Below are 57671 nucleotides of genomic sequence, written 5' to 3' on the forward strand. Positions count from 1 at the left end.
TTTTTGAACCAACACTGAATTGAACTGCTGCTCGCTCGAATTCTCTATCGATTTATGAATGATTTGCGATCGCTATAGCTGTTGCTCTCTGTCGGCTCACTGCTATCGGCTAGGAGTTCTAATGCCGCTGCGATTACCTCCTCCGCCGAAGGATATCTGCCACTTGTAACTTGTGCTTCTATGAATTTTTGCTGCTCAGGCTTGAGAGTAATTTTCATGGGGTTTACCTCTGAGAACCTTTAATTATTATATCATTTCCACTCGCCCTGAAGGGTAAAAGCAGCCCAATAATAGGGAGATTTCCATTTTTCCTGCTGCATCATTTCAATCTGCGCCGCCCTCAAAGCTGCCGCAGGCGCTAACTTTTGTTGCACCATTTTTTGATAAAACTTTTGCATTAACACAGCAGTTCCTTCATCATCCACACTCCACAAACTCACCGCCACCCGCTGCGCCCCCGCATACATAAAACCCCTCGTCAATCCCACCATTCCTTCGCCTTTAACATTCTGTCCCATGCCCGATTGGCAAGCACTTAAAACCACTAAACTTGCCGCCAGTTTCAAGTTGAAAATATCCGTGAGGCGCAAAAAACCATTGACAAGATTGCCCTTGTCATCTACCATCGACATCACAATTCCTGATAGTTCGGGATTTTTGCTGTTGGCAAGGCCGTGGGTGGCTAAGTGAATGATTTGATAATTGACTAAATTTCCATCGGTAGCAGTAGTGCGACTGGCATCAAAATCAAATATTTGACGGCTAGAATCTGAGGGAAATAAGCTGGATATTGTTTGGGCTTCTTGGCGGGTAAAGGGTAGGCGTTTGGGCGGCCATGCTATATCGGAAGCACGAAGCGAGCGATTTAAACCGAGGTTGTTTGCTTCTAATTTTTCTGTTGTTACTGGGGTAAGTTGCCCTTTGACTCTTTCATCGTCTGGGCTAAAAACAGGATCTGCTAAAATTGCTAAAGTTTGGCTGGGCGGTTTTCTATCTCCATAATTTTTCCTGAGAATGGCGAGACTTGAGGCGGAAGGCAGGGTAATAATTTCATGTTTAGCAATTAAGGGAACATTGGTATTTTGTCCCTGGCTTTTGGAAATAGTTAATGCGGGAAAGGGGGTATAGTGCAGCACGCCGTCGGGAACAATTAATAAGCGTTTATTTCTTAATTGGGCTGCTGCAGGCTGTAAAATTAATTTGCCTAGATTAGCACTCGCTTCGGCAACTTGTTGAGGAATATTTCTCTGGATTGGGCTAGTTATTGCGTCTCGAAAATTGCGGGCTGCTGTTTCAATATCAGCCTGTTTTGGTAATTCATAGCTAGTTAGCCCCGTTGATGTCACCACCCACAAGTAACTGCGGTATGAGCCGAGGGAATACTGCAATAAAATCGTGTTTTCATCGAGAATCTGTTTTTGAATTTCTGGCAGCGTTAAAGGTTGGGGTTGGGTGAGGGCTGCGTAGCGGGGGCTGGCGGTACGAATCTGGGTTTGAATTTGCTCATATTGTTCCAAAAGTGCGAGGCGCTGTTTGTCGATTTCAGCGATTTTAGTTTGATTGGGATTGGGGCTGCTGACTGCTTCGATGCGCTGCTTTTCAATGGCATCGAGTTGCTGTTGCAACCTCTTTTCTTGTTGCAGTAAATTGGGGGAAATGCCTTCGCGAATGTTGACGTTACTTTCAAAGAGAAGTTCGAGGAGACTGCGGGCCCTCGAACGTTCGCTGGCTTCTAAGGCTCTGGTATCATAACCAGATTTAGGATTAGTTTTATGCAGTTGCATTAACAAATCGATGTAGAATTCGTAGTAGTCCTGGACGGTGGCAAAGTATGAGCTGCGGAGTTCTGGGCTGGCTATTTTGGTGCGGAGGTTTTCGATGATTTTGAGAGAATTTTCAATATCTTTGAGGGCCTCGCGAAGATTATTTTGGTCGCGTTTGACATAAGCCATGTGGTAAAAGGTGAGAGCTTCCCAAGAGCGATCGCCTGTTGCCCGACTCAAGAGCAGCGACTGATTCAAATACTTTAGCGCTTTCTGTTTTTCTCCCAACTCTGAGTAGACACGACCGATGCCGAGGAGGATGCGAGCTTCCCCGCTGTGATCGCCTGTTGCCCGAAACAGGGGAAGCGACTGATTCAAATACTTTAGCGCTTTCTGTTTTTCTCCCAATTTAAAGTAGAAATCGCCGAGTCTAATGAGAATGCGAGCTTCCCCGCTGCGATCGCCTGTTGCCCGAAACAGGGGAAGCGACTGATTCAAATACTCTAGCGCTTTCTGTTTTTCTCCCAAATCTAAGTAGACTTGGCCGATATTGCTGAGGGAGTCAGCTTCCCCACCACGATCACCTACTGCTCGATACAGGGGAAGGGTTTGGTTACAATACTCTAGCGCTTTCTGTTTTTCTCCCAAATCTGAGTAGACAGTGCCGATGTTGTTGAGGGTGAGAACTTCTCCGCTGCGATCACCTACTGCCCGACTCAGGAGCAGTGACTGGTTGTAATACTCTAGCGCTTTCTGTTTTTCTCCCAAATCTGAGTAGACATTGCCGATGCCGATGAGGGTGCGAGCTTCCCCACTGCGATCGCCTACTGCCCGAAACAGGGGAAGGGACTGGCTGTAATACTCTAGCGCCTTCTGTTTTTCTCCCAAGGCTGAGTAGGCTAGGCCGATGCTGAAGAGGGTGAAGGCTTCCCCGCCGCGATCGCCTACTGCCCGACTCGGGAGCAGTGACTGGTTGTAATACTCTAGCGCTTTCTGTTTTTCTCCCAAATCTGAGTAGACAATGCCGATGCTGATGAGGGTGCGAGCTTCCCCACTGCGCTCGCCTACTGCTCGATACAGTTTTAATGCTTCTTCATATTTGATGATCGCACCTCTTAAAGCTTCCGGCGTTCCTTGTTGGTAGAGTTTCTCTGCTTCTTCATATACTTTTTGGGCAGCGTCGCTACTGTTAGTTTGTGCTGTTTGTACGGCTTTACCAACGGGCACGGCTGCTGCCACTGGCTGACTTAATTGAACCGAAAGTGCGATCGACATACCAGCCAAAAACCATTGAGTGCGATCGAACATAGCCACCCCTTTTGTATTTTTTTCAATTTTAGTCGCTAGCCTGCTTAGTGTTAAAGCAGGAAGAAGTCAGGGCGATCGGCATTTTTGCTAGAGTGAACGAGTAGTGCGATTCCCTGCGGGATCGCTACGCCGCGCGTACTTTTTCCCAGCATGAACAACATCCTAACTACCCCCGATCCCGTAACCAGCCACTGGGATTGCCCCGAATGCGGCGGCACAGGTACAGTCAGCCCAGAAATTTGCCCCGTATGCCTCGGAGCAAAATACATCGATCTCGCGACAATAACGAACTGGATGCTCGATTTTATGGAATCTCGCGGCTGCGATCGAGCTGAGATCGATCGATTGCGAAGCGAAAACCCAGACCCGCTAACATTAACTTTTTGCCTCGAAGTTTGTATAGCCCTTAAATAAACAACTTACCAATTACCAATTACCAATTCCCTATTCCCAATATTCAGTGTCCCTTAACCGGATGTTGACCGTAAAAAGGCAAAGCATCCGACCAATCAGGACGACTTCCCATTTGCCACTCCAAATAAGCCAATTCCAACACACTAGAAACCGACCATCCCAACTCGCTACCAACTTCAATTAACTGATAAGAATTCCCCCAATTATCCAACTTTTCCTGCCAAGATTCAGGAGTCATCACCGTATCAGGAAACAACTCAGTTAAACCAGAATCTTTGTTAACTGAATAAACCGCCCCAAACAATTGTCCCCGCTGTGCAGGCATTTGCAGCGCAATATCCTCTCTCAAAAGCCCCCCCTTAGCAAGGGGGGGTTGGGGGGGTTCCGTATTCAAAAGCCCCCCCTTAGCAACGGAAGGTTGGGGGGGTTCCGTATTCAAAAGCCCCCCCTTAGCAAGGGGAGGTTCCGTATTCAAAAGCCCCCCCTTAGCAAGGGGGGGTTGGGGGGGTGCCGCCCAAGCCACAGCCGCCAAAGTTGAAACCGCAAAAACCGGAATATCCAACTGTTGAGCCAAAGTCCGCGCCGTCACCATACCCATCCGAGTCCCCGTGAAACCTCCGGGCCCCTTCGCCACCGCAATAAAAGCCAAATCCGCCCAAGTTTGCGGCCCAATAAACTCGACTAAATACTGATGCAAATGAGTGGCTAAATCGCGATCCAAATTCCAAGTTTGGCAGCGAGAATCCCCGGCAAAATTGCTGATGGCTAAACCGAGCTCGCGACTAGCTGTGTGCAGGGCTAAGCCGTATTTTTTAACAGATGTTCCGTCTTGGGGATTGCTATTCACGATTACTGATAATTTTCCTTAACAAAAAACAGCGGCAAAGCCACAACTAAGCAACCCAAAAGAATGCCAAATATTCCCGTATTTAAAATCCTGGAATTCCCCATCCCCCCAGTCATCAAAAACAGCACTACTAAACTTGCAAATAAATTTTTATTAGCAAATTCTTTGTGTTGGGAAACTTGATGCTTCACCGTCATAAAACCCGACGTAACTATTAGCGCAAACCAAGAATTAAAAATGACTATTTGAGAGCCAAAGATAAACCAAACTAAAGCAAACATTAGCGCATCTATCCAAAAATCCTGAGTTTTCAACTTCGGCAGCCAAAATTCTTGGGTAGCAACAGGGGCGATTTTCTTGAGTAATTGATTGTGTTGCAGCCGCACGAGTTTGTTTCTCAATTTAATCTTGGGATCGATTTGTAATATTTGCTTCCACTCGGGGCGGCGAGAATTGTTGACTCTTCCCAACAGCTTCACGGCTGCGACTTTATTTAACTGCAAATCTGTGAGTCTGGTGGCAATTATTTGAGATAAGTGCGGATAGTAAACGGGGTTGTCTTCGGTTCTGTTGATGACGATATTGAGCTGTTGCTTGGCTTGACTGACTTGGATTGTAACATTGTACGGGGCGAGATCCTCTTGTAAAGCTTGCTGAATTTCGGCTTGCTGTTGGCGAGTGAAAAGCGAGACACCGGGCGCAGGTGTAACCACCCGTTCTGCGGGCGTTTCCGGCGCGTCTAGCACCGGCTGTGCATCTAAATACACTGGTTTGGGGTTCAAGTGCCGGATGACTGCTGATGCTGAACTGTAGCGCCGGTTGGTGGCACTTTGAAGCATGGTGTCGAGGATGCGGCCGAAATCATCGCTAACAGCGGTTTTCAAATAATTTCGCCAAGCCCAAGAATCCTCTGTACTGTCGAACAAATCGAAGGGAGGAATTTCAGTCAGCAAGTGAATGCAAGTAACGCCCAAACTGTAGATATCGCTGGCAAAAACTGCTTTCCCCATCAATTGTTCTGGGGCTGTATAAGCAGCACTGCCGATGATTGTACCAGTTTGCGGCAACCCGGTTGCTGTTACTTTCTTAGCTGCACCAAAGTCTACTAAAACGATATCTTTTTGGAAAGGAGAGGGTTGATAGGAAGTTTCTAAGGCGGGTAAAGGAGTTGGAGATAGCCGGCGGCGAATGATATTTTCTGGTTTGATATCGCGGTGAATAACTTTGGATTTGTGGACGAAGTGGAGCACGGGCAATAAATCGTTGAGGATTTGCCGAATTTGAGTTTCGGTGAATGCTCCTTTTTGTTCTAATTCTCTGGCTAGGTTTTTTCCGTCGATAAATTCTTGTACTAAATACTGTCTCCCGTCTTGTTCAAAATGCGCGATTAATTCTGGAATCTGGGGATGTTTTCCCAAGGTTTCTAGCTGGGCTGCTTCTTGGTGAAATAATTGAGCTGCTTTTTCGGCGGCGGTATTTTGCTGCAAAAATTGCTTGATTACGCACTGCGAAAAAATCAGGGGTTTTGTTTCATCAACTGCTAGAAATGTTCTGCCAAAGCCTCCTTGCCCGATCGGCTTTATGGTTCGGTAGCGAGATGCTGATGGTGTTTCTGCGTCAATAGTTAACAACAATTTTGACCCGCAACTTTGGCACAATTCTGCATCCCCTGGGTTTTGCGGATTCTGACAAGTTGGGTTTAAGCAATAGCACATTGGATTTTAGATTTTAGATTTTAGATTTTTAATTGTTGACTGTTGTTGGTTATTGGTTATTGGTTAGTTCTTATTGGTTATTGGTTATTGGTTATTGGTTAGTTCTTATTGGTTATTGGTTATTGGTGAATTATTAACAACTAACAACTAACAACTAACAACTAAGAGGGCGGGCACGGGGGCACCGCCCCTACCAACTAACAACTAACAACTAACAACTAACAACTAACAACTGCCAACTGCCAACTGCCAACTAACTAATGACTTAAGTCGGGACGAGTTCGCCTGGCCGCAATTTTGCCCATTTGCCGGTCTCTTGCTTGAAACTCTGACAGCCAACAACATCCCATTCCATTTCTACTTCATCTTGGCGGGGGCGGATGTTGACGTTGATTGTCGGTTCTACGGGGTCGAAATCGGGTGTTTCGGTGAGGTGAAGCTGTTCGTGCTGTTCTTCTACGGCGTGGTAGGTGAAGCAGCGGTCTACATAGTGGCAGTTAATACAAATACACATTCTTGATATCCTCTGTGCATTTCAAAAAGATTGGTGAAAATTGAGCTTTCTGTTAATCTAGCGTAGCAAGAGTTTAATTGTTTGTAAGGAAAGTAGATTTTTGTTGCGATGCCGATTAATTTGCCCTCTTCATTATCTCCTGATACTTGGCCGTTTGATTTGGAACTGCTGACACCGCCTGCTTATCTGGTGGGCGGTGCGGTGCGGGATGCGTTGCTGGGGAGGCGATCGCACTATTTTGATTTGGATTTCGTTATGCTAACACGGGCCGTGAAGACTGCTCGAAAAATTGCCGATCGCACGAAAGGTGGATTTGTCTTGTTGGATGCGGAACGCCAAATTGCGCGGGTGGTGTTTGCGGGCGGTACGGTGGATTTGGCGCAGGCGGAAGGGGGGAGTCTGGAGGGGGATTTGTTGCGCCGGGATTTTCGGATAAATGCGATCGCCTGCAATCCTTTTACCGGAGAAATCATCGATCCTTTGGACGGTCAAACTGATTTGCGGTTGGGTTTGCTGCGGATGATTTCGCGGTCAAATTTGGAGGACGATCCGCTAAGGTTATTAAGAGCTTACCGCCAAGCGGCGCAGTTGGGTTTTGCGATCGAAGCTGAAACTCAATCTGCGATTCGGGAATTAGCGCCGCTGTTGAGTCGGGTAGCGGTGGAACGGGTGCGGACGGAATTAGGTTATTTGTTGAGCAATCCTGATGGTGTTCCTTGGATTTGTCGCGGTTGCGAAGATGGTTTGTTTTCGATTTGGTTTGAAAGTGCGATCGACCGTTTCGATATTTTGACAAAAATTGACGCATCTGCTGACAAATTAGCGGCTATTTACCCGGAATTAGGGAAGGAATTCGGGCGTCAGATTCGAGATACAATTAAAACGCCTTTGTTGGCTGTCGCGAAGCTGGCTGTGTTGGCAGATTCCGACCAGACAATTGCTGAAACCCAGTTGCAGCGGTTGAAGTACAGCAATGCGGAGATTAAAAGTGCGATCGAGCTTTTGAAATACTTGCCACAATTGCAAGCAAAACCTATTGCGGAAATGTCTTTGCGAGAACAGTATTTTTTGTTTCGGGATGTGGGAATAGTATTTCCAGTTTTAGCGGTTTTAGCCGTGGCTGCGGGAGTGGCGGTTGAGAATATTTCACTGTTAATTAATCGCTATCTGGATGCTGATGATATTGTTGCTCATCCCACGCAGTTAGTTACCGGCAATGATTTAATGGAATATTTGAAATTGCCCAGAAGTCCGCGCATCGGTCAATTGTTGATGGAGATTCAATTAGCGCGGGTGGAAGGGAGAATTGCTACTCCCCAAGATGCGCTGAAATTGGCGAAAGAGTTAGTTAATTAGTAAGTTTAAATTGATATATTGCAGAAATTAGAACGGGCAAGATGCCCGTTCTACAAAATTTAACTTTCCCGTAGGGTGGGCTTTGAGCCACGCCCTAAAAAGTTAGTTGACAATGGCAGAAAATCAGAAGATTAAACAATATCTCTTAATTCTTCCGGCAATTCAAACTTGCCATCGGCACCCGGTTCAAATTCAACAACTTTCAACACAGCATCAACATTCAGCGGCCCGTAAATGTGCGGGTAATTTTCACCCGCAGCCAATTCATATTTAATTTCAGATTCTACTTTTTCCGAGTCAATCAACAGCAGCAGCAATCCTTTTTTACCAACAAAGAACTTATTGGCAGATTTAACAACTTGCGGCAGAGTCGAACAGTGGATAAATCCTTCAGAGTCTAGGGTATCACCGCGATAGGATTTAAGCTGTTTTGCTTCTTCCCATTGTTGGCTTTGAGTAATGTGAAAAATAACGCTCATAAATTATTTTACCTGGAAAAGAGAAGCTAGGTAGAGCATCTAAATATATGTTCCAACGCTCTACCTAGGAACGAGATTAAAGGACTAAAGTCCCTAATACAAAACTAGCACGATACGAGTACATCAGATCGCCCGAGAACTCTCATATCTTCGTCATCGAGTTCGACTGGTGTGCCGCTGCGAATTAGTTCTACAAAATCCTCATTCGGCACCATGATGCACAAAGCGTACAAACGTTCGCTGCCCGTATTCTCAATTACGTGAGTGCCCGTTGGAGGCACTAACAAACTATCTCCCGGTTGAATACTAACTGTTTTGCCATCGCAGGTTGCTTGACCTCTTCCTTTGAGTACAAAAAACATTTCTACTGCGAATTGATGGCGGTTGGGAGGAGTTTTTCCGCCCGCATCGAAAATCTCCACACAAACAGTTAATGAAACATTAGCTGTTACCGGATCGAAGACGATAGCTAATCTATTAGTATCGCCCGGACTGATGCGAAATGCTTGGTAGTCTTGCGGAGACTTTACCACTGGAATCATACACTGGTTTGTCATTTTTTTATTGTGAGTTGTCGGTTGTTATGTTTCTGATATGATTAGCGAGCGAGCTAGAGTCATTAGTTTAGGACTTACGCATGGGCGGCGAGAAACCGGGTTTTTACTGAGAAGATGTGTTACAGGCGACAAAAACCGCAAAAACCCGGTTTCTTTGTTGCTGAGCTGTAAGTCCAGTAGTTGCGAGCTTAGCCTCAAAAATTTATTCTTAGTGACTAATGACTGCTGACTAAGAACTAAGGACTGCTATTTAATTGTTTCTAACATAGCCTGAGAATCAGACACAAAACCAAAACATTGCTTAACGTTATAAAGAGTCGCTTGCCAGCAATAATCTGGCGATGTCGTAGCTGTACAATCTTTGACTAAAATACAGTCGTAACCGAGGAAATTAGCATCTTGCAGGGTAGCCATGACGCACTGATCGGCGTTTACTCCTCCGAAGAAAAGTGTAGTTCTGCCGAGGTTCCGCAAGATACTATCTAAAGGAGTATCCCAAAAGCCGCTCATCCGATATTTATCAACGCAAATATCCTCCGGTTTGGGTTTTAATTCATCGACAACCTGCGCTGCCCAACTCCCTGCCATCAGTACAGGGGCGTTGTTTTTTGGCAGCGGATCTCCCAAACCTACGCCGTCGCCTGTGGGATTGTAAACGTGACGGGAAGCTGCACTAATATTGAGCAAATCGGGGCGGTTTCCCCAGTTGATCCAAATAATTGGCACTGCGTGCGATCGCAATTTGGGCAGCAAATTTTTTAAAGGGTTAATTGGAGTTCGGGCGGGCGTTACATCTACGCCAATATGCGCCAGCCAACCGTCGGGATGACAGAAATCGTTTTGCATATCTATCACCAACATTGCAGCTTTGGCTAAGTCCAAACGCAGGGTTTTAGTTTCTGTTTCTAAAGTAACAATTTGTGGGTCAAGTTGCGAGCGGGTGATATCGGCAATTTTGGCATCAACTTTCCAAGAATTCGGCGGTACACCCAAGGTGCGGAGAGAATCAGGATTCATAGAGATTGTGACTCAAAAACAATTTCAATCTTATAACTATTTGATTGTTACTTTGTCATATCTTAAATCTTTGTTAGAATTAAGTGTCCGGGGTAACTTTTTGATTAAATTTAGAATTTATTAACTTTATTTTCCTTGGGCGATCGCCAATGTTATTGCCCTGCAATCATACAATAAAAATTCATATAAACTTACAACTATATTTTCATAAAATACGATCCAGTCCTTTGCTACAATCTCAAGTACCATTATACACCGTATTTAGGGAAGCATCACCAGCGTTAAAAGTCAGTTAAATTATCCCATACAGCCTCAAACAAAAAATCTAGGTCACAATAAAAGCAGTCAAAGTAAATTAATTAACACAGGTAAGTCATAATAGTAAAGTAAGATAACTCCACAACTAGAGATAACAGTTATGTCTTAGAAAACCAGGCTGGCTACTGCCGCCATCATTACATTAGCAATTTTCGCAGTATTAGTGCCGCCACTAAAAATTAACGCAATCAACCTCGCAAATCCCAATCACTCATAAATTGTAGCCATGACACCCCCTAACAACCAGATAAATGTAGACGCCAGACTTGTTGCAGCTAATACCAAATTTGGTTTTAACTTGTTCAACACCCTAAGCAAACAACAGCCGAATCAAAATATCTTTATTTCCCCTACTTCTGTCGCCCTCGCACTGTCAATGACATACAACGGAGTCAGCGGAGAAACCAAACAAGAAATGACAAAAGTTCTCGAATTTACGGGAATGACTCCGCAAGAAATCAACGCAGCCAATCAAAATTTGCAAAACAGTTTACAAAAAAATGACCCCAATGTCCAAGTATTAATAGCAAACTCGCTTTGGGCGCAACAAGGCTTCTCCTTAAAACCAGAATTTCTGCAAATAAATCAAGAATACTACAACGCTAATCTTACCGAAATAGATTTTACGAGTCCGCAAGCTCCTAGCATCATTAACAAGTGGGTAAGCCAAAAAACTCAAGGAAAAATTGCTCAAATAGTCGAGGAAATTAGCCTCGATCCAGTCTTGTTTTTGATTAACGCCATCTATTTCAAAGGCAACTGGCAAACGCCTTTTGATAAATCTCAAACTGCCAACAAAACTTTTTATTTAACAGACAGCAGTTCCAAACAGCATCCGATGATGTCCCAGAGCGGCTTTTATCGGTGCTACGCAACAGACACTTTTCAAGCAGTCAGTTTACCTTACGGCAAAAAAGGCGCTCTGAGTATGTATATTTTCTTGCCAAACTCCAATACCAATTTGGCAACTTTCTCGCAGCAATTAACAGCCGAAAACTGGAATAAATGGATGCAAGAATTTAGAGAAAGAAATTGTATAATTGAAATACCCCGCTTCACAATAGAGTATAAAGTTGAACTCAAAAGCACACTCATAGCTTTGGGAATGGCAGGATTTTTTGAGCCCTCAAAAGCCGAGTTTTCTCTGATGACTGATGTCAACGTAGCAGTAGATTCAGTAAAACACAAAACCTTTGTCGAAGTGAACGAAGAAGGTACAGAAGCAGCCGCAGTGACTTCCGTCGAGTTAATCAGAAGTTTGCCTTTTGAAATGAATGTAAACCGTCCATTCTTTTGTGCCATTCAAGACGATACTACACGAACAATATTATTTATGGGTACCATCCTTGACCCCCAATAATATCAAAAATAGTAGGTGCGTCAGGAAATGTTCGAGTGACTTTTAATAAAATAACCCTCGCTGACGCACCCTAACAAGCTAATTATACGGTAAAATATCAGTCTAAAAATAATCATATTTGCGACAAATTGATGATTAAATTGCACAAATGGCAGCGGATACTGGCTTTAATAGTTGTTTTTGCGATCGCCCTTACCTCCTCCGCGATTTTATCCCCCCGTCTCTTGGCTCAAACCCCGCCCCAAACCCCAACAACCGAATTGCGCGGCGTCTGGCTGACTAACATTGACAGCGACGTTATGTTCTCCCGCAACAACATCATTGACGCTGTAAATCGACTGGATCAACTCAATTTCAATACCATCTATCCCACGGTTTGGCAAGGAGGCTATACGCTTTATCCAAGCGCGGCAGCCCAGCGAGTATTCGGACAGTCGATCGACCCCTCGCCCGGATTGAAAGACCGAGACATCCTCAAAGAAATTATAGCACAATCCCATCAAAAAGGTATAGCAGTAATCCCCTGGTTTGAGTTTGGTTTCATGGCTCCCGCCGAATCGGAATTAGCCACACTTCACCCCGACTGGCTGGCGCAGCGACGCGACGGTTCAACTATTTGGAAAGAAGGCAAACACGATCGAGTTTGGCTGAATCCATTTCATCCCGAAGTTCAGCAATTTATCTTAGATTTAATCATAGAAATTGTCGATAATTATGATATAGATGGCATTCAATTTGACGACCATTTCGGCTTGCCAGTAGAATTTGGCTACGAGCCACGGACAGTGTTAATGTATCAAGAACAAATCAAAAGTCCTCCCTCGGACGACTCCCGCGAAACCTTCTGGGTGCGCTGGCGCGCTGACAAAATCAATGACTTCGTGGGGCGAGTTTCCCGCGCCATCAAATCCCGCAAAGAAAAATGTATTGTCAGCTTATCTCCGAACCCTTTTCACTTTTCTTTACCCGCCCACTTGCAGGACTGGTTTACCTGGGAAAGACGCGGTTACATCCAAGAAATTGTGTTGCAGGTTTATCGCAGCGATATCAAGCGTTTTAGTGCCGAACTGGAACGGGAAGAAGTTAAATTGGCTAAACTTAACATTCCAACTGCGATCGGCATTTTGACTGGTCTTAAAAATAATTCTGTTCCCCTAAAACAAATTCAAGAACAAGTGCAAGAAGTGCGAAAAAGAGATTTCGCTGGCGTGTCGTTCTTTTTCTACGAAAGTTTGTCTAATTGGGCTATGGAAACCCCAGAACAGCGCAATTCTGCTTTGCAAGAATTCTTCCCCACAAAGATGCAGCGCCCGCCATCCGAAGCCAGAATTTGAAACCTACGGTTAAAATGAGAAAAAACATACAGCGCTTAGGAATTGTCATCTTATCTTTGACTGCTTTCCTAACAATTGGCTATCTCACTCCTAGAAAGTGGGGCAATTACTCGCAAGCAGATTGCACAATCTCTCTATACATTTCCAATCAAGGCATTCACACCGAAATCATTGTTCCAGTTAAAAATGAATATTTTGACTGGAATCAATTTTTACCGCTAAAAGAAATAGGGCGGGATGCCACTTCTGATTATAAATATCTATCTTTTGGCTGGGGAGATAGAGATTTTATGCTGGAAACTCCCACATCAGGAAGTATCAACCCAGTTACAGCTTTCAAAGCCCTATTTCTCCCTACTCCGTCTACTGTACACGTTCAAGGTTATCGGGTTACTCCCCAAAATATTGAAACCAAATGTGTAAAAATTAGTGGAGCGAATTATATTAAAATAATAAATTTTCTTAAAGATACATTCCAATTAGACGCAGCAGGTAAGAAAATGAAAATTAGCTACGGCTACGACAACAGCGACAGTTTTTATGAAGGAAAAGGCAGTTACTCACTTTTGAGAACTTGCAACGACTGGACGGCCGAAGGTTTGCAAAAAGCCGAGGTCAATACTCCTTTATGGTCAACGCTGTCTTCGGCGATTATATTTCATTTGAATAGCGGTTGCGAATGTCAAAAATAAAGGTAATGGGTAATACCATTTGAGATTTTAGATTTGAGAAGTCGGAATGAATGATTGTGTATGAGTTGGTAGATTGCATAAAGTTGCATTCTTTTTTTTAACTGGTATAATTACCAATTTGAGGAAAAATTATGAATGTAATTCCCGCGATCGACTTATTGGATGGAAAATGCGTCAGATTGTATCAGGGAGACTACGCGAAGTCTCAAACTTTTAACGACAACCCCGTCGAAGTCGCCAGACAGTGGGTAAATGAAGGCGCAACCATGCTGCATTTAGTAGACCTCGACGGCGCCAAAGCAGGTCATCCAGTCAACCAAGCAGCCATAGAAGCGATCGTCCGATCCGTAGACGTTCCCTGTCAAGTAGGCGGGGGAATGCGCGATCGCACTTCTGTTGCTGCTATCCTCAAATTAGGCGTCCGGCGCGTCATTCTCGGCACTGTCGCCGTCGAACAACCGCAATTAGTAGGCGAATTGTGCGCCGAATTTCCCGGCAGAATTCTGGTGGGAATAGATGCCAGAAATGGTAAAGTTGCGACTAGAGGCTGGCTAGAAACTTCGGAAGTTTTAGCAACAGAATTGGCACAAAAAATGGCAGAGTTAGGGGCTGCTGAAATTATTTACACCGACATTCACCGCGACGGTACTATGGAAGGGCCGAATTTGGAATCTTTGCGCGAAATTGCTAACGCTATTGCGATTCCCGTGATTGCTTCCGGCGGCGTCAGTTCGATCGCCGATTTGTTAAGTTTGCTGGCTTTGGAACCCATTGGTGTCAAAAGTGCGATCGTTGGTAGGGCAATTTATACCGGCGATATTTTGCTAAAAGAAGCAATTCAAGCAGTCGGACAAGGGCGGTGGCAGGATGTACCGCCAGATTTGGGTTCTTCAAGCTTTGCTTGATAGTCATGTCGAGTTAACTGGCTACCCAATATGTAACAGTTATCAATTTTCCGACTCACAGTCAACAGTCAACAGTCAACAGTCAGCGTAGAATCATCTTTCTTACCATCATCCTACCCATGTTTTTGAACCATACAATTACAGCTTTAAGTTCTGGGATGGCATCCCTAGTTGCTCCCATACCTTTGTTAGCAACAGTCGAGGCAGAAAATGCGCCGATCGTCCTCAGCGGAGTTTTGCTCACTTTAGTAGTGATTTACCTCGCCAGTAAATTAGGCGCGGAAGCGGCTATAAAATTTGATTTTCCGCCGGTTCTGGGTGAACTTGTAGCAGGGGTAATTGTTGGCGTATCTGCTTTACACCTAGTCGTTTTTCCCGGAAGCGGGCTGTCAGCATCCAACTCAGGGATTATGACAGTTCTGCAATCGATTAATCATCTGTCTCCTGCCACCATCACCAGTGTGTTTGAATCGCAGAGTGAAGTCATTTCAGTGCTGGCTGAATTAGGCGTGATTGTTCTGCTGTTTGAAATTGGTTTGGAGTCGGATCTCAGACAACTAAAAGAAGTGGGGGTTCAAGCCGTCGTTGTCGCTTGTGCCGGCGTGGCAGTTCCCTTTGCCGCCGGTACTGCGGGCTTGATGATGATTTTCCACACTCCGGCGATTCCGGCGATTTTTGCGGGGGCTGCTTTGACGGCAACTAGCATCGGAATTACGTCGAAAGTTTTGTCGGAATTAGGACGGCTGAAATCTAAAGAAGGTCAAATCATTGTCGGTGCAGCGGTGATTGATGATGTGCTGGGAATTATTGTCTTGGCTGTTGTCGCGAGTTTAGCGAAAACCGGTGAGATTGATGTTGTTAATGTCATTTATTTGATTGTCAGTGCAAGTGTCTTTCTACTGGGTTCGATTCTGTTGGGCGGCATCTTTAACGAAAGCTTCACTGCGGTGGTGGAGAAGCTCAAAACTCGCGGCAATATTGTGATTCCCGCCTTTATTTATGCCTTGTTCATGGCGTTTCTGGCCAATGCAATTCATCTCGAAGCGATTTTGGGTGCCTTTGCTGCGGGCTTGGTTTTGGATGAAAGCGATGCGCGCAATGAGTTGGATGAATTGGTGAAACCCATCGCCGATATGATTGTACCCATCTTCTTTGTGACGGTGGGAGCTCGGGCGGATTTGGGGGTTTTGAACCCAACAGTGCCGGATAATCGGGCTGGTCTTTTGATTGCTGCTTTTTTGATAGTGGTTGCTATTTTGGGCAAGCTGGTGACTGGTTGGGTGGTGTTTGGTCTGCCGGGAATCAATCGATTGGCGATCGGAGTGGGGATGGTTCCTCGGGGCGAAGTCGGGTTAGTGTTTGCCGGCATCGGTTCCGCGAGTGGGGTTTTGGATAAACCGTTAGAAGTCTCGATTATTATCATGGTGATTCTGACGACTTTTTTGGCTCCGCCTTTTCTGCGGATTGCCTTTGGCGATACGGTAGAGCCTCCAGCTACTGGGGAACCTTCTAGCGAGAAAATCGTTTGATTAGCGGAATTTGAGTCTGGGCGATCGACTGATTTAGAAACAAATGTCGATCGTCCAAATTAATTTAGCCGTAATCATAAGTCCTAAGTTGTGAGAAGCGGCTACAACTTGACTTTCAACTGATAACAATTGTCAGCGAGTTTAATCAGTTCGCCGAGGCCCCAGGTACCCCGATCGTTCAAAAATTCAGCTAGTTGATTCGGGATGGCTTCTAGGCCCAGAAATGCCCCGCTGATGGCACAAGCCATTGCTGCGGTCGTATCCACATCGCCACCGACGGCGATGCTAGTGCAGAGAGTTTCCCAGTAATCTTGAGGCGTTCTCAAAAACGCATATAAACTCCACAAGACGCTACCAACTACAAAAGGCGAAATTCCTTGCCAAGAGTGCTCGTAGTTTAACGGGAGTCCAGCTTTAGAAATCAACTCTACGGCTGACTCGGGAGGCAATTTGACCCAATCACTCAAATCTTTGACCAAAGCGGCAAAGGAAGAATCGACTTCTCCTACCCATTCACTCAGTTGACCGAGAAATGGCTCAGTTTCAATCATGTCAGATTGAAGGGCGATCGCCACAGCCCCGGCGATCGCCACAGCCCCGGCACAACACCGCGAATCTTGATGGGTGATGCGCCCTTGATCGCAAGCAGCTTGTACAAGCTGGGACGGGTCATCGTAGAATATTAAGCCGATCGGTCCCGCCCTCATAGCACTGCCATTACCAGCATTGGGAGCACGAGTACCAGCTTCTTGCCAAGCAACGCCCCGAATCAGGCGGTTTGCAGCTTCTTCTGTCGATCGACCGCGCCCGACAATGCGCTCTTGAGCGAAAATGTCAGCAATACGGGTGGCGTAGTCGCTGGGGTCGAATTCGCCACAAGCGACGTAGCTTTGGAGGAGTTCGCGGGCGAGTTGGGAGTCGTCGGTGTATTGACCAAAAGGCAAGCCGAAACGATCGCGATCTTTGATTTTTTTGAGTCTAACTTCGTAGCTGACAAAGTTTTGGCAAACTTCCGGAGGATAGCCTTCTACTCTACAGCCTATAGCGTCGCCGAGACACTGACCGATCAGACAACCTCTAAATTGTTCCAGACGCGGTACTGTCATTTATCTAGCTTTAAGTAGGTCGATATAATCTTATGTTAAATCCCCGACTCCTTAAAGCTTGCTGTCGAGAGTCAGAGAACCCACTGCTGACACTAACTACTTGTCTACCCCCTTTTTTTATTGAATTTGAGCTGACCACTTTTCTTTTATTTAAGCAAATAATTCAGAGGCGATATAACAGTTTTCAACCTACTTAATAAACGCTATATAGAGGAATGCGCTCGCAGTTATTTACCAACGAGTGCTACAGCACCCCTTTGCAAAACAGGAATTTCAATTCGGAACTCTGTTCCTTGATGGGGTTGAGAAAAGCACTCAATGGAGCCACCGTGCTTGTCAACTACAATTTGATAGCTGATGGATAGCCCTAATCCAGTTCCTTTACCAGTTGGTTTTGTTGTGAAGAAGGGATTGAACACCTGTTGTCTAACAGTTTCCGTCATCCCCGATCCATTGTCTTGAAATTGAATCACCACGTTTTTAGAACAACCGGGCCCAGTTTCGTTTGTGACTAGCTTAGTCCGAATAGTGATGCAACTGGTATTCTTTTGGATATCTTTTGGAGAACGCTGAATGTCGTAGTTTTCTAAAGCATCGATCGCATTTGCCAGAATATTCATAAAGACTTGGTTCAACTGTCCCGCATAGCACTCTACCAGCGGTAAGTCGCCGTACTCTTTAACAATTTCAATAGCAGGATGATCCGGTTTTGCCTTCAGTCGATTTTGCAAAATCATCAATGTGCTGTCAATTCCCTCGTGGATATCAACTGGCTTCATTTCAGCCTCATCCAGCCGCGAGAAGTTTCGTAGCGACAGGACAATTTGACGAATGCGATCGGCTCCTAGCTTCATTGAAGTAAGCATTTTGGGCAAATCTTCACTAATGTAGTCCAGATCGAACTCTTCAATTTTTTCCTCAATTTGGGCATTAATTGGATAGGTTTGCTGGTAAAGCTGAATCAACTTTAGTAAATTTTGCGTGTAGTCGGCAGTATGGCTCAGGTTGCCATAGATAAAGTTGACTGGATTATTAATTTCGTGAGCAACACCAGCAACCAGTTGCCCCAAACCAGACATTTTCTCTGCCTGAATGAGTTGTGCTTGAGTTTGCTGTAAGGTTTTGAGTGCAACCTCAGCTTCCTCTTTTGCTTGCCTTAAGGCAGCTTCGGCTTGCGTGCGCTCAGTAATATCCAGTGCCAAGGATGCAACTCCAAAAATCTTTCCAGCATCCCCTACTAAAGGCGTATTGAACCATTCGCAAATAATGGTTTTGCCGTCTTTCGTAATATTTTCGTTGACGCTGTAGATTCCTCCAACCTGACTCAACAACTCGTTCATAACTCGATCGACTACCTTTCGGGCAGACGCAGGCACAATTAATTCTGCGGCATGGTGCCCGATCGCCTCTGCAGCCGTGTAACCAAAAATCTGCTCTGCCGCTGGATTCCAGGCCGTGACTTTAAAGTTTAAATCCCATTCCACCACTGCCAGTGTACTTTGGCGGAATAGAAAAGATAGTCGCTGTTCCGACGTTTTGAGTTCTTCTTCTGCCTGTTTCCGTTGAGTAATGTCAATGCCTGTTTTGATGATGTACTCAATTTCACCTCGATCATCGACTAAAGCAGTATCTGACCAGGCAATGAGTCTAAGTTGTCGATCTTTGCTCACCCAACTGCCTTCATACTGCTGGGGAAAATTACCAGATTGTAAAGACTCAAAAGCAGTTTTGGCTTGTCCAGCTAAGTCTGAGTTCGGGAACAACTCCCAAATGTAGCGCCCTTTCACTTCACTAAACGAGTAATGAGTCATTTGTTCGCAAGCTCGGTTAAAGCGAACGATTTGTCCCTGCGGGTCGAGCACAACTACCAGGGCACCTGCAATTTCAAGAATAGCTGAAACAAAATTGCGTTCCACTTCAACAGCTTGAATCAGTTCCTCTAACTGGGTTGCCATATTGTTAAATGCGATCGCCAATGCCCCCAATTCGTTTTGGCTGTGGATGTTGACCCGCGTCTCTAATTGCCCCGCACTGAGTTCAGTAGCTGCCGTGGTTAAGCGCTGTAGCGGCACCACAATTTGCCGAATAAATAGAAAGCCAATGCCAACAGCAACGATCGTCACCACCATCAATGAGCCTCCCATAATTGAGAGCATTTGGTAAACGGGAGCATACGCCTCAGCCGTTGGCAGTTCTACAACCACCTTCCAATTCACGCTCCTAATTAAGGTACTGGCTCCCATTACTTCTACCTGTTTTAGACCCCGATAAACATTAAGGTGCTTAGTATCTTCGGATGCTTTCAAAAATTGAAAGAAAGGGCGATGAGAAATATCTTGAAATTGAAAAGTTTCTGGCTTACTACCCTTTTGAGCAATCAGAAAATTACGCTCATCGACTACATAGATATAACCCGTTTTGCCAACCTTTGTTTGGGAAACAACAAACCAGAGAAAGTTGAGATTTACCTGCGCTAATAGTACCCCATCCACCTCATCTCGCTCATTCCGAATCGGAACCGCCAGAATGGTGTTTGGTTCGTGAGTTTGAGGATTAATTTCTACAGGACTGACATAATCTTCCTGTTGTTTAAAGGCACGAATAAACAGTGGCGAATTGGCGGGATTTTTTAACTTGAGCGGTTGGTAGGGTGAAACTGACGCGACAACTTGTTCCTTCCCGTTCAAAATGGCAACAGCTTCATAAGCATCATTATGACGAGTCAACCCTTCCAACAGGCTCTGCTGCGCTTGAGGTTGAAAGTTTGTGAGTCCTTTGACCCTAGCTAAATAGCTCAGTTTTCGTTTCAAGTCATCTAGATAATTATCAATCTGCCCTGCTGCTGTCTGACTGCGCTCTTCTTGGAGCGATCGCGATTGCTGGATCTGCGCCTGAAAGCTGAGGTAGATCAGCAAACCACCTGTGGGCAGTAAGCTCAGAAGAACCAAAAATATCAAACCATACCGGAGCTGATTTGCAATAGAAAAGAAGCGTTGCCAGGGATGTGAAGGGGAGCTTTTGGCAATCGGAAGAGCGCGATCGTTGCGTTGATTTTGCATCGGACTTAGAATCAATATTGGTAAATCAATTAATGCGCGCACTAAGGAGAAACATCAATTTGGCCAGTCGTCACAGCATCTCGGATGGTCTTGAAAGTGTCCTCTTCCTGAGACGTGAGACTACCACGGAAAGGCGCAAAGTCGTAGATTTTTTCCTTGAGTCCAAACTTGTAAAGTTTTCCTTCCCAGCGACCTTCCTGGGTTAATACGGCCGCATTGAGCACCAGATTGGGAATGTCCTGCAGAACGCTAGTTAGGACTTTGCCGGGAGCCAGTTGGTACTGATCCTTGGCCCAACCAATCACAAGGACTCCTGGCTTTTGCGTAACGGCTTTTAGCGCGGCTAACCCTGCCTCATCCGCGTTGATTGTCAAAACATCTACTCCAGAGGCAACCATATCCGTTGCGACTTTAATGGCTTTGTCCGTATCAATCCAACTGTTGAGAAAAGCAGTCGAAGCTTGAACAGAGGGATTCGTTGCCTTCACTCCCCGCCTAAACAAGGCTTCTTCTTCTTTATAAACCGGATAAGCGGCACCCACAATATAGCCAACTTTATGGCTTTTGCTTTTCATGGCAGCCAAAGCGCCTGTGAGGTACCCCACCTCACCCGATCGAAAGGCAACAGCCCCCAAATTTGTGTTATTCCCTGGATACGTAGTAAACAAGGCAAATTTCGTTCGCGGAAATTCTTTAGCGACCTTTTCGGCAGCTTTGATATAGCCACCACTGGCTGCAATTACCAGGTCATAGCCTGACTGGGCATATTGGCGAAGGGCAGCTTCACTATCTTCACCGTCAATGCCTGTAAAGTCTACCTGAGCATTAAATTTATCTTTGATTAGGGTTAACCCTTCAAAGCAGGCTTGAGCCCAACTGTTGTTGTCTTTGGAACCTGTGACGACCAACGCCACCCTAAAGCTGCTAGAGGTACTTGCTTCAGGGGAAGAGTTTACGTTCGGAGTCGATCGACTGCAACCGATCGCAAAAACCAGAGCTAGAGCCGCCAGAGTCATTTGTTTGAAAAGAGATTGAATTGGCATAATAGCTTTTCGCCGCAAGATTACTTTTTCTACGCCGATAAATTTGTTGAAGGGTATCTCAACAATATTAACTCTTACTCTCGCTCGCATTTAATGAGTCTGATCGAAAGCATCCAGTATACAAGCCCCCGGATTCATCCGTGGAGAAATAAAAAACCTGTATCCAATAAACAAGCCCCCCAATTTATCCATGGGGTCAAGGCTTCAATCTCAAATCTCAAATCTCAAATCGATTGACAGATTCAGGGTAACACTCATTTAATCTCAACAACAAGTAAGGACACGGCAGTGCCGTGTCCTTACAAATCTAACCTGCAATTAACCGAATTTGTTTGCTACTACTTAACAAACAGCATTTCTTGATAAGTAGGTAGTGGCCACAAATCATCAGCCACTTCACCTTCCAGAGCATCCGCATACTTGCGAACCTCATCCATCAAAGGACGAATTGTTTGCGAAGCATACTGCATATGTTCTTCTGTCGAATCAAAATCGTGCTTGCCCAAAGCAGAACTCAATTTGCTCGCAGTATCCATCATTGACTTAACCAGCACCGCTACTTTTTCGGCAGTTTCCTTTTCCAGTTCAATCCCAATTTCTTTCAACTTAGAAACCGTGCCGGAAATTTCTGCTAAATACCTCACCGCTGCGGGGTAAATAATGGTTTTTGCCATGCTTATTACCAGTTTTGCTTCGACTTCAATTGCCAGCAAATACTGCTCAGCATAAACATCGTAACGGCTTTCCAATTCAACTGGAGTCAGAACACCTGTCTTTTCAAACAAGTCTTCAATGTATCCTTCCTTCAACACGGGCAAAGCATCGGCCGTAGTCCGCAAGTTAGCTAAACCCCGTTCCTCAACAGCCATTTTGTGCCATTCTTCGGAATAGCCGTTTCCACCAAATACAACCGCACCGTGTTCGTCCATCACTTCTTTGAGAAGTGTTTGGATGGCAGCATTCAGTTCAGTTCCGTTAGCCAAATCGCTTTCTAATTTGTTAGCAATCCAGTCCAAAGAATCTGCGAGAATTGTATTCATCGCCACTAGCGGCCCGGAAACAGACTGACCCGAACCTACTGCACGGAATTCAAATCGGTTTCCAGTAAAGGCAAAGGGCGAAGTCCGGTTTCTGTCTCCAGCATCCTTCATGAAAGTAGGCAGTGTTTCTACACCTAAGTTCATAATTCCCCGACCTTTAGAGTCCTTAACTTCTCCCCGGCTAATTTGCCCGAAGATATCTTCTAATTGCGAACCCAAATAGACAGAGATAATTGCTGGTGGAGCCTCATTTGCACCCAATCGGTGGTCGTTGCTGGCAGTAGCAACTACCGCGCGCAATAGCGGGCCGTATTTGTGAACTCCGCGAATCACAGCGCCGCAGAAAACTAGAAATTGTATGTTCGAGTGCGGTGTATCGCCTGGGTCTAATAAGTTTCCTTGGGTGGCATTGCCGACAGACCAGTTGACGTGTTTGCCGGAACCGTTAATGCCGGCGAAAGGCTTCTCGTGCAGCAAACACATAAAACCGTGTTTCTTCGCAGTGTTGCGGAGAATTGTCATGGTTAATTGTTGGTGGTCGCTGGCGACGTTTGCAGCTTCAAAAACTGGTGCAATTTCAAACTGACCGGGAGCTACTTCGTTGTGGCGGGTTTTGGCAGGAATTCCCAGCCGGTACATTCTTTCTTCTACTTCCTGCATGAAGACTTGAACGCGCTCTGGAATCGCTCCAAAATAGTGGTCGTCAAATTGCTGACCTTTGGCAGGAGGTTTGCCGAAAAGGGTGCGACCTGCTAGCAGTAAATCGGGGCGGCTGGTGGTGAAATTGGCATCTACCAGGAAGTATTCTTGTTCGGAACCGCAACTGGAATTTACCGGAGCAACTTCTGTATTTCCTAATAGCTTTAACACTCGGGTTGCTGCTTTGTTCATGGCGGCAATGGAACGCAAAAGCGGCGTTTTCTTGTCTAAGGCTTCACCTGTCCAGGAGATGAAAACAGTGGGAATGCACAAGGTCATGCCGTTGTCTGTTTCCATGACATAAGCAGGGCTGGTGACATCCCACGCTGTATATCCGCGAGCGGCGGCGGTGGAACGGATGCCGCCGTTGGGGAATGAGGAACCATCGGGTTCGCCTTGTACCAGAACTTTGCCTGCAAATTCTGAGATGACGGACCCGTCGCCTTGCACGGAGATGAAACCGTCGTGCTTTTCGGCGGTGCTGTTGGTGAGCGGGTAAAATACGTGGGCGTAGTACAGGGCTCCTTTGGAAATAGCCCAGTCTTTCATTGCTGCTGCAACTACATCAGCTACGGAATCATCTAATTTTTGGCCAGTTTGAACGGTGTTTTTTACTGATTTGAAAATACTTTTGGGCAGACTTTCTTGCATCTTGCTCAGACTAAAAACGTCTGTTGCCCACATATCTTCTAGCCGCTTGAGAGGCCGGGCAGGCATCTGTTTGCGGTTGACGATTTGAGAAATTGCTTGAACGCGCGATTGGTTTCCACTCATGGTTATTTTTATTGGGGTTGCAGGACGAGTAGTTGTGAAAAAATAGATGTTAGCAAAAGTTTAACGATTGACAAATATGTTGGATTTATCCAACGTTTTTAGTCAAAGCTAACTTTGGGCAGAATGCCTTTTTTGGCAGGCTCTAAAAGATTGGACGAGCGAGACCCTATCACTTCGCCCATCGGGCGTGACAATCCAGTGTGAGATGCGGTTGGATTTCGGTTATTAGCAGCAATAAAATAGATGACAAGAGCCTGTACTAATTTGAGTCAACATGATAGATGTCTGCGCTGCACAGATTTAGTAACTAATCTTCACCCCGGTCAGCTCAAAAATTTTGTGCGAATCAATTCCGATGAATTCAGGTCAAAACTACTTATGGTTTTTAACGGTTCGACGATCGATAAATCGCAGTCCAGCAAACAACGCACTCGTTTAGGGGTTTTGGAGAATTATGGAGAGTACACAATCTACACTTGGAGAGTTTAAACAATCATTAACCAAATAAATGTATCGCAGGCTACAGAATTTTAGGTTTTTTTCAGAAAGGTCGATCGCACGGATCGCACACAACCGCAGGATGTCAGTGTAACAGGACGCGGGGCGCTGAAACTGAGGGCGATCGTACTCGCATAGGGCATAGGGCATAGGGCATAGGGCATACCTCACCACGCGATCGAACCGCTATATGATAAATAAAGTCTTGCAACTCTTCTAAAAATTGGTGCGACAATTAGCCGTAGAAATCTTTAGGAGATTTGGGAACTTATTAAACTGTTATAGCCGCAGTTTATTGAGCATAAATGAGTAAGTTGATAATTTTTAGTTAACTCGTTGGTAATCCGAAGACTTCAGAGCATGAGCTAAAAAGCGTTCTGTGTAGTACAAAGCTAATTGATTGCTCGGGCCATTAAAAACTGCATCAAAAGCGTGTTCAGCCCAAGGAATTTCGAGCAAAATAACCGGATCGCCCGCGGCTCGCAATCGTTGGTAGAGCGATCGACCAAACTTGGGCTGAACGATATGGTCGCGACCTGCATAAACCAGTAGAGAAGGCGGAAGATTGGGTTTAATATAATTTATGGGAGAAGCCCGACGGTAAAGCTCGTTGAGTTCGTCTGGCGTTCCTCCCAGAAAGGCGCGCAAGACGGCTCGAACATTTATGGCATCAGGAAAAGGTGGGTCATTGTATCCCCGGATCAGGTCATTTGGCCCGTAATAATTCACCACTGCTCGAACTGGAAGCACACTAGAATCATAAGCAGTTAGCATTGCTAAATGGGCACCTGCAGACCTTCCCATGAGAGCAATGCGATCGAGATCGATGGACCAATCACCAGCGTGAGTTTTGATATAGGAAAGAGCGGCTTGTACGTCCTCAAGCTGAGCAGGAAATCGATACTTGGGAGCGTGGCGGTAATCAATTGCAACCACACAATAGCCTTGGGCTGCCATATAGCGGCTGAATTCTTCATTGGAATCGGGATTTCCTCTTTGCCAAGCTCCCCCGTAGAGTGTGATAATCGCTGGATATTTGCCAATTTGCATCGGCCGATAAAGGTTTAGTTGCAGTGAAACTCCGTCAGGGTTGGCAAATACAATAGCCCGATCGATCCTAACGTCTCTGATGGGAATTCCTCGGAACGCATCTGCGAGAATAAACGGTTGAGGGCGTAGCTGCGCGCGATCGGCTTGAGGAACGGCTGCTAAATAGTTTTCCCCTAGAACAGCTTGCATTTGGGTAGCTATGGCTGCATTGGCTGCTGGGAACTGCATCAGGGGTAGCAGGCCCAGGATGAGGGCGAACAGGTTACAAATTGACAAAATAATGTAGACTTTGCCTTGATGCCGTCTGAGCAAGTTCAGCAGAAGGGCGATCGTATTGATACCGACCAACCAAGGACTGATTTCTGGTGCTCCCACCGCCAAAGGGTACAGGAACATCGCGGGTGCTGGTACGATGACCCAGAGACTGAGAAATAGGGCGATCGTACTCAGGAACCAAGAAATAAATGGCAAGACTAAGAATCCTGCCAATAAGGGTAACTTTTTGCGGTTCTTCTTCTGGATCATCGGATTTTCGCAGCCTAATTTTTAATCAGTTTAAACTAATACCATCGCCCTAACATAGGCTAGAATGACACTGAGACTTTAACAAATATTGCCTAAAAGTAGATTACCAAAAAAGCATTGATTTAACACCTAAGTAGTTAAAAATAATCTAATAGCCTTGCACCCCAAACAGGATAAATATTTGGCAAACGATTTCTTACATCACTCTTGCATAAATTTTGATAATTGGAAATAAGTTTTAGATTCAAGCATTAGGAGTGACTTGTGACTCGCCGGGTTAGAGTTTTTTATAAAATTGCATTTTTTTACTGGTAAGCTAACACGCATCTAAAGTTGATAGTCAACCTTGACGAAATTCTTGTGGTGTCTCCCGCCTGCCAAAAAAATACAATTTAGATACCTACAGCTTATCAGCAGCTCTAATTCTGTTGAATTAGGTGGAGCAACTTATAATCTGCGTCAATAGCTTTTTTAGCGGTTAAAATGAATAGGATAAACTGCCGTGACGACAGGATATAAATTTTATTTTTCAACTGCACGAGGTGCAACTAGATTCCAATTCACCTGAGAAACACCGTACAAAATAAAATTATTCAACATTCCGTAAGCATCCCCACAATTGTAACCTTTAGCCTCAACACATTTCTTGTCCGCCCTTTGATTCACAGCCACAAAAACATCGACTCCCTCCGGCAACACACCCGCATACATCTTCAAATTAGCAAAATCATCAAGGATGCGACCGTTATCATCCACCGGGGGCAATTTCCACTCTTTCGGATTGGTATTTCCCCCTAACTGGATTGCCCAAGCATGAGTACCGTCAAGCGCTCCGTTGTGCGCCGTATATCGATTCCAAACATTATTTCGCTTTTCTCCGATGCGGGGGTTATTTTCATAACCGCCCACCCAATATTGTGACATAAATTTGAGGAAAACTTCAGCTTCTGCAGCTAGCGAACCCGTGCCAGGACTCAAATCAGTGTTTCTGCTGCTAAACGGAACTTGGCTTAAATTCCAAGACCAATTTATTCTCCCCGGCTTCGGATTTAGCCAAGTAGCAAAATCGCAGAAGCTACCCTTCCAGATGCAGTGCGGACGCTTCAAATCCCATCCCTGCCAATAGTAGATTTTTCCGTTCCAATGCCGTTTTTTTGGCTCGCGATCGCCAATATTTTCTACTTCTTGGCTCATGAAAATTCCCCGGTCAGCCGCAGTAGAAATTCCTAACTCGGTTTTGAAGAAAACCTCCAAAGCCGAACCTTGATGAGTTGCTGGTTTACCCATTTTAGCAGCATAGCTGCCGGAAGCTATAAGCTGCTGCAAAATAAGCGTAGGAAATGCGGGACTGGTATTGGAATAGTGATATTGACCGAGAGGATACTGAAGGCATCGCCCTGCCAAAACCTGCATAGTTTCTGTTAAAGTAGGACTCGGCAAAAAATAGCCCGCGCTAGGAGAAATGCCGAGTTGATTTTTTGCTGAACTGACAGATTTGCTGCCCCATTCGCTGACAAGTAGCTGTTCTTGTGCTTGGAAATCGGCTGCTGTTTTCAGATTGCGAAGCACTGGCAAATTTGCAATCATATCTTGACCGTATCTGGGCGCGCTCCGCTGAAGTCCCGAGCGGTGCGATAATAAGTGTCCGAGGGTGACGTTTTGCCACTGTTTGTCTGCAAATTCCGTGTTGAGATTGGCACAGTTTTTGTCTTTCACGAGAACGGGAAATTTGACTTTTCCCGAAAATACGGCGTGCAATTTTTCAGGGATAATCGCTACTGGATATTGTGTATTCAAACCGGGAATTAGCGGCGGATAATGCTGTGGATCGAACAATTTCATCCCTTCAATTTGGTCGTCAGTAAGTTCTAAGCCTGCCCGATCGCGCGCCGTCTGTTTAAGCGCCCAGCGCACCATTGCAAAGGTAACAGGCTTGCTGATACTGCCCATACGCATGGGGGTATCTGCCGCGACTGGGGGAGCCAGAGGAGCCTGCATATCGTCGCCACAAGCCGGATTCCAGTTATTAGTAGGTCTGCCTTTCATGCGGCCGAGACCCCACACGCCGACGGGTTTACCTTTAACAGAAACACCGAGTACGGCCGCACCGACGCAGCGGTGGCGCATGAATTCTGTTAGGGATTGCAAAATCGGCTGGAGTTGCGCGTCACCGCTACCGCTAATGGGGATGTTTTCTTGCGCTAAAGCTGTGTTGTTGTTGGACTCGGAAAGCTTTCCCAACCCTCCTAAGAGGATAGCTGAAATCAAAGTCAAACTTGTGTAGAAAAGTCTGTTGATTTTTTGGGGACAATTCGCACTTTTCATGATAAATAACTCCCGATTTAAAAAAGTAGGGCGGTGCTATGCTACCCGCCCTTTGACATTGATAATTAAGGCTATTGAGGGATAGGAGGCGCCGACAAGAATACTTGATTTGGGTTGACATTAGTTAAGTTTGTGCTTTGTACAACGCCAATCAAATTATCCTGGTAGAAGATACCAGTATCTTGAACATTGTTGCCGTTCCAATCGCCGATTTTAAGGGAATAGCCGTCCGCTAAATTACCTTTAATTTGGATTTTATCTTGACCTAATGTAAAATCCGTAATTGTAGCATGGCCAGTTCCCAGGTAGTAAACGTTATTAACGTTGCCAAGTACAAATGTGTCTGCTCCCGCACCGCCGGCGAGAGAATCGGATTCGCTACCTGCGCCTATACCGTTACCAGCCCCAGAAAAATTAGCACCGTCAAGGTAATCGCTGCCGTCGCCGCCGATGAGATAATCTTTGCCGCTTCCTCCGAATAGATAATCGTTGTGAAGCCCTCCCGATAGCGTATCTTTACCGCTGCCTCCGTATAGGAAATCTTCGCCAGCTTCGCCGTATAATTTATCGTTGCCGGCGTCGCCATTTAACTTGTCGCTGCCGAAGCCGCCATAGAGGATGTCATCTCCGCCGCGACCTGATAAGATATCATTGCCTTGATAGCCGTAGATTGTATCATTTGCAATCTGAATTTGACCTTGACCGTCGATCGTCCAATCGTCTCCAACTAAGGATTTGTGGAATTGACCGTTGCCGTTGACAGTGTTGTTGTCGTCGAATTGAGTACCGTTGATAACTGATGACATTTTTGTTGATCCTTGTTGTTGTGGACTTGGTGCAATAGGAATTGCGACTCAAGCAATTTGTTCTATGTAAACCAGTTTGTTCTCAAATCGAGTGAGCGGCAATGGGAATAAAATCAGGTAATTTAAAATCCTAAAAAATGGTGTTTGGCAATGATATATCCGAAAAAATCAGGTACTAAAAATATTAAAGTTGGAAAAAGTCAGGTGGGCGATCGTACTTTTTAGGTCAGTCCTGGACGCACTCTCACCAAAGAAACCGGGTTTTTTACCGAATCTGCGGGTCACAACCTGCGTATTTTCGTAAAAAAACCCGGTTTCTCAACCGCCAAGCGCAACTACAAACCAATTTTAATATCCTAGTTGTGTCAGTCCTGATACGTTATTGAGAGTAGCTAAAATTTGACCGGTTGCTGTCAAGCGGATTAAGGTGTCGCTGTTGGCTTGAGTAATTGACATTTGAGAGGAAGTCAAACCTCTACTAAGGGCGATCGCATCTTTTCCGGGTTCAAAATCTCGAATGATATCCATCCCTGAATCAGCCCCAACCAGAAAACGATCGTTCCCACTTCCTCCAATTAAATAATCATCTCCCAAATCGCCGCTTAAAAAGTCGTCTCCCGCTCCCCCAAAGATGGTATCATTGTCTTTTCCTCCCCAAATCGTATCATTTCCTTCACAGCCATCAAGTAAATCGTTATTTTCATCACCCAGCAAGTAATCGTTGCCACCGCCACCACAGGCAGTATCGTCACCTAAATTTCCCAACAGAGTATCGTTGCCTTCACTGCCTAAAATTAAATCTCTATCCTTACCTCCCAATAAGAAATCGTTTCCTTTGCCCCCATCTAAAAAATCCGAGTCTTCGTTGCCGTGAATGAAGTCGCTATCCTCTCCGCCATTTAGCCAATCTTCTCCTCGATTTCCACATAATGTATCTCTTCCTTCATTACCAAGAATAATGTCTTGATTCTTGCCACCAAAAAGCAAGTCATGTTCCGTTCCACCAGAGATAAAGTCGTTGCCTTCGTTACCGTTTAAGAAGTCATTTCCTTCGCCGCCAAACAGGTTATCGTTAGCTTCTTTTGCCTGGAAATAATCCTCGCTGCTGCTGCCGTCGAATGTCTCATTGCTAGCAGTACCTGTTAGGGGTAGATCGATCGTACTATTCACAACTACCTTTTCTACAGGATTGGGTTGGTTGAGATTTGGGAGGGATAGAGAGTTACAAGGGCAATCTTGTGTCGGAATTTCAGTCGGTGTCGGAGTTGCTGTGGGAATCTCAGCAGGAATTGCTGTGGGAACTTCTGTGGGAATTGCCGTTGGTGTTGGCGTTTCTGTCGGAATTGGTGTCGGAGTTGGTGTTGGCGTTTCTGTCGGAATTGGTGTTTCTGCGGGAATTGGTGTCGGAATTGGAGTCGGAATTGGTGTTGGCGTTTCTGTCGGAATTGGTGTCGGAGTCGGTGTTGGCGTTTCTGCCGGAATTTCTGTCGGTGTCGGAATTTTTGGGGGAATTTCTGTCGGAATTTCTGTCGGAGTTGGTGTTGGCGTTGGTGTCGGAGTTTCTGTCGGAGTTGGCGTTGGTGTCGGAGTTTCTGTCGGAGTTTCTGTCGGAGTTGGCGTTGGTGTCGGAGTTTCTGTCGGAGTTGGCGTTGGTGTCGGAGTTTCTGTCGGAGTTGGTGTTGGTGTTGGTGTCGGAGTTTCTGTCGGAGTTGGTGTTGGTGTCGGAGTTTCTGTCGGTGTTGGTGTTGGTGTCGGAGTTTCTGTCGGTGTTGGTGTTGGTGTCGGAGTTTCTGTCGGAGTTGGTGTTGGTGTCGGAGTTTCTGTCGGAGTTGGCGTTGGTGTTGGTGTCGGAGTTTCTGTCGGAGTTGGCGTTGGTGTTGGTGTCGGAGTTTCTGTCGGAGTTGGTTTTGGTGTCGGAGTTTCTGTCGGAGTGGGATTAGAGTCATCACTATCATCATTGACAATAATGCCCGTACTTTGGTTGGCGGCGGGATCGATGGTGGCGTTGGTGGCGTTGTTGAGGGTAACGCTGAAAGTTTCATTCGCCTCGAATTTGGTGTCGCCGTTAACAATTACAGCGATCGTTTTTGTTAGCGCTTCTGATGGATTAAAGATGAGATTACCGTCATTATCTTCGTAGTCGAGATCGCCCGTAGTAGCAGTAGTGTCATCTGTCTTGTAGTTAACAGTAATGGGCAAACCAGAAGCATTGGAGAGGCTAACGGTGTAGTTGTAGGCAGTTGTGCCTGTATTGCCTTCAGCTTGGTTAATCGTGGCGGGGGCGATGCTGACAGTTGGAGGGTTATCGTTATCTGCAATTGTCAAAACTGCTTTGTTGTATAGATCGCCAACTGTAGCATTTCCCGTTGGATTAGTTAGAGATAAATTAACCGTTTCGTCAGCTTCGTCGATCGCGTCATCGGCGATCGGAATAGTAACAATTTTTGGTGTCGTATCGCCGGCGGCAAAGTTAATTGCGATCGGCGTATTGGTGTAGTCAGCAGCAGCAGCAGTACCATCCGTCAGCGTCAGCGTTGCCCCAACTGCACCTTTATTACCACCGATGCGATTGACGGTAATCGCAGTACCTACAACTGTACCGTTTTCATTCACAGTGTAAGCGGGATTGCTAAATTGCAGTAAGCCGGGGGAAGGTTGAGAAAATTCCGAAGTACCGTTAGTTGTTAAGTTAGTAGCAGTAGCGACGATCGCCCCCGTTGCAGTTAAAGGCGGCGATATAAAATTAGCATTGCCAGCAGCATCAGTTATGAGATTAACAAAGTTGAGATAAGTTTGTCCTTCGCCGTTACCGCTGGGATCTAGAACAGTATTGTCAAAAAATTCGACGCGGAAATTCGTATTGGGAATGCTGTTGAGAGTGCCGCTAATAGTAATGTTGCCGTTACTAGCAGTTGCCGAGGTTAACACCGGGAAATTTTGCAAGCCGTTGCCGCCTGTATCTCCGTCTCCCAAGTCGTTTGGAGTAACGCCGTCGCTAGTTAAGGGATCGGCATCGTTATCGAGATCGATGCCTAAACCATTATTAGAAAAGATAGAATTGCCTAAAATTGCCAAACCGTTGCCACCGGTCACTTGAATGCCGCTGCTACCGCTAAATGCGATCGTGTTGCCTTCCCCTGCAGCGGTACCGCCGATGCGGTTATTCACACCTGTATCTAAAGCTATGACGTTGCTGTACAAAGTATTGGGTAAAGGAGTGCTGCCGTCAGCTTGCGTGCCAATATAATTGCCGATAACGCGGTTGTTAGTGACCTCGTTGCTATTAAGATAGACGCCCATTTGATTGCCGGAAATGACATTGCCTTCTTGCGGTGTCGTGCCACCGATGATGTTACTTTCGCCAGCAGCGATAAAGACGCCGACCGGATTTCCCAAAGCGACAGTACCGCTGATATTTGTGCCGATATAGTTGCCGACAACTCGGTTTGTCGCAGCTACACCGCCTGAAGGTTCGCCTAAAAGTGTGGGCGCTATTGCAAAAAAAATACCCGCAGTCTGACTGCCAGAAATGATATTGCGTTCTTGAGGCGTCGTTCCGCCGATAATATTGTTAGAAGCGCTGCCAATAGAGATGCCATAGATAGTGTTTCCTAGCGCTACATTACCCGTGATATCAGTACCGATGAGGTTGCCGACAACTCGATTTTGATTGGCAGTTGGGCCGTTAATCCCAATTCCGCCACCAAGGCCCCCATTGCCAGAAATCAGGTTGTCCTGAATCAAGTTTTCAGGCGCATTGCGGATGCTGATGCCAGCGTAGTTGCCGATCGCAACAGTACCAGTAACATCAGTGCCAATACGGTTGCCGATTACTTGGTTGTTGCGCGCAGCGATGCCGGAAATCTCGATGCCAACCCCGACATTTAAATTGTCGTTGCCAGAGATTAAGTTGTTCTCGATCCGATTATCTGGAACGCCATCAATCCAGATCCCCCTGCGGTTGCCCCGATCGATCGTACCCGCAAGATCCGTGCCGATGTGGTTGCTGACGATCGCATTGCCGCCATTGGTTTGCAAGCGGATGCCTGCCAAGTCAAATCTGTTGATTGCTAAACCTTGCACGGTACTGTTCCCAGCAGTGATATCAAGTCCGACCATCGCAAATCCGGGGAGGTTGCCGCTGAGTTCCACCAGTGGCAAACCGTTATAGCCCGCGCCGCCTTGACTCCAACCATCGACGATCGCTGGATCGGAGATCGGCGGCAGTGCGGATAAAGGCTGAATTAATTGCTGAGAACCGATCGCCCCGATATTAAAGGCGATCGTGTCGCGATCGGCCGCAGTACCGACAGTACCGTTAATCTGTGCTTGTTCTGCCACTGTCAAAGCAGGAACATTCAGAGTGCCATTCGCAACCAGAATTGCCTCTCTGAGGGTGAGGACGGCATTTCTGATATTGGAGTCATCTGTGCTATTAACGGTAATGGTAGCAGCCATAATTTTTCTCCTTATACCCTGGTGTTGGCGAGGTTCGGCTATTGTTGGTGAGGCGATCGATAATTGCGATCGGGCTCGGCAATCAACTTGCTTCTAAACCAGTTTATTTTCTAAGAACAAAAGCGACCAGGGGAGTAAAATCAGGTGTTTCTACAAGGACTGACAGTAAAAACTCAGGTTAAATGAGTTAAAATAGGGAAAAGTCAGGGTAACTTTCCAGTGCAGGAACAACTGCTCTCTTGCAAGCATCTGCATACTTACGTATATGGGTACTTACCCGTCAATCCCATGAACTCAGAATTAGAATTCTCTTGGAGCAAAACCAAAGAATCTGCCGATCGCATTTTTGCTCAAAACACCGGCAAACATCTCAGCGACATCGAAATGAAAGTCCTTCAAGGTTCCTGGGAAGGCAAAAGTTACGATGAAATCGCCAAAACTTACGGCTACAGTGCTGAATACCTCAACAAAGATGTCGGCAATAAATTGTGGCACAAGCTTTCAGAAGCCTTAGCAGAAAAAATTACGAAGAAAAATTTTAAAGAAGCTCTGAGGAGATTTGCATCGCAAGAGTCCACTCAATATATTAACACCAACCTGCTCTTACAACCACTGACTGCGGCAAATTTGCAGTTTCCCGAAGGCTCGGTATCATTAGATTCTCCTTTTTATGTGGAGCGTTGCAACATTGAATCTTTATGCTGCGAGACAGTTGTAAAACCCGGTTCGCTGATTCGGATTAAAGCACCGGAGATGATGGGCAAAACTTCACTGATGAACCGAATTTTAGCTGGCGCTGTTGGGGAAAATTATCACGCAGTTTATCTCGATTTGAGCGCCGCCGACCGAGGAATATTAACAAATCTTGATAAGTTTCTGCGCTGGTTGTGTTTGATGGTAAGCCGACAGTTAAAGTTAGAAAACAAATTAAACGAGTATTGGGATACCGATATTTTGGGCAGCAACGATAACTGTACGGTTTACTTTGAAGAGTATTTGCTGGTGGCAACAGAAACGCCTCTGGTTTTGGGGTTGGATGAAGTCGATCGCCTATTTCCCTACACCGAAGTAGTTGAAGATTTTCTGGGGATGCTGCGAAGCTGGCACGAAAAAGCCAAAATTTCGGATATTTGGAAAAAGCTGCGGTTGGTAATGGCGCATTCTACGGAAGTTTATATTCCTTTGGACATGAATCAATCTCCGTTTAATGCGGGGGTTCCCGTTGAGTTGCTGGAGTTTGACAGCCAGCAAATTCACGATTTAGCTCGGCTGCACGGCTTGGAATGGGAGGAGGGGCAGTTGCGAGAGTTAATAAGTGCGATCGGCGGACATCCTTATTTAGTAAGATTGGCAATGTATGAGATTAGTTGTGGCAAAATCTCATTAACTCAGTTATTAAAAAATGCGGCATCAGAATCAGGAATTTACAGCAGTCATTTGCGGAAGCATTTGGAAATACTGCAACACAACCCAGAATTAGCTTTAGCTTTGAAAAAAGTTGTTAATTCGGCCGAACCAGTTGAATTAGATTCAATGCAAATTTACAAATTGCACAGCATGGGAATTGTGCGGCGGCAAAACAATTATGTCATGCCGCGTTGCAATTTGTACCGCGAGTATTTCTGCCGCGTTTTAGGTTAAAAAGCGGAGATGAACACCTGAGTGGGGTTGACATTGGTAATATTTTGGTCTTGCACAACACCAATCAAATCACCCTTGTAGAAGATTCCAGTGTCTTGGGCATTGCTACCTTCCCAGTTGCCAAGCCCAAGGGAGTAATCATAATTGAAAAGGCCTTTGATTTGGATTTTATCGGTTTGAGCTAAACTAAAGTCCGTAATTGTGGCGTAGCCATTTCCGAGGTAGTAAACGCTATTTGCGTCACCCAACACGAAGGTATCCTTTCCAATGTCACCCGTGAGGGTGTCGAATTCATTTTGCCCAAAGCCGAAACCAGTAAGTTTATCGTTACCGCTTCCGCCGTATAGAATGTCGTTGCCCGTACCGCCAAGTAAAGCATCGTCTAAAGTACCGCCAATCAGCAGATCGTTACCAGGGCCGCCAACTAGATAGTCGTAGCCAACGCCGCCATATAAAGTGTCATTACCAGCGCCACCATCGAGAACGTCGTTGTTAGACCCACCATCTAGATAGTCATTTCCACCAAGACCCAACAATATATCGCTTCCTGCATCACCATAGATTGTGTCAGATCCCAGCGTTAATACAGGGCCATTGGGGCCTTGCATCCATTCAGGATCTTTACCAACTAACTTGGGTCGGAATTGACCGTTATTGAAGGTATCGTCGTCATTGAAAGGGGTTCCATTAATAATTGCCATTTCAGTTGCTCCTTGTTCTTCAAAATTAGGGCGTAGAGATTGAGCGAAACCCACGTAGATGAATTTTGTTTGTGTAGGCAAGGGTGCAAGTTCGATGACGGGCGTCGCCACATTCGACTTGCACCCAGACGAGCGGTTTCCAACCGCAGGCAAGCGGGGTTTTTTGCCTTAAGTTGACACGCCCAGAATGGGCGGAGCGAAGTGGAAGGTGTGCAGCGCCATACAGAGATAATTAGACGAATGACAGGGTTAAATCCGCAGTCATTGTGTCCGAAACTACGGCAATCATGTCACCTTGATAAAATATTTTTGTGTCTTTCAGAGAGTCATTGCCGTAATTGTAGTATCCCGATACAAATTCGTAGTCTTGCTTTTGACCGACCATCAAAATTGCATCTCCATCGGCTTTCTTAAAGTCCCGAATAATTGCATAAGCGTGCTCGCCTAAGCCATCTAAATAAGGAACTTCAAACTCTGGGCCGTCGATAACTAGCGAGAATGTATCGGCTCCGGAACCGCCAATTAAGGTATCAACTTCATAATAATCGTATCCGTCACCATTGGCGTGACCAACAAGAAAATCGTTGCCGCTATTCCCTTCTAGCCAATCGGAATCGCCACCGCCATAGACTTGATCGTTGCCAGTACCGCCAAATAGGAAGTCGTCACCGTCAAGGCCTTTGAGTGTATCTGCACCGCCACCGCCAAAGATGGCATCGTCCTTGTAATGCTTTCCTACTAGGTAGTCGTTTCCTGGCGTTCCCTGTATGTTGTCATTGGGTAAGCCAGTGATTTTATCGATGCTGCCGAATAAGGTGTTAGTAGAGTTGCTATCTGCGGCGATTACTTCACGTATTTCTACCATTGGATTACCATCGTCTTCTGTCCGGGGAACATCGGTAAAGTCTTCAATAAAAGGAGATTTACTGGGATTCGGATCGCCATCGGTTTCTCTCCGTGGAACGTCGGTCAAGTTTTCAATTAAACCAAATCTCAGGGTAGAAATGTTAGCATCGGCGATCGTTCTAAGTTCTGTCATGGTAGTAATCCTATTTATGAGTGTATTCTGAGTTTGTCAAAGCGCTAAGTGTTTGTATTTGTTTGCTGCACCTTTCGCTTTCTGTTATCAGTTTCTTCGTAAAACTATTGAACTGCAATGGTGATAAAATCAGGTATTATAGGAATTGATAAATATCTTCGCACTCGGAATTTATCGGAAAAAATCAGGTGCAGCCTGACAAAGCATCATCAAAATCAGCAAAAATCAGGTTTTTTGCTAAATCTCTACATAGTCAGGTTTGCGATCGTACAATCAAATCTAGATTTTGGTGCAAGCAATGATGAAAGAATCTCCAGTTAGTTATGAATATCAGATTGGCGGGAGTCTCCCCGCAGATGCGTCGAGTTACGTGACGCGACAAGCAGACTGGGACTTTTACGAAAGTTTGAAAGCGGGTGAGTTTTGTTACGTTTTGAATTCGCGGCAAATGGGCAAATCTAGTTTGCGGGTGCGGGCGATGCAAAAATTGCAAGCTGAAGGTACTGTGTGCGCTTTTATCGATTTAACTGGGATTGGCAAGGAAGATGTAACTCCCGAAAAGTGGTATGCAGGCATTGTCAATTCTTTGGTCAGTAGCTGTCAGCTAGGTAATAAAATTAATTGGCGGAATTGGTGGCGCGAACGCCGGGACTTGTTATCTCCCGTCCAGCGGTTTAGTTTGTTTATCGAAGAAGTTATTTTAGTTGAAATTTCCCAAAATATAGTTATTTTTATTGACGAGATCGATCGAGTATTGAGCATGAATTTTTCGGCTGATGAGTTTTTTGCTCTGATTCGCTGGTTTTACAATCAAAGAGTTGACAATCCTCTGTACCGGCGTTTGACTTTTGCGCTGTTGGGGGTGGCGACGCCTTCGGATTTGATTGCTGATAAAACTCAAACTCCTTTTAATATTGGTAAGGCGATCAATTTACGCGGTTTTCAGATTGATGAAGTGCAGCCTTTAATTAATGGTTGGCAGGGGCAAGTTGCCAATCCTGAAAGTGCGATCGCAGATATTTTGGATTGGACGGGGGGACAACCTTTTTTGACGCAAAAGCTGTGCAAGTTAATGCTGGAAAAGGAGTTGAAGAAAGTTAACCGCAGAGGCGCAGAGGACGCTGAGAAAGACAGGCAGGATGCCTGTTCCACCCCCACAGACAGGCAGGATGCCTGTTCCACACAGGAGGACGGAGTTGAGGGGTTGGTGAAGTTGCGGATTGTGGAGAATTGGGAGTCTCAGGATGAGCCTGAACATTTGAAAACTATTCGCGATCGACTTTTGAGAAATCAGCAAAAAGCGGGGCAGTTATTGGGGCTTTACCAGCAAATCTTGCAATCGGCCAACCCCCCCCAACCCCCCCTTAGCAAGGGGGGGCTAAATGCTGCTACTTCACCCCTGGCAGAGGAAGACATAGCCACTCTTGCTCCCCCCCTTAGCAAGGGGGGGCTGGGGGGGGTGATTGCTGATGGCAGTCCCGAACAAACGGAATTGCGACTGTCAGGTTTAGTGGTGCAACAGCACGGAAAACTAAAAGTTTATAACCGAATTTATGCGGAAGTTTTTAATCTTGAATGGGTGGAAAAACAGTTAGGAAAGCTGCGACCTTATTCAGAAAATTTTAATGCTTGGAATGCTGCCAATTTTGAGGATAATTCGCGGCTGCTGCGGGGTCAGGCGCTGCAAGAAGCTTTGGAATGGGCTAAATATCAAAGTTTAAGCCATTTGGATTACCGCTTTTTAGCAGCATCTCAAGATTTGGAAAAGCGAGAAGTTGAATTGGCTTTTGCACTGCAAGCTGAGGAAAGTCAAATATTGGCACAAGCTAATGAAACTTTAACTCTGGCTCAGCATCAAGCTAAAACAGAGTTAACGTTAGCTAAAAAACAAGCTAGAAAAATAATTGCGATCGGCTCGACAATTTTAGGGATATCTTTAGCAGCAGCTATCGGCGTACAATTGCAAGTAATTAAAGCCGATCGAGAACTCGCAGAAACTAAAATAGTCCTCGAAAGTTTGTCCTCAAAGACAACTTTAGCCTCAAACCCTTTTCCAGCACTGATCGAAGCACTGCAAGCAGCACATAAACTTAAAAAATTAGAGGCATTCAGTCCGGTCAAATCCGAAACTAAAATGCAAGTATCGATCGCCCTCCAACAAGCAATTTACAGCATCCGAGAGCGCGATCGGCTCCTCGGCCACCAAGCTGTCCTCAGAAACGTCGTTTTCTCGCCCGATGGCAAAATCCTCGCATCCGCTAGCGAAGACGATACTGTCAAACTCTGGAACCCAGACGGCATCTTACTCAGAACCCTCACCGGACACCGCGACAACATTTGGACTGTCAGTTTCTCACCTGACGGCAAGACGATCGCATCTGCTAGTGACGATGCTACTATCAAACTCTGGAACCTCGAAAACGGCACAGAAATTAGAACCCTTACAGGGCATAGGGGCTGGGTGAGAGGAGTCAGTTTTGCTCCCGACGGATTGGCGATCGCATCTTCGGGTTCCGACGGCACTGTGAAACTCTGGAATCCAGCAGACGGCACTTTGCTCACAACCTTTACCGGACATAGGGGCTGGGCAACAAGCGTCACTTTTTCGCCGGACGGGAGGGCGATCGCATCTTCGGGTAGCGATCGCACTGTAAAACTCTGGAATCCAGCAGACGGAACGGAAATTGCCACGCTGAAGGGCCATACCAATGCTGTCAGAAGTGTCAGTTTCTCCGAGGACAGCAAAACCCTAGCATCCGCTGGCGAAGACGGTTTAGTCAAGCTGTGGGATGTCGAAAAGCTGACTCTCCTCAAAACCCTGCAAGCCGATAGCAGGGAAGTCTGGAACGTCAAATTCAGTCCTCGGGGCAGCAACACCCCAACTCTGGCTACCGCTAGCGAAGACGGCACCGTCAAATTGTGGAATTTATCGCAGTTAGGAAACATCGAGCCGCAAACGCTCAAAGGACACAGCGGCAGGGTTTCGAGCCTTAGTTTCAGTCCCGACGGCCGCACTTTGGCAACGGCAGGTACCGATCGCACGGTACGACTCTGGAACCTCACCGGCATCGAACCGAAAGTTCTAGAAAGCCACCGCCGTCAGGTTTTGAGTGCGACTTTCTCGCCCGACGGCAAAACAGTTGCCTCCGGTAGCAGCGATCGCACTGTTAAATTGTGGAATGCACAAAACGGCAGCGAAATCAAAACATTTCTAGGACATCGAGGTGCTGTCACCAGCGTCAGTTTCGCCCCTGACGGCAAAATTTTAGCATCCGCAGGAAGCGATAAAACTATTAAATTGTGGAACCTAGAAACGGGCACCGAAATCAAAACTCTTTCAGGACATCAGAGGGGAATTGATAGCGTTGTTTTCAGTCCCGACGGTAAAATTTTAGCATCAGCAGGAGTCGATAAAACTGTTAAATTGTGGCATCTAGAAAGCGGTGCCCAAATCAAAACTTTTACAGGACATCTCGAAAGAGTTAGAAGTGTCACATTCAGTCCCGATGGCAAAACTTTAGCATCCGCAGGGAACGATCGCACAATCTATTTCTGGGCTTTAAACAATTTAGAATCTACTCCAAGAAGGATTCTGAGAGCCCATAACAGCCGAATTACCAGCCTCCGTTTCAGTCCCGACGGCAAAATTTTAGCATCTGCTTGCGATGACAGCACCATTAAATTGTGGAATGCAAAAACAGGCATCGAACTCAAAACTATTAAAGCACACGGAACTTGGGTAAAAAGCATTAGTTTCAGTCCCGACGGCAAAACGATCGCATCTGCAAGTTTCGATCGCACAATTAAACTGTGGAATGTAGCAGACGGCCAAACGGGATCGGAGGCGCTGCCCCTACAAACTTTTGAGGGACATAGCGATCGAGTTAATGACGTTAACATCAGTCCCGACGGTAAAACTCTTGTTTCTGCCAGCGATGATTCTACTTTAAGAATCTGGAATTTGGAACTTGATGTAGATAGTTTAATGAAACTAAGTTGCCAATGGCTGAGCAATTATATTGCTAATCATCCCGAAGAAAAAGCGCTCGCAGAAATCTGCAATCCTTAAAAAACCGGACTTACACAATGGGCATCGTTAAACAAAGCTATGTTGTTGCGCTTCAGCGCTATTTGATATCCTAAGAGCGAGCCGAGCGCCACAACATACCTAAAAGTCTTGTGACTGTTGCGTAAGTCCTGATCTTAAAGAATTGGCAACGACTAATGAACTAAGGGTTTGGTTCACTACCCTACAGTTGGATTCTTTTTTTACTGGTATAAACAAGCGCCCAAGATAGAGCTGGGTATTTAAGTTTGTTTTGTAGGTAGTTTGACAGAAATTTCTGCTTTGGGAGACATTTTGCTTGTCAAAAATGCTATTTTTTTGAGATAATAAACATTACTTGCTTTTTGCTTTCACGGCCCTAGATTCCACTGTGAATCCTGGAATATCTTGCAGTTCTGTTTCGCTCAAACTGTACTGTTCGCAAACCAAACTCAAACGAGTTCCGGTACTTTTAACAGCGTTGACAGAGTGAGTCAAATCTCCTTGAAAATACACCAGCGAATTCGATTGCGGCTTAATCTGCCCGACTTGCTGTTTGTTGCGCCGCAGTATCAACTCTCCCCCTTGCAAGTTCGGCGGTACTTGCACGTATAAAACGCTGACGGCTGCGGGAGGTTCAACAGTTTTGCAGTACGATCGCAAAGATCGATCGATATGCGGATCGACGCGGGAACCTTCACCCAGCAACAAAGGGTTGAGGTAAAAAGCATTGCATTCAGGCTGTAATGCTTGGTCTAGATAGGGTTTGAACAAGGGAAACCGCCGTTCTACTTCGGCGATTTCCGCACGTTGAAACACTACGGAAAACCCTTTTGTGCCAATGAAATCGCGATTGAGGTTGTTGATTGCTAGATAAGGGGAGGCTAGAATTGCTCCTCGCAAGTCGTTGAGGTAGTCGATCGAGAAAGCGTTAGGATGTTGGCTATAGTATTTCAAGGCACTCAAAAATCATCAAAGTTTAAGGAAACAGCAGATAGAAATGCAGCAATCGCTCAGACTTGGGATTGCTTCGTTCCGCGCAATGACATAATAATGTTTATTTGTGTCCGCGTACTTAAGTCAAAGGTTTTTCTTAACTGCGGGCGATCGCCCGGAAGTGTCGCAACCGATTAGCAACTGCCAAATATTACTATACAGGCGATCGTTGTGGTGAGAAGATTATATTTGCAATTCCATGATACATGATGCCGCTGGGCAGCCGATCTCCCATTTATGTTAACTTGTCCAATTGCAGGGGCGATCGCGGAAATTGCGATCGCATCCGGCCACTGTTTGCTCACCGATTTCTTGAGCTTGCTAGCTGGAAAACAGATGTGTGTTGGCGCTGTGTAGGAAACATCTTGCTAAAAAAAGCAATCCGTGCATTAGGTCAAAATGCTGGGAGGGCGATCGACAATCTCTAACTGGCGATAGAACGTTAATAAAGTTGACAAATAGAGGGTAGTCTACAAAATACCCGCAGTCGCAAAAGTTACTAAATAATTATTTCAGATTAAATTAATATTTCACAGAGCCAAAAAAAGAAAGCGCCCAGCTATAATTAAAGAGTAAGTAAAAAAAAACAACTCGCTGAAACGATATGCCAACAACATTGTACGAAAAAATGGGTGGAGAGCCAGCTATTAAAGAGATGGTTGATGATTTTTACCGCGATGTTTTGGCTGATGAGGTAGTGAGCCACTTCTTCGATCATACAGATATGGCAAAGCAGGCCCGCCATCAAACTGCTTTTATCTCTTATGCTCTCGGCGGCACCAAGCAATACTCAGGTCGTTCAATGGAGAAGGCTCACTCAGGTTTGAATCTACAGCCAGAACACTTTGATGCGATTGTGAAGCATTTGACCGATGCCATCATTGCCCACGGGGCGTCGCAAGAGGATCTTGATGAAGTGCTAGGTAAAATAGCTACTTTGAAAGAAACTGTTTTGTACAAGTAATATCGAGTGAATGCAAGAGTTTTGTTGCAGCCACTAGAATAGTGATAAAAGTGGAGATTTCGTGATTTTGTCGCAAAAGCTCCACTTTGTTTTTTGCCGGATATAATGAACGGCGAAGAGGCGAAGGAAGAGAAGAGAATAGTTCACAATTGAGGCGAGGAGTGCTAGAGTTGTTTAACTGATATTCCGTATGAGTTGTGGAAAGCAGTCGCACTCGATATTATAGCTCATTAAAGTTTTTTCTTACTTGATTTATGGATACCTGTTTCATTTTTTATAGTAGCTTATTTGGCTATCCACGGTATTGCTGAAGTCTATTTTCCCGCATTTGTTAATTTACTTGAAATGCTGACAAGTTATATTCCTCCTTTAGCTAGATGACAGTAGTTAAGTGCGGATTGCACGATCGGTTTACTAATTGCAAATTACCAATTACCAAATCGTATATGCCGCAATACTTCGGAAAACTTCAAAAAACCGAACAGCCTTGGTCAACAATCGGTTCGGTAGAATCCATAAATAAAACCGATCGCACCTTTCACTTTAATTGCGGTGAAACTTCCCTAAACATCAGCATCCTCGCGCCGAATTTAATCAGAGTGCGAATGTCCCCCACAGGTGAATTTAACAGCCGATCGCACTCAATAACTGTCCCTGACGAAGAGTGGGAAATTATACCATTGGAAGTGCGAGAAACAGAAGAAAAAATTGAAATTGAAACATCGCAAATAAAAATTTCTGTCAAGCGATCTCGTGCTGCAATCGAATGCTTTGACAAATCGGGAAAACCCTTTGCTAGCGACTGCGATCCCAGTATGGGATGGCGCGCAGGTGCAACCGCAGGCTGGAAACGCATCGAAGCAGACGAACACTTCTACGGTTTCGGACAACGCACCGGCTTTCTCGACAAACTCTCCGAAGTCAAGACAAACTGGACAATAGACGCGCTTGACTACAATTCCCTCAGCGATGAAATGTACCAGGCGATCCCATTTTATATCGCCCTGAATCCCGATCGCGCTTACGGCATTTTCTTCAACACGACATTTTGGAGTCAATTCGACATCGGCGCTCAACAACCGGGAGTTTTGCGGATGGAAACCAGAGGCCGGGAACTCGATTACTACATCATTTACGGCCCGGAACCCGCCCAAATTCTCGCCACCTACACGCAGTTAACAGGCCGGATGCCGCTTCCGCCAAAATGGGCGCTGGGATACCACCAATGCCGCTGGAGTTACGAATCCGAGGACGTTGTGCGCGAGTTGGCGAAGGAATTTCGCGATCGGGCGATTCCCTGTGATGTCATCCACCTCGACATCGACTATATGAACGGCTACCGCGTTTTTACCTGGAGCCCGAAGCGTTTCCCCGATCCCGCGAAACTGATCGCAGACTTGAAAGCAGCCGGTTTTAAGGTTGTCACGATTGTCGATCCCGGTGTCAAGTACGAACCGGAAGGAGATTATGAAGTATTCGATCGGGGTGTGGAGAATGACTATTTCGTCCGCACCGCAGAGGGAAGGCTATTCCACGGTTACGTTTGGCCGGAAAAAGCGGTGTTTCCCGACTTCCTGCGGCCAGAGGTGCGCGAGTGGTGGGGCGAATTGCACAAAAACCTCACAGATATGGGCGTTGCGGGGATTTGGAACGACATGAACGAACCTTCGATCGCAGAACGGCCTTTTGGCGACGGCCACCAACACATCTGGTTTCCGATGGATGCACCGCAAGGCCCGGAATCCGAAGGCGCTACCCACGCGGAAACGCACAATTTGTATGGGTTGATGATGGCGAAAGCTTGTGCACAGGGGTTGCAAAAAGTGCGATCTGGCGATCGATCTTTTGTGCTGACGCGATCGGGTTTTGCGGGCGTTCAGCGTTACTCGTCGGTATGGATGGGCGACAATCTATCGCAGTGGGAATACTTAGAAATGTCGCTACCGATGCTTTGCAATATGGGGCTTTCCGGCGTGGCGTTTGTCGGTTGCGACATCGGGGGTTTTGCGGAGAATGCAACCGCTGAATTGTTCGCGCGGTGGATGCAGGTGGGAATGCTGTATCCCTTGATGCGCGGTCATTCGGCGATAAATACGGCCCAACACGAACCGTGGGTTTTTGGCGATCGCACTGAGAAGATTTGCCGCGAATACATGAATTTGCGCTATCAGTTGTTGCCTTACATTTACACCTTGTTTTGGGAAGCTGCGACGACGGGAACACCGATTTTGCGACCGTTACTATATCAATTTCCGCGCGATCGCACAACTTATCACCTTTACGATCAAGTATTGCTCGGCCCGTCGCTGATGGCTGCACCTGTTTACCGCCCCGGAGTTGAGCATCGCGCCGTGTATTTGCCGGAGGGGACTTGGTACGATTGGTGGACGGGCGAATGCTATCACGGCCCGACGCACATTTTAGCCCATGCACCTTTGGAGAGAATGCCGCTTTACGTGCGGGGCGGGGGCATAATTGCGATCGCACCTGTGAGGCAGTTTGTCAGCGAAGAACCGCTTGAGTCATTAAAAATGCGAATTTGGCCCGGAAGCGGTGAATGGACGCTTTATGAGGACGACGGACACAGTTTTGAACATGAAAAAGGTGTCTGGGCTACGACTAATTACAAGGTGTATTTGGAAGGGGAAAAAATCATCGTTGAAATTGCCGCGCGCGAGGGTCAATTTTTGATATCTGAACGCGAAGTTATTGTGGAAGTTGTTGGCGTTGGCGAACAGCGATTTACAGATGATGGTACGGCGCGACGTTTGACATTTGGATAATTTTGGCATAAAGCGGTTTATGCTATGGTGGCATTCAGGGCGATCGCTCGATCTGGCAGAGTTTGAGATGGAAAGGGCGATCGTCTGTGATTCCTTTGTGGCTAGATAAAATTCATTTCTAGGGTAGCAAAGATGTTAACGGGTTAGAGAAATCCCAAAAAAATATCCAAAAAATTCGGCAAAGGGGTTGGATAAATTGTAAAGTAAAGGTTTTGAGGATAGTGTTTCCCCCCAAGAGCGCAAAAATTTTAAAAAATTACAATAACAATGGAAATTTTATCAGTATGATTATCTCCCATATAGCTCTGAAAAATTGGCGCAATTTTCAGTCAGTGAATGTTGATTTGCGCGATCGCGTTTTTGTGGTAGGCCCTAATGCTTGTGGTAAGTCAAACTTTCTCGATTCATTGCGCTTTTTGCGGGATCTGGCTAAAGCAGGAGGCGGATTGCAGAAAGCCGTGAGCGATAGACGTGGCGTGTCAAAAATTCGCAGTCTTTATGCGCGCCGTTATTCAGATGTAGAAATAGAAATTCAGCTTTCAGAATCTAATGATGAACAGCCCTTGTGGACGTATGCGCTGGGAATTAAACAGAGAAAAGGTGGAAAAAATGAGCCGATTGTTGCCTACGAACGAGTTTGGAAAGGCGAGCGGCAAATTGTCAATCGCCCTACTGAAGAAGATGACAAAGATGAGCTACGTCTCACCCAGACTTATTTAGAGCAAATTAATGCCAATGCAGAATTTAGAGAAATTTCTAAATTTTTAGAATCGATTTTATATTTACATTTAATTCCTCAGTTGGTTCGCCATCCCGAAGCTTTTTCTACCCCGGGGCTTTCCGAAGATCCTTTTGGTAGAACTTTTTTAGAGCGAGTTGTTAAAACTTCCGAAAAAACTCGAAGATCGCGATTAAAAAAAATTGAAGATGCTTTAAAGCTGGCTGTCCCACAATTGAAAAACCTCACAGATACCAAAGATGTCATGGGAGTTCCGCATTTGGAAGCTGTTTACGAACATTGGCGACCAGGAGCGGGAAAACAACGGGAAGACCAATTTTCTGACGGAACGTTACGGTTAATTGGTTTGCTCTGGTCGCTGTTAGAAAGCGAGTCATTATTGTTACTAGAAGAACCAGAACTTTCCTTAAATTCAGCGATTGTTAGCCATCTTCCATCTCTAATTTATCGCCTTCAGCGTCCGAGAAAGCGACAGGTTATTCTCAGTACCCATAGTGCTGATTTACTCTCAGACAAAGGCATTGGCGGCGAAGAGGTGCTGCTAATGACACCGACTCCTGAAGGAACTCAGGTAAAACTTGCTTCAAGTAATGAACAAATCAAAATGCTATTAGAAGGAAATTTAAGCATAGCCGATGCGGCACTTCCTCTCACAGCGCCGCCCGCGATTGAAAAACTGAGTTTATTCAAATGACGGATATTCCCATCAATTTAGTGTTTGAGGATGCACTGAGTGAAGCAGTTCTTAAACAAATGCTCAAACAGTCTCAACGTCCTTTTTCAGTGGGACAGTGCTTGAATCAGAGAGGATATGGCAAAATTAAAAAGATTATTTCTGGATTAAATTATGCGGCAAAGGGAATGCCATACTTAGTATTAACTGATTTGGATAATGCAGAATGCCCGTTAGTAATTATTTCGGAGTGGTTAACTCAACCAAAACATCCTAATCTGCTGTTTCGGATTGCTGTTAAAGAAGTGGAAGCGTGGTTACTTGCACATCGAGAGGGCTTTGCCCAATTTCTGGGTATTTCAGTAGACTTGATTCCGGGCGACGCGGATCGAATTCCTGACCCCAAGCAGCTTTTAATCAATTTGGCTAAAAAGTCAAAGAAGCGAAATCTGCGGGAGGCGATCGTCCCCCCTCCTAATAGTACGGCTAAAATTGGTAAAGACTACAACGGTCAACTGATCGAGTTTGTCAATAAAAGTTGGCAGGTGGCGTCAGCACAGACTAATTCCCCCAGTTTGGAACGAGCTATGAATGCACTCATAAATTTTCAACCAACCTGGGAAAATTGAGGATAAAGACCAATACTGCGCCCTGTCATTGTTTGGCAAACAGTTAATAAATACTGTTATAATATAGCGTCCGGGGATGACTAGACCCGACACCTACCCACAAATAATGCAACCCATCCAAATTACCACATTCCAAGCTTTGTGGCGCAGCTTGGGCCTGATAATCAAAGCCGCACCAATAGAACTCCGCAATTTAATATTACTCAACATCATCGGCGGTGCTGCCCCATCTGCCGTGCTTTTTTTAGATAAATTAATCATTGATGAAGTATCTCGGTTGCTGTCGCAAACCCAAACAGCACAGCCCTTTGCTTTGATGCTTTCCCGGCCAATATTGCTGTGGAGTATTGCCGGAGTCTTAAGTCTCAAGTTAGTCGGCGATGCCCTAGACACAATGAACTCTTTTGTCGCGACATCTTTGCGCGATCGCGTTCAAGGCTTTGTCGAAGGAAAAGTCCTCGAAAAAGTCGCCAATTTCGACGATATTGCCCTCTTTGAAAACCCGGAACTATTAAATATAGTAGAACTCGCAAAAACCGGAGTATCCAAAATACAGCAACTAGCATTTACCATCAGCATGACCATCACGGGAATTTTTATATTTATTCCCTCGATAGGCCTTGCTGCTGCGATAGCTTGGTGGGTGCCATTGCTGATGTTAATCTCCTCAGCTCCCTCAATTTACACCCAAAGAAAATATAGCAGAATCATCTGGAGAGTTCAAAGAAAGCAAGCTAAAATCAGCCGCGAAATGAACTTATCCAGTAGAGTCTTGACGGGCGAAGAATATGCTAAAGAATTGCGTTTGTTTGGGTTGCAAGAACTTTGGCTCAAACGCTGGCAGGGTCAGTTTTTGCAATTTTTTAGCGAGATGCAGCAAATCCGAAAAAAAGGAGCAATTGTTGTACTTTTATGGTCGATGTTTAGTAGAATTGGAGTGGCTTTGCCATTTATTTATGTAGTAATGGGAGCTTTGGGTGGTCGCTATACTTTGGGCGATTTAGCACTCTATTCGGGTTTGATTGTTCAAGTAAAGCAAAGTTTGCATATGCTGATTAACACTTCTACTAATTTGTACGATATCTCTCTCAGCGTTAGTCCGATTTTTCAACTTTTGGAACTCAAACCCGAATTGCAGTCTCCGCTTGTTGATGTGGCGTCTCGCCTGCCTAGCTTATCAGAAGACGGGCAAGATGCGCGCCCCACAAAAGATAAAATTGGCATCGAGATTAAGCATTTATCTTTCTGCTATCCCGGTAGCAATAAAAGCACGGTTGAAGATATCAACTTAACGATTAATCAGGGTGAAATGCTAGTGCTTGTTGGTGAAAATGGCGCGGGTAAAACAACCCTTGGCAAACTCCTCGGCCGCCTGTACGACCCGACAAGCGGTACGATCGACTGGAACGGCAAAGATTTGCGATCGTACCCTCTAGCATACGTGCGATCGCGCATCGCCGTCGTCATGCAAGATTACGCCCGTTTCCCCTCGACAGTTCGCGAAAACGTCGGTTTCGGCGACTTGCTTTCACTGTCGGATGACACCGCAATTAACGAAGCTATTTCCGAAGCAGGAATAAGCGCAAAAGTAAATAGTCTTGCCGCAGGTTTAGAGACACCCTTGGGGAAACAATTAGAAGACGGCATAGACTTATCGGGGGGACAGTGGCAAAGAATTGCGATCGCCCGCGCCTTAATGCGGCTTTCTACAGCCGAAGTTCTAATTTTTGACGAACCAACCGCCGCCCTCGACCCCAAGACAGAACACGAAATTTACAGCATCTTCCGCCAAATAGCCGCCGGGAAAACAACCATAGTCATCAGTCACAGATTGGGATTAGCAAAAATTGCCGATCGTATCGCCGTCATGGAAAACGGTAAAATAGCAGAAATAGGAACTCACGACGAATTGATAGCATCAAACGGAATTTACTGCTCAATGTTCACCCGTCAAGCTAGCAGCTATATTTAGAGTTAAACAAACAGTCCGCCAGGGGTTTTAAACCCCCGCCGGACTTGTGGGTTAGCGTGGGGAATTTGGCGCGGGTGATTGTGATAAATTATCGCGGATTGGCGATCTAATTTCTCTCCTTATGTGGCGAGAAACCGAGTTCCTGGGACAATTTTCAGTGGAGTACGAGAAATCTCGGAACAAACCCGGTTCCTGGGATGATTGTGCGAGATAGATTTATGAGAGATTAATCTCATTTGTTTTGTGGCAAAGTCTCGATCCCCCCTAGCCCCCCTTAAAAAGGGGGGGGACAAAAGTCAAATACAAATTCCCGCTTCTTAACCAGGGGACAAAAGTTCGATTCAAAGTCCCCCTTCTTAAGGGGGATTTAGGGGGATCTAGGCTTCGAGGTAAAGCAGAGATACCTGTTTTACTGTTGAATGCGATCTTTTTGAGAAAATTGTCAGAAAGTGCGAGTTATAATAAAACCAACCTAGTTGGCAATAATATCAACGATGGAAACTATAACTCTCAACCTACCTGCAGCCGTCGCTTTAACCGACGAACAATTTTATCAATTGTCCATCGCTAATGAAGAGTGGCGATTAGAACAAACCCCCGAAGGAGAACTAATTATTATGCCTCCAACAGGCGGCGAAAGCGGCATCAGAAATTCCGATCTAAACCTGGGACTCGGTTTGTGGAATCGTCAGACTCAATTAGGAAAAGTCTTTGACTCTTCCACTATCTTTCAATTACCCAACGGTGCGAAGCGTTCCCCTGATGCTGCTTGGGTACTCCTAGAACGTTGGGAAGCATTATCCGCAGAAGATAAGCGCAAATTTCCTCCCCTGTGCCCGGACTTTGTAATAGAATTGCGCTCGCAAACTGATTCCCTAGAAACATTGCGGGCTAAAATGCGGTATTATCGAACTAACGGCTGTCGCTTAGGTTGGCTAATTGACCCCCAAACGCCTTTAGTAGAAATCTATCGGTTGTCTGAAGATGTAGCAGAAGTGATTAATTTCTCTTTTGACCAACCGCCTACACTTTCGGGTGAAGATGTACTTCCCGGATTTCTTCTAGATCTTACACCTATTCTCAATCCTTGAATCTAGATCCAGAACTGTCGCCCAAGTGGCGAGAAACCGGGTTTCTGCGACAATTTGGGTTGAGTACGAGAAATAAGGGAAGAAACCCGGTTTCTGAGATGAGCCTCCATCCACAAAAATGATGAGCAATTATCTCCCCGTCAACGTATCCGCATAAGGATCTGGCAAAGCTTGCTGCACCTCCAAAAGCGGCAAAGGATCTCCAGTCAACGGTTGGCTAATCAAATTTTTTTTTAGCCCATCCCCCTTGCGATCGCGCTCTTGCAGCTTCAGCAATTCCTCTTGATAAACAGCAACAATTCGCCCTAAACTCAGCACCAAATCATCCCAATTATCATCTTCCACCAACTTCTCAGAAATTCCCTCAAATAACTCTCCCGCTTGCCTTTTTTGAACATAAGCTTTCAAAAGCTTTCCCGACTTTTGCAAAACAGCCTGATAAATATCCCCATCCGACCACCACAGCCCCTGTTGACTCAGCAGCCAAGTCAAAATATACTCGCGAGCGTGTTGCTCTTTCACCCAGGCCGCGAGATACTGTAAATCTTCCATAGTTACAACAGTCTCCTAAATTTTCCTCAAAATGTCCGCTTGTTTGTATCTACCGTTACCGCGATCGACATAATACCTGCCTTATCATCACCTGCCCGCGTCATTAATATCCCTTAAATCTTAAAAAAACCCTACTGATTTACCAAACAGCAATTCTGAGAATATAAAAATAAACCTAAACCTCCTAGGTCTATTGTCCAATACTTTTAGTCCACCGGAAAGCGGTACACCCCGCCTCGCTTTCCTCTCTCGCAAATCAATCCTCAAGCGGGAACAACAAGCGGGTTATTAGCATGACAAAGCAAAATTTTGGTTTAATCGGTCTAGCAGTGATGGGCGAAAACCTAGCGCTCAACGTCGAAAGCAGAGGCTTCTCCGTGGCTGTGTACAACCGCACCGCAGCCAAAACCGACGACTTCATGGCACAACGCGCCCCCGGCAAGAACATTGTAGGCACCAAGACTCTGACAGAATTCGTCGATGCCCTAGAAACCCCGCGCCGAATCTTAGTCATGGTGCAAGCTGGGAAACCCGTAGATGCGGTCATCGACCAGCTCAAACCCATGCTGTCACCGGGCGACATGATTATTGACGGCGGCAACTCGCTATACGACGACACCGAACGCCGCACCAAAGATTTAGAATCGATGGGGCTGGGATTTGTCGGCATGGGCATCAGCGGCGGCGAAGAAGGCGCGCTGAATGGTGCTAGCTTGATGCCCGGTGGCACCCGCACTGCTTACGGTCTACTAGAGCCAATTCTCACCAAAATTGCGGCTCAAGTAGATGATGGCCCCTGTGTCACTTTCATCGGCCCTGGTGGCGCCGGCCACTACGTGAAGATGGTTCACAACGGCATTGAGTACGGTGATATGCAGCTCATTGCTGAAGCCTACGATTTGCTCAAAAACGTTGGTGGATTGAACGGCCAGCAGTTGCAGGAAGTTTTTGCCGAATGGAATACAACAGACGAACTAAACTCGTTTTTGATTGAAATTACGGCTAACATTTTCAAGTACATTGACCCGGAAACTAAGCAACCCTTAGTTGAGGTAATTATGGACGCAGCCGGTCAAAAAGGCACGGGCCGCTGGACTGTAATGAGTGCTTTAGAATTGGGCGTGAGCATTCCCACAATTATCGCTGCTGTGAATGCCAGAATCATGTCTTCTTACAAAGCAGAGCGCGTCAAAGCTTCCCAAGAACTGACGGGGCCTAGCGGCAAGTACGAAGGCGATACTAAAGAGTTTGTGAACAAAGTCCGGGATGCGCTTTACTGCTCGAAGATTTGCTCCTACGCACAAGGCATGGCGCTGTTGAGCGCGGCCTCGAAGTCGTACAACTATGACTTGAGTTTGAGCGAAATTTCCAGAATTTGGAAAGGTGGCTGTATTATTCGAGCTGGATTTTTGGACAAGATTAAAACAGCTTTCAAGGACGATCCCACGTTGCCGAATTTGCTGTTAGCGCCGGAGTTCAAACAGAGCATTCTCGATCGCCAATCGGCTTGGCGAGACGTGTTAGCTACTGCTTGCCAACTGGGGATTGCAGTGCCAGCATTTAGCGCCTCGCTGGACTATTTCGATAGCTACCGGCGCGAAAGATTGCCGCAAAACCTCACGCAAGCTCAGCGTGATTATTTTGGGGCTCACACCTACGAGCGCACCGACAAACCGCGCGGCGAATTCTTCCACTCAGAGTGGACGCAGACTGCTAAAGAATCGCTGCAAACCGGTACTACCGATTAATTAATTTTTGTAGGGTGCGTTTCGGCGCACCTTACAGATAGAACATGAGATTACTGCCAACTAATCTTTTTCCTGAATCCACACCGATACTGAACCGCCTTGACAGCGAAACTCGCCCCAACCCCACTCGTTAGTAGAAACAGGTTCCTGAATATGCCCTGTTAAGTCCACAAACTTAGCATGAGGTTTACCAACTTCCATCCACTTGAAACCCTCCGGGCCGTCACTCATAATTACTGCCATTGCCTGTGGATTTTTCCCATTGCCCAATCTCGTCCAGCCAATTGTATTCCAATGATCGAAATAGTCATATTGAGGGCCGTAGGCGAAGTGTTTGCGAGCATGGAGAAACTTGTCAATTAGCGATCGATAAGAGGGCATAACAATCTTATACCGATTGCCATCACGCCCCCAATCTTCATATTCTACACCGTAATAATCGCCGTAGAAAACGCAGGGATAACCTTCTCTTCGCAATAGAATAATCGCATAAGCAAGAGGTTTAAACCAGGGTTCTACCACAGATTCAAGTGCTTGCAGCGGTTGGGAGTCGTGGTTTTCGACAAAGGTTACTGCATGAGTCGGTTGCTGCTGCATCATTGTACCGTCTAAGATGCGCCGCATATCGTAGTTACCGCCCTGTTGGCTGGCGTAATGAAAGTTGTAATGCAGCGGCACATCAAAAACTGACATTTTGCCCTTAACTGAACCGACATACCAGTGCAGGATATCGATATTTGGTGCCCAATACTCACCGACAACAAACAAATCTTTGCCGACATATCGCTCCATTTCATCCAACCATTCCACAAAAAACCAAGACGATATGTGCTTGATTGCATCTATACGAAAACCGTCGGCACCTGTGGTGTCGAGATACCACTTACCCCAGCGTGTAATTTCATCTCGTACCCATCGATCCTGGAAATCCAGATCGCACCCCATTAAATATGCAAAATTGCCATTTTCTAGGGCCACATAGTCATCAAAAATTTTCCCTTCTATTAAATAGACTGTACCGCGATCGCCTGGATTGTAATCGTTGTAGTCTACTGCGTCAAAATGCCACCAGTGCCATTCAAATTGGGAATATTTACCTTTGCGTCCGGGAAAGTTAAAATTGGTGTAGCTTTTGATTTCTTGCAACCCACCTTTGGGATTTAGCCGATTGTGGTAAGGATAAGGAGTTGCCTTAAATATCTCTGCTGCATCTGCACCCATTTTGTGGTTGATAACTACATCGGCATAGACTTGGATCTGAGATTTGTGCAGGGCTGCGATCGCATCCAAATATTCCTGCTTAGTACCATATTTGGTGCGAATTGAACCTTTTTGGTCGAATTCTCCCAAATCAAATAAGTCGTAAACCCCATATCCAACGTCGCTTTGCCCGCCCATTCCTTTGTAAGCTGGGGGCAGCCACAGTGCCGTAAAACCCGCATCTGCCAATTCTTTCGCTTGATTTTTTACCTCATCCCACAGGGTTCCTCGATCGGGAATGTACCAGTGGAAATATTGCATCATCGTGCCGTTGATATCTGCCATTTTTCACCCTTGCCTTGAGATGATACTGACAATTTAAGGCGATCTTAGGCTACAGCCTTGCCCATTGTCACTGTATCCCCATTAATTTTTTCTAAAACTCCGGTTTGGGTGTGATTAAAGTTTTGTTACAGTTCTCAACTATAACATCCCTTGACTTTCGCCTGACTCTTTGAACCATACTTGAACTTGAGTGCAGACAAAAAGCCCAATTCCTAGATCGGAAATCTAAAAGAATCACTAAGTAAGCTCACAAGGTACTTGTGAACTTACTTGTTATCTTAGTAAATAACTATACTGAGCAAATCTGCTACCATCAGAATTACTCCTTATTAAAAAAATGTAATTTTATGAAATCTTTTATTGGAAGAGCCGCTGCCGTTTTGGGTGTGATTGCGACATCGTTATTGGATACATTGAAAGAAGAAGAGGAAAAAAAGCGTTTATTAGACAGTGGTATTTTGGAAGTGGATGAAATGACGGGAAAAGAGTTTGAAAAATTTCTAGAGGTTCATTTTATAAATTTTGGTTATACTGTTACTTTAACTCAAGATAGTCAAGATTATGGGGCGGATTTAATTTTATACAAAGATGGCTCCAAAACCGTGGTTCAAGCGAAAAGAAGCAAAAATCCAGTTGGGATTAAAGCAGTTCAAGAAGTAGCCGGAGCGGTCAGACATTACAAAGGAAATAAAGGAAGAGTAATCACGAAGAACAGATTTACAGACAATGCTTACAATCTTGCTAAATCTAACGACGTAGATTTATGGGATAGAAAAAAACTCATCGAATTTATCTTGACAGCTAAGAACTGTAAATAACTTATATACTAAACTAAGTTATATATAAAAGATGCACTGCTTTCCCAGTATCTTTAATTTCACTGATGATGAATCATGCTACAAATTTCTAATACAGTGTTCATAGACGATCGCGAAATCGAGATTAGTGCGATTCGCTCTCAAGGCGCGGGGGGGCAAAATGTAAATAAGGTGGCGAGTGCGATTCACTTGCGCTTTGATATCCCAGCTTCCTCATTGCCCGATCGCTACAAGGAGCGTTTGTTGCAAATCAACGACCAGCGCATCACCTCCGAAGGTGTGATTGTGATCAAGGCGCAGGAACACCGCAGCCAGGAACAAAACCGGGAAGAGGCTTTGAGACGGCTGCAAGAACTGATTAAAAGTGCGATCGTCATACCGAAAAGGCGCAAACCCAGCAAAGCAACTCGTAGTTCCCAGCGCAAGCGTCTCGACAGCAAAACCAAGCGAGGGCAGATTAAAGCTTTGAGAGGGAAAATTACGGATTGAGGGATGAAAGGTCGATCGGGCTTCTGAGTTTTTAGTTATAGCCTTAGTATTTTCCGGGCTTGGGTCCATGACTCAAACCCGTTTCCCTAGAAATGGACGAACCCCTGCGGGTTAGTTGTCGTTCGGCGAGGGCGATCGACTTGGTAAGTCATCGGGAATTTTAGTTACGTCTAATCCTAAAAGCTCAAACATAGTTTTTAGAGAAACTTGGTATAGGTTAGCCATAGCAAGTATGTTTTCAGCATTAGGTAGAGCCTTGCCTAATTCCCAGTCAGCTTGCCTTCGCTCGGAAATTCCGATTTTTTCTTTGACTTGAGGGCGTGTTAGTCCAGCTTGTTCTCTGAGTAGTCTCAATGGAGACTTCTCCTTTTCTTGTAAATCTTCTTCTATCATAGGACGAAATATTCATGATGTAAACGTCTTGACAAAGGCTTGAATAAGACGTAAACTTCATGTTGGTAGGCAAAACAAAGGCCACTCAACGAGCCTCCAAGGTCAAAATGCAGGTTTGAAGAACCGCCTTATTTGTTGTGTCTATCAATTATGCCTGCATACCCAAGCGTATTTTCGGGGGTTGGGCGCAGACCTCAAGCCCCTTTTTTCTCAACGCCGAGGAGGTGATGCCATGTAAAAGGTCGATCGACCTCACAAGACAGCCCAACTCAAAATTGTATCAAAGATCCAGACCAAAACTTCTCCTTTGCGATCGCACAACTTCCGTGCTATCGTGCCATTTCTCGAACCATTCCCGATCATGCCCACATCTATTGACAACTTCTACCTAGGCGATGTCGCCTCCAACTTTCACTTTGCAGGCCCGCTGCTAGACTTTGAAGAAGAAATCCAGAATCAATCTCCCTTTCACGATTTAGACTACCTGACAGGCGAAATTAAAAGGGGATTCCTAGACTACGTGCGTCAAGGAATCATGCTGGACGCGATCCGAAAACTGCGATTGTACAAAGACAAGTTCAAAACTTTTAAAAGTTACTGCGAACAAGCTTTAGGCAGGCAGTATTTTTACTGCACGCAAATTATCAAAGCTGCTGGCATTTGCCTGCGCTTAATTAAAGCCGGATTTGAGATTTTGCCTAGCTGCGTCGCTCAAGTTGTTCCTTTGTTCAAACACGCAATTACCGACCAATATGGCGACTGTCGTTTACAGGAAAAGTGGCAAGAAGTTGTCGATGTCATACCAAAAGAAAGGATTACCGCAGTAACTATTGCCGAAACAGTTGACAACAATCCCAACCTCCGGCTCAAACAAATTCGTATTAAAACGGACACCTACGCCCTTTTAACGAAAAAAGCAGCCGCAGCCGGACTGTCAATTTCGGAATTTTTGGCAAGGTTGGTTGGCGAATACAATCCCAGAAATTTAGACCAGCCAGCGGAACATACTCCCGAACAAGAGGAGATTTTAGACCAATTAGACGCGGAGTTTAAGAAGCCGGCAACGGAACAGACTTCAACTTCTGCCCCAGGAAAAGTTAAGTCTAAAGGTTTTGGAGTCAAAGTTGACCCTAAAGGTGGTAAAAGAGAAGTTAAGGCGAAAACTTCGGAAAGGGAAGTTAAGGCGAAAACTTCGGAAGGTGAAGTTAAGTTCAAAAATCGGCAAAGTGAAATCAAAGCCGAGAAACAGTCGAATTCATTTAATGAGAAAAATCATGAAGTCATCTGCCCAAAATCCAATCATGCGTCAACTGAAATTAATGGAGGTTCAACTGAACGAAATTCAGTGCCACCTTATTAAAG

The 57671-nt window shown here is 45.6% G+C and carries 41 protein-coding genes; 19 read left to right on the top strand and 22 right to left on the bottom strand.

Annotated elements, in window-relative coordinates:
- Positions 1-44: 44 nt before the first annotated feature.
- Positions 45-218, bottom strand: a complete 174-nt coding sequence (locus tag QUA33_RS05675) for a type II toxin-antitoxin system ParD family antitoxin (protein ID WP_333147179.1) — start codon at positions 216-218, stop codon at positions 45-47.
- A 33-nt stretch (positions 219-251) separates the two neighbouring features.
- Positions 252-3071, bottom strand: a complete 2820-nt coding sequence (locus tag QUA33_RS05680) for a CHAT domain-containing protein (protein ID WP_333147181.1) — start codon at positions 3069-3071, stop codon at positions 252-254.
- Between the two features lie 150 nt (positions 3072-3221).
- On the opposite strand from QUA33_RS05680, the gene QUA33_RS05685 reads away from it, so the two are divergent.
- Entirely contained in the window at positions 3222-3485 is a 264-nt protein-coding gene (locus QUA33_RS05685; protein ID WP_333147183.1) for a hypothetical protein, read from the top strand.
- 43 nt (positions 3486-3528) lie between these two features.
- Here QUA33_RS05685 and tsaB read toward each other — a convergent pair whose 3' ends face one another.
- The 3 genes from tsaB to QUA33_RS05700 all read right to left on the bottom strand — a co-directional run bounded on the left by tsaB (position 3529) and on the right by QUA33_RS05700 (position 6561).
- Entirely contained in the window at positions 3529-4332 is an 804-nt protein-coding gene (gene tsaB, locus QUA33_RS05690; RefSeq protein WP_333147185.1) for a tRNA (adenosine(37)-N6)-threonylcarbamoyltransferase complex dimerization subunit type 1 TsaB, read from the bottom strand.
- A 2-nt stretch (positions 4333-4334) separates the two neighbouring features.
- Positions 4335-6047 (bottom strand): serine/threonine-protein kinase, encoded by a 1713-nt coding sequence (locus tag QUA33_RS05695; RefSeq protein ID WP_333147187.1) that lies wholly within the window; start codon positions 6045-6047, stop codon positions 4335-4337.
- 265 nt (positions 6048-6312) lie between these two features.
- The gene (locus tag QUA33_RS05700; protein ID WP_333098591.1) at positions 6313-6561 is read right to left on the bottom strand and encodes a Ycf34 family protein; all 249 of its coding nucleotides are present in this window, start codon (positions 6559-6561) and stop codon (positions 6313-6315) included.
- A 108-nt stretch (positions 6562-6669) separates the two neighbouring features.
- Between QUA33_RS05700 and QUA33_RS05705 the strand changes: the two genes are divergently transcribed.
- Positions 6670-7917: a CCA tRNA nucleotidyltransferase gene (locus QUA33_RS05705; protein WP_333147189.1), complete on the top strand. Its 1248-nt coding sequence runs from the start codon at positions 6670-6672 to the stop codon at positions 7915-7917.
- A 131-nt stretch (positions 7918-8048) separates the two neighbouring features.
- Here the strand turns inward: QUA33_RS05705 and QUA33_RS05710 are convergent, their stop codons facing one another.
- From QUA33_RS05710 to QUA33_RS05720, 3 genes are all read right to left on the bottom strand, one after another.
- Positions 8049-8396, bottom strand: coding sequence for a DUF952 domain-containing protein (locus QUA33_RS05710; RefSeq protein ID WP_333147191.1), 348 nt, complete (start codon positions 8394-8396; stop codon positions 8049-8051).
- Between the two features lie 104 nt (positions 8397-8500).
- Positions 8501-8938, bottom strand: a complete 438-nt coding sequence (locus QUA33_RS05715; protein WP_333147193.1) for a cupin domain-containing protein — start codon at positions 8936-8938, stop codon at positions 8501-8503.
- Positions 8939-9199: 261 nt separating this feature from the next.
- Entirely contained in the window at positions 9200-9970 is a 771-nt protein-coding gene (locus QUA33_RS05720; protein ID WP_333147195.1) for a cysteine hydrolase family protein, read from the bottom strand.
- A 544-nt stretch (positions 9971-10514) separates the two neighbouring features.
- Here QUA33_RS05720 and QUA33_RS05725 point away from each other — a divergent pair.
- The 5 genes from QUA33_RS05725 to QUA33_RS05745 all read left to right on the top strand — a co-directional run bounded on the left by QUA33_RS05725 (position 10515) and on the right by QUA33_RS05745 (position 16108).
- Positions 10515-11648: a serpin family protein gene (locus QUA33_RS05725; RefSeq protein ID WP_333147197.1), complete on the top strand. Its 1134-nt coding sequence runs from the start codon at positions 10515-10517 to the stop codon at positions 11646-11648.
- A 131-nt stretch (positions 11649-11779) separates the two neighbouring features.
- Positions 11780-12982, top strand: a complete 1203-nt coding sequence (locus QUA33_RS05730) for a glycoside hydrolase family 10 protein (RefSeq protein WP_333147199.1) — start codon at positions 11780-11782, stop codon at positions 12980-12982.
- A 14-nt stretch (positions 12983-12996) separates the two neighbouring features.
- Positions 12997-13674, top strand: coding sequence for a TIGR02117 family protein (locus QUA33_RS05735; RefSeq protein ID WP_333147201.1), 678 nt, complete (start codon positions 12997-12999; stop codon positions 13672-13674).
- A gap of 131 nt (positions 13675-13805) precedes the next feature.
- Positions 13806-14579, top strand: a complete 774-nt coding sequence (gene hisA / locus QUA33_RS05740; protein ID WP_333147202.1) for a 1-(5-phosphoribosyl)-5-[(5-phosphoribosylamino)methylideneamino]imidazole-4-carboxamide isomerase — start codon at positions 13806-13808, stop codon at positions 14577-14579.
- A gap of 158 nt (positions 14580-14737) precedes the next feature.
- A complete protein-coding gene (locus tag QUA33_RS05745; RefSeq protein ID WP_333147204.1) occupies positions 14738-16108 on the top strand; it encodes a cation:proton antiporter in 1371 nt (456 codons plus the stop codon).
- Between the two features lie 101 nt (positions 16109-16209).
- Here QUA33_RS05745 and QUA33_RS05750 read toward each other — a convergent pair whose 3' ends face one another.
- From QUA33_RS05750 to QUA33_RS05785, 8 genes are all read right to left on the bottom strand, one after another.
- A complete protein-coding gene (locus QUA33_RS05750; protein WP_333147206.1) occupies positions 16210-17214 on the bottom strand; it encodes an ADP-ribosylglycohydrolase family protein in 1005 nt (334 codons plus the stop codon).
- A gap of 227 nt (positions 17215-17441) precedes the next feature.
- Positions 17442-20273 carry a PAS domain S-box protein gene (locus QUA33_RS05755; RefSeq protein WP_333147208.1) on the bottom strand — a complete coding sequence of 944 codons (2832 nt, stop codon included), beginning with the start codon at positions 20271-20273 and terminating at the stop codon, positions 17442-17444.
- A gap of 41 nt (positions 20274-20314) precedes the next feature.
- Positions 20315-21316: a BMP family protein gene (locus QUA33_RS05760; RefSeq protein WP_333147210.1), complete on the bottom strand. Its 1002-nt coding sequence runs from the start codon at positions 21314-21316 to the stop codon at positions 20315-20317.
- Positions 21317-21654: 338 nt separating this feature from the next.
- Positions 21655-23829: a glutamine synthetase III gene (locus tag QUA33_RS05765; RefSeq protein WP_333147212.1), complete on the bottom strand. Its 2175-nt coding sequence runs from the start codon at positions 23827-23829 to the stop codon at positions 21655-21657.
- A gap of 822 nt (positions 23830-24651) precedes the next feature.
- On the bottom strand, positions 24652-25902 hold the full coding sequence (locus QUA33_RS05770; RefSeq protein ID WP_333147214.1) for an alpha/beta hydrolase: 1251 nt from the start codon (positions 25900-25902) through the stop codon (positions 24652-24654).
- A gap of 522 nt (positions 25903-26424) precedes the next feature.
- Complete coding sequence (locus tag QUA33_RS05775) at positions 26425-28227, bottom strand: serine hydrolase (RefSeq protein WP_333147216.1); 1803 nt, start codon at positions 28225-28227, stop codon at positions 26425-26427.
- Positions 28228-28298: 71 nt separating this feature from the next.
- Entirely contained in the window at positions 28299-29033 is a 735-nt protein-coding gene (locus QUA33_RS05780) for a calcium-binding protein (protein ID WP_333147218.1), read from the bottom strand.
- Positions 29034-29381: 348 nt separating this feature from the next.
- Positions 29382-33491 carry a Calx-beta domain-containing protein gene (locus tag QUA33_RS05785; RefSeq protein WP_333147220.1) on the bottom strand — a complete coding sequence of 1370 codons (4110 nt, stop codon included), beginning with the start codon at positions 33489-33491 and terminating at the stop codon, positions 29382-29384.
- 288 nt (positions 33492-33779) lie between these two features.
- On the opposite strand from QUA33_RS05785, the gene QUA33_RS05790 reads away from it, so the two are divergent.
- On the top strand, positions 33780-35132 hold the full coding sequence (locus tag QUA33_RS05790; RefSeq protein ID WP_333147222.1) for an AAA-like domain-containing protein: 1353 nt from the start codon (positions 33780-33782) through the stop codon (positions 35130-35132).
- Here QUA33_RS05790 and QUA33_RS05795 read toward each other — a convergent pair.
- Together QUA33_RS05795 and QUA33_RS05800 are read right to left on the bottom strand one after the other, a co-directional pair.
- Positions 35129-35944, bottom strand: coding sequence for a hypothetical protein (locus QUA33_RS05795; protein WP_333147224.1), 816 nt, complete (start codon positions 35942-35944; stop codon positions 35129-35131). The two genes, QUA33_RS05790 and QUA33_RS05795, sit on opposite strands and share 4 nt — an antisense overlap.
- 121 nt (positions 35945-36065) lie before the next feature.
- Positions 36066-36872 carry a calcium-binding protein gene (locus QUA33_RS05800; RefSeq protein ID WP_333147226.1) on the bottom strand — a complete coding sequence of 269 codons (807 nt, stop codon included), beginning with the start codon at positions 36870-36872 and terminating at the stop codon, positions 36066-36068.
- Positions 36873-37170: 298 nt separating this feature from the next.
- Between QUA33_RS05800 and QUA33_RS05805 the strand changes: the two genes are divergently transcribed.
- Positions 37171-40941 carry a WD40 domain-containing protein gene (locus QUA33_RS05805; RefSeq protein ID WP_333147228.1) on the top strand — a complete coding sequence of 1257 codons (3771 nt, stop codon included), beginning with the start codon at positions 37171-37173 and terminating at the stop codon, positions 40939-40941.
- A gap of 330 nt (positions 40942-41271) precedes the next feature.
- On the opposite strand, the gene QUA33_RS05810 is transcribed toward QUA33_RS05805, so the two are convergent.
- On the bottom strand, positions 41272-41874 hold the full coding sequence (locus QUA33_RS05810) for a 2OG-Fe(II) oxygenase (protein ID WP_333147229.1): 603 nt from the start codon (positions 41872-41874) through the stop codon (positions 41272-41274).
- A gap of 643 nt (positions 41875-42517) precedes the next feature.
- On the opposite strand from QUA33_RS05810, the gene QUA33_RS05815 reads away from it, so the two are divergent.
- The 6 genes from QUA33_RS05815 (at position 42518) to QUA33_RS05840 (ending at position 50764) form a co-directional block, all read left to right on the top strand.
- Positions 42518-42877 (top strand): group 1 truncated hemoglobin, encoded by a 360-nt coding sequence (locus tag QUA33_RS05815; RefSeq protein ID WP_333147231.1) that lies wholly within the window; start codon positions 42518-42520, stop codon positions 42875-42877.
- A gap of 446 nt (positions 42878-43323) precedes the next feature.
- Positions 43324-45660, top strand: coding sequence for a glycoside hydrolase family 31 protein (locus QUA33_RS05820; protein ID WP_333147233.1), 2337 nt, complete (start codon positions 43324-43326; stop codon positions 45658-45660).
- A 284-nt stretch (positions 45661-45944) separates the two neighbouring features.
- A complete protein-coding gene (locus tag QUA33_RS05825) occupies positions 45945-47093 on the top strand; it encodes an AAA family ATPase (RefSeq protein ID WP_333147235.1) in 1149 nt (382 codons plus the stop codon).
- Positions 47090-47701, top strand: a complete 612-nt coding sequence (locus QUA33_RS05830) for a hypothetical protein (RefSeq protein WP_333147237.1) — start codon at positions 47090-47092, stop codon at positions 47699-47701. Before QUA33_RS05825 ends, QUA33_RS05830 begins: the two co-directional genes overlap by 4 nt.
- 106 nt (positions 47702-47807) lie before the next feature.
- Positions 47808-49673: an ABC transporter ATP-binding protein gene (locus QUA33_RS05835; protein WP_333147239.1), complete on the top strand. Its 1866-nt coding sequence runs from the start codon at positions 47808-47810 to the stop codon at positions 49671-49673.
- 494 nt (positions 49674-50167) lie between these two features.
- Positions 50168-50764: a Uma2 family endonuclease gene (locus tag QUA33_RS05840; RefSeq protein ID WP_333147241.1), complete on the top strand. Its 597-nt coding sequence runs from the start codon at positions 50168-50170 to the stop codon at positions 50762-50764.
- Between the two features lie 129 nt (positions 50765-50893).
- Here QUA33_RS05840 and QUA33_RS05845 read toward each other — a convergent pair whose 3' ends face one another.
- A complete protein-coding gene (locus QUA33_RS05845; RefSeq protein WP_333147243.1) occupies positions 50894-51316 on the bottom strand; it encodes a hypothetical protein in 423 nt (140 codons plus the stop codon).
- A gap of 293 nt (positions 51317-51609) precedes the next feature.
- On the opposite strand from QUA33_RS05845, the gene gnd reads away from it, so the two are divergent.
- Positions 51610-53064: a decarboxylating NADP(+)-dependent phosphogluconate dehydrogenase gene (gene gnd, locus QUA33_RS05850; protein WP_333147245.1), complete on the top strand. Its 1455-nt coding sequence runs from the start codon at positions 51610-51612 to the stop codon at positions 53062-53064.
- 60 nt (positions 53065-53124) lie between these two features.
- Here gnd and QUA33_RS05855 read toward each other — a convergent pair whose 3' ends face one another.
- A complete protein-coding gene (locus QUA33_RS05855) occupies positions 53125-54609 on the bottom strand; it encodes an alpha-amylase (protein WP_333147247.1) in 1485 nt (494 codons plus the stop codon).
- Between the two features lie 347 nt (positions 54610-54956).
- Between QUA33_RS05855 and QUA33_RS05860 the strand changes: the two genes are divergently transcribed.
- Both QUA33_RS05860 and arfB read left to right on the top strand, forming a co-directional pair.
- Positions 54957-55427 carry a restriction endonuclease gene (locus QUA33_RS05860; RefSeq protein WP_333147249.1) on the top strand — a complete coding sequence of 157 codons (471 nt, stop codon included), beginning with the start codon at positions 54957-54959 and terminating at the stop codon, positions 55425-55427.
- Between the two features lie 75 nt (positions 55428-55502).
- On the top strand, positions 55503-55916 hold the full coding sequence (arfB, locus tag QUA33_RS05865) for an alternative ribosome rescue aminoacyl-tRNA hydrolase ArfB (RefSeq protein WP_333147251.1): 414 nt from the start codon (positions 55503-55505) through the stop codon (positions 55914-55916).
- 111 nt (positions 55917-56027) lie between these two features.
- Here arfB and QUA33_RS05870 read toward each other — a convergent pair whose 3' ends face one another.
- Positions 56028-56309 carry a helix-turn-helix transcriptional regulator gene (locus QUA33_RS05870; RefSeq protein ID WP_333147253.1) on the bottom strand — a complete coding sequence of 94 codons (282 nt, stop codon included), beginning with the start codon at positions 56307-56309 and terminating at the stop codon, positions 56028-56030.
- 361 nt (positions 56310-56670) lie between these two features.
- On the opposite strand from QUA33_RS05870, the gene QUA33_RS05875 reads away from it, so the two are divergent.
- Positions 56671-57669 carry a hypothetical protein gene (locus QUA33_RS05875; RefSeq protein WP_333147255.1) on the top strand — a complete coding sequence of 333 codons (999 nt, stop codon included), beginning with the start codon at positions 56671-56673 and terminating at the stop codon, positions 57667-57669.
- Positions 57670-57671: the final 2 nt, after the last annotated feature.

It is taken from the genome of Microcoleus sp. Pol14D4, from assembly GCF_036701245.1.
In the GTDB taxonomy this organism is placed as follows: Bacteria; Cyanobacteriota; Cyanobacteriia; order Cyanobacteriales; family Microcoleaceae; genus Microcoleus.

Excerpts from the sequence above, each read along its gene's own strand:
- QUA33_RS05780 (WP_333147218.1), bottom strand. The coding sequence starts at position 29,033 with ATGTCATCAGTTATCAACGGTACTCAATTCGACGACAACAACACTGTC.
- QUA33_RS05735 (WP_333147201.1), top strand. The coding sequence starts at position 12,997 with ATGAGAAAAAACATACAGCGCTTAGGAATTGTCATCTTATCTTTGACT.
- QUA33_RS05705 (WP_333147189.1), top strand. The coding sequence starts at position 6,670 with ATGCCGATTAATTTGCCCTCTTCATTATCTCCTGATACTTGGCCGTTT.
- QUA33_RS05710 (WP_333147191.1), bottom strand. The coding sequence starts at position 8,396 with ATGAGCGTTATTTTTCACATTACTCAAAGCCAACAATGGGAAGAAGCA.
- QUA33_RS05695 (WP_333147187.1), bottom strand. The coding sequence starts at position 6,047 with ATGTGCTATTGCTTAAACCCAACTTGTCAGAATCCGCAAAACCCAGGG.
- QUA33_RS05825 (WP_333147235.1), top strand. The coding sequence starts at position 45,945 with ATGATTATCTCCCATATAGCTCTGAAAAATTGGCGCAATTTTCAGTCA.
- QUA33_RS05855 (WP_333147247.1), bottom strand. The coding sequence starts at position 54,609 with ATGGCAGATATCAACGGCACGATGATGCAATATTTCCACTGGTACATT.
- QUA33_RS05745 (WP_333147204.1), top strand. The coding sequence starts at position 14,738 with ATGGCATCCCTAGTTGCTCCCATACCTTTGTTAGCAACAGTCGAGGCA.
- QUA33_RS05775 (WP_333147216.1), bottom strand. The coding sequence starts at position 28,227 with ATGAAAAGTGCGAATTGTCCCCAAAAAATCAACAGACTTTTCTACACA.
- QUA33_RS05875 (WP_333147255.1), top strand. The coding sequence starts at position 56,671 with ATGCCCACATCTATTGACAACTTCTACCTAGGCGATGTCGCCTCCAAC.
- QUA33_RS05800 (WP_333147226.1), bottom strand. The coding sequence starts at position 36,872 with ATGACAGAACTTAGAACGATCGCCGATGCTAACATTTCTACCCTGAGA.
- QUA33_RS05755 (WP_333147208.1), bottom strand. The coding sequence starts at position 20,273 with ATGCAAAATCAACGCAACGATCGCGCTCTTCCGATTGCCAAAAGCTCC.
- arfB (WP_333147251.1), top strand. The coding sequence starts at position 55,503 with ATGCTACAAATTTCTAATACAGTGTTCATAGACGATCGCGAAATCGAG.
- QUA33_RS05700 (WP_333098591.1), bottom strand. The coding sequence starts at position 6,561 with ATGTGTATTTGTATTAACTGCCACTATGTAGACCGCTGCTTCACCTAC.
- QUA33_RS05760 (WP_333147210.1), bottom strand. The coding sequence starts at position 21,316 with ATGCCAATTCAATCTCTTTTCAAACAAATGACTCTGGCGGCTCTAGCT.
- QUA33_RS05845 (WP_333147243.1), bottom strand. The coding sequence starts at position 51,316 with ATGGAAGATTTACAGTATCTCGCGGCCTGGGTGAAAGAGCAACACGCT.
- QUA33_RS05680 (WP_333147181.1), bottom strand. The coding sequence starts at position 3,071 with ATGTTCGATCGCACTCAATGGTTTTTGGCTGGTATGTCGATCGCACTT.
- QUA33_RS05750 (WP_333147206.1), bottom strand. The coding sequence starts at position 17,214 with ATGACAGTACCGCGTCTGGAACAATTTAGAGGTTGTCTGATCGGTCAG.
- QUA33_RS05805 (WP_333147228.1), top strand. The coding sequence starts at position 37,171 with ATGATGAAAGAATCTCCAGTTAGTTATGAATATCAGATTGGCGGGAGT.
- QUA33_RS05835 (WP_333147239.1), top strand. The coding sequence starts at position 47,808 with ATGCAACCCATCCAAATTACCACATTCCAAGCTTTGTGGCGCAGCTTG.
- QUA33_RS05715 (WP_333147193.1), bottom strand. The coding sequence starts at position 8,938 with ATGATTCCAGTGGTAAAGTCTCCGCAAGACTACCAAGCATTTCGCATC.
- QUA33_RS05720 (WP_333147195.1), bottom strand. The coding sequence starts at position 9,970 with ATGAATCCTGATTCTCTCCGCACCTTGGGTGTACCGCCGAATTCTTGG.
- gnd (WP_333147245.1), top strand. The coding sequence starts at position 51,610 with ATGACAAAGCAAAATTTTGGTTTAATCGGTCTAGCAGTGATGGGCGAA.
- QUA33_RS05870 (WP_333147253.1), bottom strand. The coding sequence starts at position 56,309 with ATGATAGAAGAAGATTTACAAGAAAAGGAGAAGTCTCCATTGAGACTA.
- QUA33_RS05815 (WP_333147231.1), top strand. The coding sequence starts at position 42,518 with ATGCCAACAACATTGTACGAAAAAATGGGTGGAGAGCCAGCTATTAAA.
- QUA33_RS05725 (WP_333147197.1), top strand. The coding sequence starts at position 10,515 with ATGACACCCCCTAACAACCAGATAAATGTAGACGCCAGACTTGTTGCA.
- QUA33_RS05820 (WP_333147233.1), top strand. The coding sequence starts at position 43,324 with ATGCCGCAATACTTCGGAAAACTTCAAAAAACCGAACAGCCTTGGTCA.
- QUA33_RS05685 (WP_333147183.1), top strand. The coding sequence starts at position 3,222 with ATGAACAACATCCTAACTACCCCCGATCCCGTAACCAGCCACTGGGAT.
- QUA33_RS05785 (WP_333147220.1), bottom strand. The coding sequence starts at position 33,491 with ATGGCTGCTACCATTACCGTTAATAGCACAGATGACTCCAATATCAGA.
- QUA33_RS05860 (WP_333147249.1), top strand. The coding sequence starts at position 54,957 with ATGAAATCTTTTATTGGAAGAGCCGCTGCCGTTTTGGGTGTGATTGCG.
- QUA33_RS05790 (WP_333147222.1), top strand. The coding sequence starts at position 33,780 with ATGAACTCAGAATTAGAATTCTCTTGGAGCAAAACCAAAGAATCTGCC.
- QUA33_RS05765 (WP_333147212.1), bottom strand. The coding sequence starts at position 23,829 with ATGAGTGGAAACCAATCGCGCGTTCAAGCAATTTCTCAAATCGTCAAC.
- hisA (WP_333147202.1), top strand. The coding sequence starts at position 13,806 with ATGAATGTAATTCCCGCGATCGACTTATTGGATGGAAAATGCGTCAGA.
- QUA33_RS05840 (WP_333147241.1), top strand. The coding sequence starts at position 50,168 with ATGGAAACTATAACTCTCAACCTACCTGCAGCCGTCGCTTTAACCGAC.
- QUA33_RS05830 (WP_333147237.1), top strand. The coding sequence starts at position 47,090 with ATGACGGATATTCCCATCAATTTAGTGTTTGAGGATGCACTGAGTGAA.
- QUA33_RS05675 (WP_333147179.1), bottom strand. The coding sequence starts at position 218 with ATGAAAATTACTCTCAAGCCTGAGCAGCAAAAATTCATAGAAGCACAA.
- QUA33_RS05770 (WP_333147214.1), bottom strand. The coding sequence starts at position 25,902 with ATGATCCAGAAGAAGAACCGCAAAAAGTTACCCTTATTGGCAGGATTC.
- QUA33_RS05730 (WP_333147199.1), top strand. The coding sequence starts at position 11,780 with ATGATTAAATTGCACAAATGGCAGCGGATACTGGCTTTAATAGTTGTT.